Consider the following 57,671-nt stretch of genomic DNA (forward strand, 5'->3'; position numbering starts at 1 on the left):
GACGAAGATGCTCTCGCCACCGTCGGCGTCATTGACCAGGCAATGTAAAAATTGCAGTCCCGGTTGCAACTCCCGAGTGGGCAGGTCGCTGTGCAATGGCAGGTTGAAAGCGGTGTAGGCGTTGCTGTCGGCATCGGCCTTGGACTGCACGTTGAACAACACACCGAAATTGCTCTCGCGGATGAAGGAAATACGCTCTGCGATCAGCTTCAGCGAACCGGGTTCGGTGGGCACGCCACGCACTTGTGTCAGGCCGATATCGCGCACCGCCAACAGCCATTGCAACAAGGCATCGTTGTCATTCATCAGCGCTTGATAATCGAACACCGGCAGCGACAAGTCACTTTTCCACAGCCTGGATTTTGGCTTGCCGGCCCGGCGTTCGGCGCGGGATTGGTCGTCATAGGCGTGGGCCCGCAACCAGCCCGGATCGAAGCGGCTGAGATGACCGTCCTGCCACTGGACGCGCAGACAGCCCTGAGAGTCGACGCTCGTCTCTGCAGGCACCAGGTCTTGCGCAACGTCGACGATTTCCAGCACCTGCTCACGGGTCACTGTGTAGACGCATTGCGGGCACGGGCAATTGTCCCGCAGCCATTGATGATGAAAAGGGCTGACACGGCCATCAGCCCATGTCGCCAGAACGCGATCCGCCAAGGCCTGCACGCCACTCAGCGCGCTGATCAACGGATAGGTACGGAAGTCGGCAAAAGCGACGGTGTTCATGGCGATCTCCTTGTTATTTTTTGCGGGGTAGCGCGATCACTCGGCCAATGTAGTCCGGGGTGGGCAGGTCGGTTTGTTGCGCAACGATGGCTTGCAGCTTGCCTAGCGTTTCTTCGCTGAACGGCGCGGAGCGAGGACCGACGAGGTCGACGTGCAGCAGCATTTGTTCGTTGCCCGCCAGCTCTTTGTCGTTACCGGCCAGATGCAGACTGTGATAGAGGTGTAAGCGTTTGCTGTCGTGAGCGATGATCTGGGTGCGCACTTCAACGTCAGCGTCGAGCTTCACTTCATGCAGGTAATTGAGGTGCAGCTCAAGGGTAAACAACGAATGGCCGCTGGCTTCGCGGTTGTTGCTATCCAAGCCTAGCCGGTCCATCAGCGCATCGGTGGCGTAGCTGAAAATCAGCAGGTAAAACGCGTCGCGCAGGTGGCCGTTGTAGTCGACCCAATCGGGGATGATTCTGCTTTGGTAGGTCGTAAGAGCAGGCATGCGATCAACTCCTGAAGTAACGAGGATCTGCAGGTGCCGGCTCGCCGGCGACGGGCAATGCGGTTTTCCTGTGAAACCGCGTTGATTCAATCGCCAGCAAGCCGGCTCCTACGGAACACGGTGATGGTCAGTCAGCAAAAGCCATTCCGTGCTTTTCCTTGGTGGTCTTGACCGCTTCCAGCACCGCCAGCAGGCAATCGTCCCGATAACGCTCAAGCGCCGAAATGCTGTGCGTTCCCAGCTGGTCGCTTGTTCCGTCCACCACATCGTCAATCAACTTGTCGGTCAATTCCGGCGCCGGCAGATAGGTCCACGGCAACTTTAACGCCGGGCCGAATTGCGCCATGAAGTGACGCATGCCGGCATCGCCACCCGCCAGTGTGTAGGTAAGAAATGTGCCCATGAACGACCAGCGCAGGCCTGCGCCAAAACGGATCGCGTCGTCGATTTCGCCAGTCGTCGCCACTCCGTCGTTAACCAGATGCAATGCTTCGCGCCACAGCGCTTCGAGCAGACGGTCAGCGATGAAACCGGGCACTTCCTTGCGTACATGCAGCGGGCGCATGCCCAGCGCTTCATAAACTTTCATCGCCGCTTGCACCGCTTCCGGCGCAGTGTTTTTGCCACCCACGACTTCCACCAGCGGCAACAGGTAAACCGGGTTGAACGGATGCCCGACCACGCAGCGTTCCGGGTGCGTCGAGCTCTCGTAAAACTCGCTCGGCAGCAACCCCGACGTGCTGGAGCCGATCAGCGCATTCGGCTTCGCCGCCGCGCTGATTTTGCTGTGCAGTTCCAGTTTCAGATCCAGACGCTCGGGGGCACTTTCCTGAATGAAATCGGCATCGCGAACGCATTCTTCGATGGTAGCGACAACGCGTAAACGGTCCTGTGAAGCGCCCGGTGCCAGGCCTTGCTTCTCCAGCGCGCCCCAAGCATTGGCCACGCGTTTGCGCAGGGCTGCTTCGGCGCCGGGCGCAGGGTCCCAAGCCACTACGTCGAGGCCGTGAGCGAGGGCGCGGGACACCCAGCCGCTGCCGATGACACCGCTGCCCAAGGCAGCGAAGGTTTTGATATCAGTGATAAAGCTCATGGCGACGTCCTAAAAGAATTCGGTGATCCAGTGTGGGAGCGGGCTTCTGTGGCGAGGGGGCTTGCCCCCGTTCGGCTGCGCAGCAGTCGCAAAAACATTGCATGCGGTGTGGCTGACACACTGCGGTTACAGGTTTTGGGGCCGCTTCGCGACCCAACGGGGGGCAAGCCCCTCGCCACACATGCTCCCTTCCACAGGTAATGTGTGGTTCGGCTCAACCGCGCTGGGTCAGGCCCATTTTGATCCGGCCTTCCGCCGGGGTCAGAACCCGCGCGCCGAGGCGACTGAGGATTTGCGATGCGCGTTCGACCAATTGGCCGTTGGTCGCCAGTACGCCCTTGTCCAGCCAGATGTTGTCTTCCAGCCCGACCCGCACGTTGCCGCCCAGCAGCACCGCTTGCGCCGCCATCGGCATCTGCATGCGGCCGATGCCAAACCCGGCCCAGACCGCATTGGCCGGCAGGTTGTCGACCATGGCTTTCATGGTGGTGGTGTCAGCCGGTGCGCCCCACGGGATGCCCAGGCACAGCTGAAACAGCGGGTCGTCGAGCAGACCTTCCTTGATCATCTGCTTGGCGAACCACAGATGGCCGGTGTCGAAAATTTCCAGCTCGGCCTTGACACCCAACTCTTGAATGCGTTTGGCCCCGGCCCGCAGCTGCGCCGGGGTGGACACATAAATGGTGTCGCCATCGCCGAAATTCAGGGTGCCGCAATCGAGCGTACAAATTTCCGGCAACAGTTCTTCGACGTGCGCCAGGCGAGTCAACGGGCCGACCAGATCAGTGTTCGGGCCAAACTCCATTGGGTTCTCCCCGGCGCCGATTTCCAGGTCGCCGCCCATGCCGGCGGTGAGGTTGACAATGATGTCGACGTCGGCCTCGCGGATGCGCTCCATCACTTCGCGGTACAGCGCGACGTCGCGGCTGAACTTGCCGGTTTCAGGGTTGCGTACGTGGCAGTGGACCACGGTGGCGCCAGCTTTGGCGGCTTCCACGGCGGCGGCGGCGATTTGTTTCGGGGTGACCGGCACGTGTGGGCTTTTGGCGGTCGTGTCGCCAGCACCGGTCAGTGCGCAGGTGATGATGACGTCGTGATTCATGAGGCGGGTTCCTGTTCTTTATGGAATGGCGGGCGTGTTGATCCCGTTCGCAGCCCGGGCGGGCTGCGTTTCGCTGGTTCAATTTGGGATTATTTGGTGGTGAGTTTCAGGTTGTCGGCAGCCGGTTTTCCGTCGAAAGTGGTCACGCCTTCAAGCCAGCGTTGCTTGTCTTGAGGATGATCTTTCAGCCATTGTTTGGCGGACTCGAGGGCATCCTTGTGATCCAGCAGCGGCTGCATCATCCGGCTCTCGTCTTCAGCGGTGTAGGTCAGGTTGCTCAGCAAGCGGCCAATGTTCGGGCACTGCTGCGCGTAGTTTGGCGAGGTGACCGTCCAGACCGTGGCCATGCCTTCGTTCGGGCCCAGCGCGTCTTCGCTGCCGGTGAGGTAAGTCAGCTGCACATTGACGTTCATCGGGTGCGGCGCCCAGCCGAAGAACACCACCGCTTCTTTACGCCGCACGGCGCGATCCACCGCCGAGAGCATGCCGGCCTCGCTGGACTCGACCAACTGGAACTTGCCGAGGCCAAACTGGTTTTTGGCGATCATCGCCTTGATCTGCGTGTTGGCCCCCGAGCCGGGTTCGATGCCGTAAATCTTGCCGCCCAGTTCCTTCTCGAATTTGGCGATGTCGGCGAAGGTTTTCAGACCCTTGTCGGCGAGGTAAGTCGGTACCGCGAGGGTGGCGCGCGCGTCTTTCAGGCTCGGCGCGTCGAGAACTTTGACCTGCTTGGCTTCGACAAATGGTGTGATGGTCTGGGTCATCAGCGGGTTCCAGTAACCGAGGAACAGGTCCAGGCGCTGATCGCGGATCCCGGCGAAGATGATTTGCTGGGAGGCGCTGGTTTGTTTGGTGTTGTAGCCGAGGCCGTCGAGCAGCACCTGGGTCATGGCGCTGGTGGCGATCACGTCGGTCCAGTTGACCACGCCCATGCGCACGTTCTTGCACGATTCGGGTTCGGCCGCCATGACGCTGGCGCTGAAGAAAGCGGTACCGCTGAGTGCAAGAACACAGCTGCTGATCAGTTGTTTCATGTCGGTTTCCTCGGCAGACGTTATTGTGGGTCCGGGCGTCTGTGCGCCGGTGATGCCAAGTTACGCAGCTTGGCCCCCGCACAAGCGCACTACGGCGACCAGCACTTGCACTGTAGCGACCTGTGCTCTTGAATGCCGTTGGTAACCGGCGTATCAACGTCTCCACGTTACCTGTCTCTCGTTACCTGCCATTCGAGCGCGTCTAATGCCTCAGGATTTTTACTTCTTGTTGATGCCGGGTTTTTCGGCCATCGGTTTCATCTCGGCCATCGAACCGCTGCGGGTCGCCAATCGCTTTCGCGGCGAGCTGTATCGTTGGCATGTGCTGAGTGCCGATGGCGCCGCGGTGTTGGCGAGCAACGGCATGTCGGTGAACGCTGATGCGGCGCTGGAACCCTTGAAGAAAGGCGCAACGCTGCTGGTGATCGCAGGTTTCGAACCTCTGAAGTTCGCCACCCCGGCATTGCAGCATTGGCTACGCCGACTCGACAGTGAAGGCGTGACACTGGGCGCTATCGACACGGGCAGTTTTGTCCTCGCCGAAGCGGGCCTGCTCGATGGCTATCGGCTGACGTTGCACTGGGAAGCCATCGACGCGTTCAGTGAATCCTATCCACAGCTCAGCGTGACCCAGGAGCTGTTCGAGATCGATCGCCAGCGCATTACATCCGCTGGCGGCACTGCCTCCATCGACCTGATGCTGGACCTCATCGCCCAGGCACATGGCCCGGAACTGGCGATCCAGGTGAGCGAACAATTCGTACTCGGCCGCATCCGCCCGCGCAAGGACCATCAACGCATGGAAGTGGCTACGCGTTATGGCATTCGCAACAAAAAACTGGTGCACGTCATCGGCGAGATGGAGCAGCACAGCGAGCCGCCGCTGAGTACGCTGGCGCTGGCGGAATCGATCAGGGTCACGCGCCGGCAGCTGGAGCGCTTGTTTCGCCTGCATCTGAACGATACGCCGAGCAATTTCTACCTGCGCCTGCGATTGGATAAGGCGCGGCAGCTACTTCGACAGACGGACATGAGCGTGCTGGAAGTGAGTATTGCCTGCGGATTTGAATCGCCGTCGTATTTCACCCGCAGTTATCGGGCGCGGTTTGCGCGCTGTCCTCGGGAAGATCGGCGCACTGCAAAAGCATAAAACACCCGAGAAACCTGTGGGAGCGGGCTTGCTCGCGAAGGCGGCGTGTCAGGAAAGACATACATCATTTGCAACGCCGCATTCGCGAGCAAGCCCGCTCCCACATTTTGATCTACGGTCGCGCCTACTTCTTCACCAGCGCCGAACAGGCCGCTTTATACGCTTCATGCTGATACTTGTTCAGCGTCCCGGGCAGCTCGAAATCATGCTTCTTCGCCTGCGCATTGATCGTCTGCGGTGACCACAGCGTCACCTCGCAGCTTTCCAGCAACTGAAAAATGCCCTCGATCTTGAACGTGGTCGGTCCGCCGGCAAACTCGCCTTTCTTGCTGCGCTTCTTGATCGCAATCCGGTCGATGGAATTCTCCCGAACGAACGACGCTATATGCGCGGCAAAGACTTTGACATTGGCCGCCTCGTCGTCATCGTCGAGGGCAATTTTCTTGGTCGCCAGTGGCAGATGGTTCAGCACCTGACCGTCGAGGGACGCCACGGCAATGATCGCTTCGCTGCCTTTGATTTCGATGCCGCAGATTTTCATGTCCATCCCTTTCACAAAATGTGGTGCAGCTTACAGCTCAAGCTGACTGGCTGTGATACCAAAAGCCTTGGCAATTTTTCGTGAGGCGCCTTACGCGGCTTCGCCACGCTCTTTTGCTGGGCAAACGCCGATTGAGAGATTCGCGCCATCGACGATGCGACTGACCACTTCGCGGGGGATCAAATGAGTTTCCACCGTGTTACTCCTGCCCAATCAACTCCAAAAACTCCGAACGCTCATCACTCATCCGCGCTACGCAGTCATTTTGCGCAATCGTGAAGGCCTTGCTGCCGCTGGTCGCCGGGAACGCTTCCACGGCGCAATCGGCGTCGCGGGTTTTCAGCCATTGTTGCTGGGCCGTCTTCAGTTTGGCGGTGATGTCGCTCAGTTGCGCCGGGTTGTTGCCGTACAGCGACTGCATGCGTTCGCCGAGGCTGAGGTAGTTTTCAGCGAGCAGATCTTCAGCGGCGGATCGGCTGTAGGCCGAGCATTCAAGGGTCTGGACATCGTTTTCGACCGCATCGCAAGGGTTGATGTCGGATTTTTCGGCCGCGTGTACGCCGGTCGCTATCAGTGCCAAAGCCAGGAAGATCAATTTCATTGCGCCGTCGCCCTTTTTATTGTGCCAATCCAGTGATGCGGCGGATTCTGGCGCATGCCGGGGCCCTTGAACAGGTAGCCCGCGACGTTGTGCGACGACCCTTTGTCGCGGATTGACGCTTTCGGCAATTCCCCTGTCGTTTTTGCACCCGGTCACCCGGGCACCGAAGCATATGCTGGCCCCAAAGCGCCGGCACACGATTCGGCGCAGGAATCGACAAGAGGGGACAGCCTGATGAGCCCAGCCGAATTGCACGCCGACAGCATCGTTATCGACGGGCTGATTATCGCCAAGTGGAACCGCGAGCTGTTTGAAGACATGCGCAAGGGCGGTCTGACTGCAGCCAACTGCACCGTGTCGGTGTGGGAGGGCTTCCAGGCCACCATCAACAGCATCGCCGCCAGCCAGAAGCTGATCCGCGAGAACAGCGACCTGGTGATGCCGGTGCGCACCACGGCCGACATTCGCAAGGCCAAGGAGCAGGGCAAGACCGGCATCCTGTTCGGCTTCCAGAATGCTCACGCTTTTGAAGACCAGATCGGTTATGTCGAGATCTTCAAACAGCTCGGCGTCGGTATCGTGCAGATGTGCTACAACACGCAAAATCTGGTGGGTACCGGCTGCTATGAGCGCGACGGCGGCCTGTCGGGCTTTGGTCGTGAAATCGTCGCCGAGATGAACCGCGTTGGCGTGATGTGCGACCTCTCCCACGTCGGCTCCAAGACGTCCGAGGAGGTCATCCTCGAATCGAAAAAACCGGTGTGCTACTCCCACTGCCTGCCGTCGGGTCTCAAAGAGCATCCGCGCAACAAATCCGATGAAGAACTCAAGTTCATTGCCGATCACGGCGGCTTCGTTGGCGTCACCATGTTCGCGCCTTTCCTGGCCAAAGGCATTGATTCGACCATCGACGACTACGCCGAAGCCATCGAGTACGTCATGAACATTGTCGGCGAAGACGCCATCGGCATCGGCACCGATTTCACTCAGGGCCACGGCCAGGAGTTCTTCGAGTACCTGACCCATGACAAGGGCTATGCCCGCCGTCTGACCAGCTTCGGCAAGATCATCAATCCGCTGGGCATCCGCACCGTGGGCGAGTTCCCGAACCTTACCGAGACCCTGCTCAAGCGGGGCCACTCCGAGCGCGTGGTGCGCAAGATCATGGGCGAGAACTGGGTCAACGTCTTGAGCAACGTCTGGGGCGAATAAGCCCCCGATTTCCTGTAGCAGCTGCCGAGGCACGAGGCTGCGTTGCGGTCCCCAGGACCGCCCTGGGGGGCCGCTTCGCAGCCCGACGCAGCCTTCGTGCCTCGGCAGCTGCTACATAACGTCATTTTTCCAATTTCTGGAGTTAAGTTTCCATGGCCAAGATCGCCCCGCAATTACCCATCGAAGTCGACAGCGAAACCGGGGTCTGGACCTCGGATGCCTTGCCGATGCTGTATGTACCGCGCCATTTTTTCGTCAACAACCACATGGGCATCGAAGAGGTGTTGGGCGCCGACGCTTACGCCGAAATCCTCTACAAAGCTGGCTACAAATCCGCCTGGCACTGGTGTGAAAAAGAAGCCGAGTGCCACGGCCTGGAAGGCGTCGCGGTGTTCGAGCACTACATGAAGCGCCTGTCGCAACGTGGTTGGGGCCTGTTCAAGATCCAGGACATCGATCTCGACAAAGGCACCGCCAGCGTCAAGCTTGAGCACTCTGCATTTGTCTATGTGTACGGCAAGGTCGGGCGCAAGGTCGACTACATGTTCACTGGCTGGTTTGCCGGTGCCATGGACCAGATTCTGCAAGCCCGCGGCAGCAAGATCCGCACCGTTGCCGAACAAGTCTACGGTGGCTCCGAAGAAGGCCACGACGACGGTTTGTTCACCGTCAAGCCGTTGTAAGTCGAGGATCCCGCCATGGCTTTCGAAGCAATGTTCCAGCCGATCCAGATCGGCAAACTGACCATCCGTAACCGTGTGCTCAGCACCGCCCACGCCGAGGTCTACGCCACTGACGGCGGGATGACCACCGAGCGGTACGTCAAATATTACGAAGAGAAAGCCAAGGGCGGCATCGGTCTGGCGATCTGCGGCGGTTCGTCCGTGGTGGCCATCGACAGTCCGCAGGAATGGTGGAGCTCGGTCAACCTCGCCACCGATCGGATCATCCCGCACTTCCAGAACCTCGCCGACGCCATGCACAAGCATGGCGCCAAGATCATGATCCAGATTACCCACATGGGCCGCCGCTCGCGTTGGGATGGCTTCAACTGGCCGACGCTGATGTCGCCGTCGGGTGTGCGTGAACCTGTCCACCGTGCCACCTGCAAGACCATCGAGCCGGAAGAAATCTGGCGGGTGATCGGCAATTATGCGCAGGCGGCACGCCGGGCCAAGGCCGGCGGCCTGGATGGCGTGGAACTGTCGGCAGTGCACCAGCACATGATCGACCAGTTCTGGAGTCCGCGGGTCAACAAGCGTACCGACGAATGGGGCGGCAGCTTCGAGAACCGCATGCGTTTCGGTCTGGAAGTTTTGAAAGCTGTGCGCGCTGAAGTCGGCCCGGATTTCTGCGTCGGCATCCGTCTGTGCGGCGACGAATTCCACCCGGACGGCTTGTCCCACGAGGACATGAAACAGATCGCCAAGTACTACGATGACACTGGCATGCTCGACTTCATCGGCGTGGTCGGGTCAGGTTGCGACACCCACAACACTCTGGCCAACGTGATTCCGAACATGAGTTATCCGCCGGAGCCATTCCTGCACCTGGCGGCTGGCATCAAGGAAGTGGTCAAGGCACCGGTTCTGCACGCGCAGAACATCAAGGACCCGAACCAGGCCACGCGAATTCTCGAAGGCGGCTACGTCGACATGGTCGGCATGACCCGCGCGCACATTGCCGACCCGCACCTGATCGCCAAGATCAAGATGGGCCAGATTGACCAGATCAAGCAGTGCGTCGGTGCCAACTACTGCATCGACCGCCAGTATCAAGGGCTGGACGTCCTGTGCATTCAGAACGCGGCCACTTCCCGTGAATACATGGGCTTGCCGCACATCATCGAAAAAACCACCGGGGTCAAACGCAAGGTTGTGGTGGTCGGTGCCGGTCCTGCGGGGATGGAAGCCGCGCGTGTCGCCGCCGAACGTGGCCACGACGTGACGCTGTTCGAGAAAAAGGAATTCATCGGCGGGCAGATCACCACGGCATCTAAAGCGCCGCAGCGTGACCAGATTGCCGGTATCACGCGCTGGTATCAGCTGGAACTGGCGCGTCTGAAAGTCGATCTGCGCCTGGGCACGGCGGCCGATGCGCCGACCATCATGGACCTGCGTCCCGATGTGGTGGTGCTCGCGGTGGGCGGTCACCCGTTCATCGAGCAGAACGAACACTGGGGCGCGGCGGAAGGGCTGGTAGTCAGCAGCTGGGACATCCTCGATGGCAAGGTCGCGCCGGCGAAGAACGTGCTGGTGTACGACACCATTTGCGAATTCACCGGGATGTCGACTGCCGACTACCTCGCAGACAAGGGCAGCCAGGTCGAGATCGTCACCGACGACATCAAGCCGGGCGTGGCCATGGGTGGTACGTCGTTCCCGACTTACTACCGCAGCATGTACCCGAAAGAAGTGATCATGACCGGCGACATGATGCTGGAAAAAGTCTACCGCGAAGGCGACAAACTGGTCGCGGTACTGGAGAACGAATACACCGGCGCCAAAGAAGAGCGGGTGGTCGATCAGGTGGTCATCGAGAACGGCGTGCGGCCGGACGAAGAAATCTATTACGCGCTGAAGGAAGGTTCGCGCAACAAGGGCCAGATCGATGTGGAGGCCCTGTTCGCGATCAAGCCACAACCTTGCCTGGAGCAGAGCGGTGACGGCTATCTGCTGTTCCGCATCGGCGACTGCGTGGCCCAGCGTAACGTGCACGCGGCGATCTATGACGCGTTGCGGTTGTGCAAGGATTTTTGAAAACAGTCACAAGCTGCAAGCCTCAAGCTGCAAGAAAGAGCGCTGGGTGACCGGCTTTTACTTGCCGCTTTTGGCTTGAAGCTTGCCGCTTGAGGTGACTCTGATGTTGAACACCCTTCTTCCAATCCTGTTGTTCGCCGCCCTGGGCCTTGCGGTCCTGGGCGCGTTGCGGCGGATGGCCATGTGGCGCCGGGGCCGGGCTTCGAAAGTCGACCTGATCGGTGGCCTGATTGCCATGCCCAAGCGGTACATGGTCGATCTGCACCATGTGGTCGCGCGGGACAAATACATTGCCAATACCCACGTCGCCACGGCCGGCGGCTTTGTGCTGGCAGCAGTGCTGGCGATTCTGGTGCATGGTTTCGGCCTGCACAGCCGCATCCTCGGGATTGCGCTGTTAGTGGCTTCGGCGGTGATGTTCGTCGGTGCGATCTTCATGTTCCTGCGCCGACTCGACCCGCCGGCCCGTTTGTCCAAAGGCCCATGGATGCGTCTGCCGAAAAGTCTGTTGGCGTTCTCGGCGTCGTTTTTCCTGCTGACCCTGCCAGTGGCCGGCATCCTGCCGGAACATTTCGGTGGTTGGGTGTTGGCGGCGATTCTTGGGGTGGGCGTGCTGTGGGGCGTGTCGGAATTGTTCTTCGGCATGACCTGGGGCGGGCCGATGAAGCACGCCTTCGCCGGCGCGCTGCACCTGGCCTGGCACCGCCGCGCTGAACGCTTCGGTGGCGGTCGTTCCACGGGTTTGAAACCGCTGGATTTGAACGATGCGAATGCACCCTTGGGTGTGGAAAAGCCCAAGGATTTCACCTGGAATCAACTGCTCGGGTTCGACGCCTGCGTGCAGTGCGGTAAGTGTGAAGCCGCTTGCCCGGCCTTCGCTGCCGGCCAGCCGCTGAACCCGAAGAAGCTCATTCAAGACATGGTCGTGGGCCTGGCGGGCGGCACCGACGCCAACTTCGCCGGCAGCCCTTACCCTGGAAAACCGGTCGGCGAACACGCCGGCAATCCGCACCAGCCAATCGTCAATGGCCTGGTCGATGCGGATACCTTGTGGTCCTGCACCACATGCCGCGCCTGCGTCGAGGAATGCCCGATGATGATCGAGCACGTCGATGCCATCGTCGACATGCGCCGTCACCTGACCCTGGAAAAAGGCGCGACCCCGAACAAGGGCGCCGAAGTCCTCGAAAACCTGATCGCCACCGACAACCCGGGCGGTTTCGCTCCGGGCGGGCGGATGAACTGGGCGGCAGACTTGAACCTCACGCTGCTCAGCGAGAAAAAATCCGTCGACGTGCTGTTCTGGGTCGGCGACGGTGCGTTCGACATGCGCAACCAGCGCACCCTGCGCGCCTTCGTCAAAGTGCTCAAAGCGGCAAAGGTCGACTTTGCTGTGCTCGGTTTGGAAGAGCGCGACAGCGGTGATGTGGCCCGGCGTCTGGGCGACGAAGCGACCTTCCAGATGTTGGCCAAACGCAATATCCAGACCCTGGCCCAATACCGTTTCAACCGCATCGTCACCTGCGATCCGCACAGTTTTCATGTGCTGAAAAATGAATACGGCGCCTTCGAGGGTAACTACCTGGTGCAGCACCACAGCACCTACATGGCTGAAATCATCGGCGCCGGTGCGCTCAATCTGGGCCAGCACAAAAGTAGCAGCGTGACCTATCACGACCCGTGCTACCTCGGTCGCTACAACGGCGAATACGAGGCGCCGCGAGCGGTGCTGCGCGCGCTCGGGATCGAAGTGAAAGAGATGCAACGTTCCGGCTTCCGATCGCGCTGCTGCGGAGGCGGTGGTGGTGCGCCAATCACCGATATTCCGGGCAAGCAACGCATCCCCGATATGCGCATGGACGATATTCGCGAAACCGGTGCCGAGCTGGTAGCCGTTGGTTGTCCACAATGCACGGCGATGCTCGAAGGTGTGGTGGAGCCACGGCCATTGATCAAGGACATCGCCGAACTGGTGGCCGACGCGTTGCTCGAAGACGCGCCGGCGAGCAAGCCGAACTCACCGGCCAAACGTGAACCTGCGGAGGCACACTGATGAGCGACATTATCCGCCGCGACCCACGCGCCGAGTGGATCGCCCGTAACCGTCTGCACCCGCTGCACGCGGCCATGCAGCCAGCGCAACACAGCTGGATGGGGCCCAATGGCGTTATCCGCAAAAACCCCCACGGCATGGGTTTCATCGGCCCTAACGGGATCAAGCGTATCGACCGCAGCGGCGCGCAGCAGGGCGGCACCAGCAAGCGCTCGGCCGCTGTTGAAGTGCAGTTGCCGTTGCATCAAGTGCCAGCGCCCGCATTTTACATTAGCGTGGTGCCAGACATGGTCGGTGGCCGCTTGAGCAGCCACGATCGCGACCTGCTCGGGCTGGCGCACCAATTGGCCGGCAAGGACGGCGCGGTGCTCGCCGTAGTCTTCGGTGAACACAAGGAAAGCGCATTCGCCACGGCGGGCGTCGACCGATTGCTGATCCTCGACGGTGACGAGTTCAACGGTTATGCACCGGAGCAGCGGGTGCAAGGGCTGCGGGCTGTGGATAACCAGTTCAACCCACGGCATTGGCTGCTGCCCGACAGCCGCAGTGGCGGCGGCGAACTTGGCCGGCGCTTTGCCGCAGCGCTCGGTGAACGCCCGGCCACGCGGGTCTGGCAGGTCAAGGATGAAAGCTGCATTGGTCGGGCTGGCGCCGGCCTGCAGGACCTTGCACGTCCGGTCGCGCGCCTGATTCTGGCCGCCGCCGAATGCGCCGAAGCGGTCAGCGAAACCCGTCACGAAGTATTGCCGGTAGAGTTATCCACAGCGGTTGCGCGCAGTTTGTCGCGCATTGAAGATTTGGGCGCCGTCGCGGTGGATCCAGCGGCGATTCCCATGGCCGAAGCGGAATTCATTTTCTCCGGGGGCAACGGCGTCAAGGACTGGGCGCTTTTCCACAGGACTGCCCAGGCGTTGGGCGCCACCGAGGGCGCGTCACGGGTTGCCGTCGATGATGGCTTTATGGCGCGGGATCGGCAAGTCGGCGCGTCCGGCACCTGGGTGACGGCGCGGGTCTATGTCGCGGTCGGTATTTCCGGGGCAATTCAGCACCTGCAAGGTATCGGCGCCTGCGACAAAGTCGTGGCGATCAACCTCGACCCTGGCTGCGACATGATCAAACGGGCCGACTTGTCAGTAATCGGCGAGAGTGCGGAAATTCTTCAGGCCTTGATCGATGCGGTAGCGGCTTACCGCAGCGACGCCAAGCGCGATGCGGCTTAAGGGAAGGAACGGTCATGAGCACAACAATCATCAGCCTGGTGTCCATCGGCGCCCACCCCACCTCCGGCCGTCCACGTCGCGCGGAACAAGATGCGCGCGCGGTGGAACTGGGTCTGCAGCTGGCTGGGGATAACTTGCAGGTGTTACATGCCGGTGACGCCGCCGAGCCTGCGCTGCGGGCGTATCTGGGCATGGGGCTGGAACAGCTGCATGTACTGGAGCAACCTGCAGGCGCCGATGCGCTACCCGCATTGACCGCCTATTTGCGCGACGCCGGCGCTCAGGTCGTATTGACCGGCAGCCAGGCGGAAACCGGGGAAGGCTCGGGCATGCTGCCGTTCCTGCTGGCCGAAAGCCTTGGCTGGCCGCTGGTGGTGGGACTGGCCCAGGTTGAATCCATCGACGGCAGTTCGGCCCTGGTGCTGCAAGCCTTGCCCCGGGGTCAGCGCCGTCGCTTGAAAGTGCGTCTGCCGTTTCTCGCCACGGTGGACAACGCCGCGCCAAAACCTCGACAAAGCGCCTATGGCCCGGCCCGACGCGGCGTGTTGCAGGCTGATGACGTTGAAGTCATCGACGATGCGTTGCTTGCCGTTGCCACGCTACAACCAGCCAAACCTCGACCGAAACGATTGAAGGTGATCAAAGCCAAAAGTGGCGCCGATCGCATGAAAGCGGCGACAGCGAAGGCCAGTGGTGGTGGCGGGCAAGTACTCAAAGGCGTGACAGCGCAAGCGGGGGCCGACGCGATTCTGAAGTTGCTGATTGAAGAAGGCGTTGTTCGCTAACAGATCATCAGCGCTCTGCGCATGAAGAAATACACTCTCCAGTTTTAGCTGCAGTGGATAAATCATCTGAGGGGCAATACTTACCCCCAATCTCTGTTGGCGCTTCTGTGGATAAGATGTTCAAGGACGCCTGCAGCCCATGCATGCCGGCGCTTTCAAGCAGTTGATCATAAGTTGATCAAGTTGGCTATATTACCCCTCGATCCGCTGCAAAAGCCTAATTCCCAGGGCTTTCAGCGGTTTTCCACAGCCTGGACAAAGTTGCCCCCAAACTCTGTTGGTGCTTCTGTGGATAAGTTGTGCGTGTTCGTCTACAGGCCATGTTTTGCGGGGGGAGCAGAGCTTTGGTCATAAATTAATCAATCATCATCCAAATACGGCTATTGACATAAGTCACGGTTTTTATTCACTTTTCGCAAAGAATATTCCGGAACTCGGGCAGTTGTCCCCAAATGCTGTGGGTGGAGGTGTGGATAAGTTGTTCGTGGAAGGCTGCATGCGCCGCGCACCATAGCGCTGAACGGAATAGGTCATATTTCGTACAGTGCTAATCGTTTTGAGTGTCTGTAGGGCTAACCCGCCGGGGCGGACGCCCTTTCGAGAAAGCTTGCACCTACACTGCAGGGTGGTCTCAGAGTCCGAGTACACCCCGTCCTGCAGGCGCGAGCTTGCTCGCGATGCGTTTGATCCGCTAACCCTGAACAGGCACTCCTTTAAGGTAAGCCGCCGGCTCGGCACCCAGGTTGTTCAACAGGCGCTCGCTGTACCAATCCACAAAATTCACCACACCAAACTCATAGGTCTTGGAATAAGGCCCAGGCTGATAAGCAGTGGAGTTGATCCCGCGCTGGTTTTCTTCGGCGAGGCGGCGGTCCTGGTCGTTGGTGGCATCCCAGACCTGACGCATGCGGTCGACGTCGTAGTCCACGCCTTCAACGGCGTCCTTGTGCACGACCCACTTGGTGGTGACCATGGTTTCCTGCGCGCTGATCGGCCACACGGTGAAGACGATGATGTGATCGCCCATGCAGTGGTTCCACGAGTGCGGCAGGTGCAGGATGCGCATCGAGCCCAGGTCCGGGTTCTTGATGCGGCCCATCAGTTTGGCGCAGCCCTGTTTGCCGTCGAGGGTCATCGACACTGTCCCCTTGAGCAGCGGCATGCGCACGATGCGGTTGCGCAGCCCGAAACTGGCGTGGGCGTAAGGGATCTTTTCGGCGTCCCAGGCGGCGGCGGAAGCGGCGACGTGGTCCTTGAACGCCTGATCGGCACGCGGGTCGGTGACGTCGTCCCATTCCAGCAGGGTTTTCAGCAGCTCCGGGTGCGAGGCGTTGCAGTGGTAGCACTCGCGGTTGTTTTCCAGCACCAGTTTCCAGTTGGCCTTTTCCATCAAGGTGGTGGTTATGGCCACCTTGGTGTTCTCCATGTCGTACGGTTCCATGTAATGGTTCAGCGTCGACAGGAAGTCATCAATGGCCGGCGGATTTTCCGACAGGCTGATGAAGATGTAGCCGCCGGCCGTCTTCACGTTCACCGGTTTGAGGCCGTACTGCTTCATGTCGAAGTCGGCGCCCATTTCGGTGCCGGCGAACAGCAGGCGCCCGTCCAGCTCGTAGGTCCACTGGTGGTAGTGGCAAACCAGCTTGGCGACTTTGCCTTTCTCACTGGTGCACAGGCGCGAACCACGGTGGCGGCAGACGTTGTGGAACGCGTGCACCACGCCTTCTGCACCGCGAATCACGATGATCGGGTTCTTGCCGACTTGCAGAGTCAGGTAGTTGCCCTTGGTCGGGATCTCGCAGGTCATGCCGGCGATCAACCACTCTTTCTGGAAGATCTCCTGCATGTCGATATCAAACAGCCGCTCGTCAGAGTAAAACGGCTGCGGCAGCGAGAATGTACGCTCGCGCTCTTGCAGCATTTGCGCGGTTGCCTTGCGTGCGGGTTCCAGCGGATCGCCCAGGCTGATTTTTGCGGTGACGTCCATCGATTTGATCCTCAAGGCCATTCTGTGTGGCCGGCGAAAGTGGCTAATCAGGGTTGCGACGCAAGGTGCTAATTGAAGGTGTAAGGAATGTGTATAGGTATGGGGCGAGTGTGGGGCCGGCGCACGGCAGAACCTTATCCATGGGCGACATGGCCCAATCTGTTCCCGACGCGCAACCCCCGGTAGTTGGGGGCTGGTCGCGATAAGTATGTGAATGTCGCAGATAGGTAAATGGGTGGCTCGCGCTATACGCAGAATCGCCACCATAAAGGCCGACACACGGCTACGGAGAACAGCATGTCCAACAGCTTCCTGAATCCGGTTACCACCCAGACCTGGGCCAACGGTCGACACATCGTCCGTTGCGTCAAAGTCATCCAGGAAACCTGGGATGTGCGCACCTTCTGCTTTATGGCCGATCAGCCGATTCTGTTCTTCTTCAAGCCGGGGCAGTTCGTCACCCTGGAGCTGGAAATCGAAGGCGTGCCGATCATGCGTTCGTACACTATTTCCAGCTCGCCGTCGGTGCCGTACAGCTTCTCAGTGACGATCAAGCGCGTGCCGGGTGGCAAGGTGTCGAACTGGCTGCACGACACCTTGCATGAGGGTCAGGAGCTGGCGGTGCACGGTCCGGTCGGGTTGTTCAACGCAATGGACTTCACCGCGCCGAAAGTGTTGTACCTCAGCGGCGGCGTTGGCATCACCCCGGTCATGTCGATGGCGCGCTGGTTCTACGACACCAACGGCAACGTCGACATGGTATTTATCCACAGCGCCCGGTCGCCCAAGGACATCATTTACCATCGCGAGCTGGAGCACATGGCATCGCGAATCGAAAACTTCAATTTGCATCTGATTTGCGAGAAGCATGGTTTGGGCGAGCCGTGGGCCGGTTATCGCGGCTACCTGAACCAGAAAATGCTCGAGCTGATGACGCCCGATTACCTTGAGCGCGAAGTCTTTTGTTGCGGCCCGACGCCGTATATGAACGCGGTCAAGCGAATGCTCGAAGCCGTCGGTTTCGACATGTCTCGGTATCACGAGGAATCGTTCGGCGCGACCCCGCCGGAAGCTCGCGCCGATGCGGTGGAGCAAGCCGAAATCGCTGCCGATGCGCCGGAACTCGACGTGGCGGATCTGCATCAGGTGGAGTTCGTGTCATCTGGGAAAAGCATCCACGTGGCTCCGGGCGAGACCGTTCACGCCGCTGCGGCCAAGGTTGGCTTGCTGATTCCCAAGGCTTGCGGCATGGGCATCTGCGGGACGTGCAAGGTGTTGAAACTGGGTGGCGAAGTCGAGATGGACCACAACGGCGGGATCACCGAAGAAGACGAAGCGGAAGGCTTCATTCTTTCGTGCTGCAGCGTGCCGAAGGGTGATGTGCGGATTGAGTTTTAACCTGGCTGATTTGATCACTTTCTTGAGCGCACTTATCTGTAGCCGCTGGCGAAGCCTGCGTCCGGTGGCATAGCTGTCGTAAGAACAAACAACGCGGTGTGCCAAGCCTGCCGCGTTGAATGGATTTACGACGGCTGCGCCGCCGGACGCAGGCTTCGCCAGTTGCTACAGAGTTCGCCGCGGGATTTTAGCGAGCCATCACTTCGCGAATATCTGCGGCCAACTCGCGCACGCGTTCTTCTTCCGTGTCCCACGAGCACATGAAGCGTGCGCCGCCGTTGCCGATGAAGGTGTAGAAGCGCCAGCCCTTGGCGGTCAGCGCGGCGATGGCCGGTTCCGAGAGTTGCAGGAATACACCGTTGGCCTGCACCGGGAACATCAATTCCACGTCCGGAATATCACTTACCAGTTCTGCCAGCAACTGCGCGCAGTGGTTGGCGTGGCGGGCGTATTTGAGCCAGGCTTCATTTTCCAGGATCCCGACCCAGGGTGCCGAGAGGAAGCGCATTTTCGAGGCCAGTTGCCCGGCCTGCTTGCAGCGATAGTCAAAGTCTTCGGCCAGTTTGTGGTTGAAAAACAGAATGGCTTCACCCACGGCCATGCCGTTTTTCGTGCCGCCGAAGCACAACACATCGACGCCGGCCTTCCAGGTCAGGTCCGCTGGTGAGCAGCCAAGAAATGCGCAGGCGTTGGAGAAGCGCGCGCCGTCCATGTGCAGGTTCAAACCCAGCTCTTTGCAGGTGGCGCTGATGGCGCGAATTTCTTCCGGGGTGTAGATGCTGCCGACTTCGGTGGCCTGGGTCAGGGTTACTACGCGCGGTTTCGGGTAGTGGATGTCCTGACGCTTGAGGGCGACTTCGCGGATCGATTCCGGTGTCAGCTTGCCGTTTTCAGTGCGGGCGACGAGCAGTTTCGAACCGTTGGAGAAAAATTCCGGCGCGCCGCATTCGTCGGTTTCGACGTGGGCGGTTTCCGAGCAGATCACGCTGTGGTAACTCTGGCACAGCGACGACAGCGCCAGCGAGTTGGCCGCCGTGCCGTTGAAGGCGAAAAACACTTCGCAGTCGGTTTCGAACAATTTGCGGAATTGATCGGCCGCGCGCGCGGTCCATTCATCGTCGCCATAGGCGCGTTGATGGCCGTGATTGGCCTGCTCCATGGCAGCCCACGCTTCGGGGCAAATGCCGGAGTAGTTGTCGCTGGCGAATTGTTGGCTCTTGTCGGTCATGGCCGGCTTCCGTGATCGAGGCCCTTATGGTGAAGAGCGTCGTGGTCAATGAGGGTGCGCACTTTACCGAAGATCGTCCGGGGAGCACACGGGATGTTCCTGTCAAAAAAATACACGGGCAACGGGCAATTATGCACATGACTCAACGGGATGGGGCGCTGGATTTGCTCAAGTGGCTGGCCCTGCTGAGCATGGTGCTCGATCACCTGCGATATGTGGGCTACTCCGTCGATTTCCTGTATGTGCCGGGCCGGCTGGCATTTCCTTGGTTTTGCCTGGCGATGGCGGCAAATCTGGCGCGGGTCAATTCTGCTGACGCGACCAGCCAGTGGCGATATCTCGGCTGGTTGCTGCTGTTCAGCGCAATCAGCGAAATCCCCTATCGGCTGTTTATTCCTGATCCCGACACGTTGAACGTGATGCCGACCCTGGTCCTCGGTCTGCTGGTGGCGCGCGGCTGGCAGCAGCCGACGCTGGAATCGCGATTGCTGGCGGTGGGCGCCGTGATGGTTGCGGCACTGTTTCCGGAGCGGCTGATGTTCGGGTTTTTCGGCATGCTGCTGCCGCTGGCGATGCTCCTGGTGTTCCGCCGGCCCTGGTATTTCAGCCTGCTGCCAGGGGTTGTCTGTCTGGCGGCCAATCAATGGCAGGTGCTGTACAGCGCGGCGCGTTGGGGCAACGGCACGGCCATTGGCGGTTTCGTGACATGCCTGATTGCGCCAGCGCTGGGATTGTTCTTGTTGCGACATGCCAAAAACGTCAAGCCGGCACCGATGCGACGCTGGGCGTATGCGCTCTATCCGCTGCATTTTCTCCTGTTGCTACTCGTCCGCCAAATTGCCACATAACCCCGTGGGAGCGAGCCTGCTCGCGATGAGGCCGTCAAAGCCAGCATTGATGTTGCCTGACCCACCGCCATCGCGAGCAGGCTCGCTCCCACGAGGGATCTGGCCGAATTGAGGAGCGTGTTTGGCCAGCCATTTCAGCCCATGTCGTAAACGCACCTTTGCGTGGCGTCCGTAGGCATTTGGCCTGTCTGCGCCGGTCATACCATCGAATCCAAAGGGCACTGCCGAAAGGTGCGAGCCTAACCGAGACGAATGGCGCACCGCCGCCGCTGGGAGAGACGCGATGTTCAGCAAGCAAGACCAGATCCAGGGCTACGACGATGCACTGCTGGCGGCGATGAATGCCGAGGAGCAACGCCAGGAAGATCACATCGAGCTGATCGCGTCAGAGAACTACACCAGCAAACGCGTCATGCAAGCGCAAGGCAGCGGCCTGACCAACAAGTACGCCGAAGGTTATCCGGGCAAGCGCTACTACGGCGGTTGCGAGCATGTCGACAAGGTTGAAGCGCTGGCGATCGAACGCGCCAAGCAGCTGTTCGGTGCCGATTACGCCAACGTCCAGCCACACTCCGGTTCTTCGGCCAACAGCGCTGTTTATCTGGCCTTGCTGCAAGCCGGCGACACCATTCTCGGCATGAGCCTGGCCCACGGCGGTCACTTGACCCACGGCGCCAAGGTGTCGTCCTCGGGCAAGCTGTACAACGCCGTGCAGTACGGCATCGACACCAGGACCGGCCTGATCGATTACGACGAAGTCGAGCGCCTGGCAGTCGAGTGCAAGCCGAAGATGATTGTTGCCGGCTTCTCGGCGTACTCCAAGACTCTCGACTTTCCACGTTTCCGGCAGATCGCCGATAAGGTCGGCGCGCTGCTGTTTGTCGACATGGCCCACGTCGCCGGTCTGGTAGCTGCCGGCCTGTACCCGAATCCTCTGCCGTACGCCGACGTGGTCACCACGACCACCCACAAGACCCTGCGCGGTCCGCGTGGCGGCCTGATCCTGTGCAAGGCCAACGAAGAAATCGAGAAGAAGCTCAACGCGGCCGTCTTCCCGGGTGCCCAGGGCGGCCCGCTGATGCACGTGATCGCCGGTAAGGCGGTGTGCTTCAAGGAAGCGCTGGAGCCGGGTTTCAAGGCCTATCAGCAACAAGTGATCGACAACGCCCAGGCCATGGCCGGCGTATTCATTAAACGCGGCTACGATGTAGTGTCCGGCGGCACCGATAACCATTTGTTCCTGGTCAGCCTGATTCGTCAGGGCCTCACCGGCAAAGAAGCCGACGCTGCACTCGGTCGTGCCCACATCACCGTGAACAAGAACGCTGTACCGAACGATCCACAGTCGCCGTTCGTGACCTCCGGCCTGCGCATCGGCACCCCGGCGGTGACTACGCGCGGCTTCAAGGTTGCCCAGTGCGTGACGCTGGCGGGCTGGATCTGCGACATCCTCGACAACCTCGGCGATGCCGATGTCGAGGCGAATGTCGCGCAGCAAGTGACGGCCCTGTGCGCGGACTTCCCGGTTTATCGCTGAGCGCGGTTTTGGAGTAAATGACTATGCAACGCTATTCCGGCTTCGGCCTCTTCAAACATTCGCTCAGCCATCACGAAAACTGGCAGAAGATGTGGCGCACGCCGACCCCGAAAAAGGTCTATGACGTGGTCATCGTTGGCGGTGGTGGGCATGGTCTCGCCACGGCTTACTACCTGGCCAAAGAGCACGGCATCACCAACGTCGCCGTGGTCGAGAAAGGCTGGCTGGGCGGAGGCAACACCGCGCGCAACACCACCATCGTTCGCTCCAACTACCTGTGGGACGAGTCGGCGCACCTGTACGAACACGCGATGAAACTGTGGGAAGGCCTGTCCCAGGACCTGAACTACAACGTGATGTTTTCCCAGCGTGGCGTCTACAACCTGTGTCACACCCTGCAGGACATCCGTGATTCCGAGCGTCGGGTCAGCGCCAACCGCCTCAACGGCGTCGACGGTGAACTGCTCGATGCCAAGCAAGTGGCTGACGAAATTCCGTACCTCGACTGCTCGAAAAACACCCGCTACCCGGTGATGGGCGCCACCGTTCAGCGTCGCGGCGGCGTGGCCCGTCACGATGCCGTGGCCTGGGGCTTTGCCCGTGCCGCCGACGCACTTGGCGTGGACCTGATTCAGCAGACCGAAGTGATCGGTTTCCGCAAGGAAAACGGCGTATGCATCGGTGTGGAAACCAACAAGGGTTTCATCGGCGCCAAGCGCGTCGGTGTGGTGACTGCCGGTAACTCCGGGCACATGGCCAAACTCGCCGGCTTCCGTCTGCCAATCGAATCCCACCCGCTGCAAGCGCTGGTGTCCGAGCCGATCAAACCGATTATCGACAGCGTGATCATGTCCAACGCCGTGCACGGTTACATCAGCCAGTCCGACAAGGGCGACCTGGTGATCGGCGCCGGTATCGACGGCTACAACGGCTACGGCCAGCGCGGTTCGTACCCGGTGATCGAGCACACCATTCAAGCCATCGTCGAGATGTTCCCGGTACTGTCCCGTGTACGCATGAACCGTCAGTGGGGCGGCATCGTCGACACCACGCCGGATGCCTGCCCGATCATCTCGAAAACCCCGGTGCCGAACATGTTCTTCAACTGCGGTTGGGGCACTGGCGGCTTCAAGGCCACACCCGGCTCGGGCAACGTGTTTGCCGCGAGCCTGGCCAAGGGCGAAATGCACCCATTGGCCGCACCTTTCTCCATCGACCGTTTCCACAACGGTGCGTTGATCGATGAACACGGCGCCGCAGCAGTCGCCCACTAACAGGAGAAATCCCTATGTTGCATATCTTCTGTCCTCACTGTGGCGAACTGCGCTCCGAAGAGGAATTTCACGCTTCCGGCCAGGCTCACATTCCGCGTCCACTGGACCCGGCCAGCTGCACCGACGAGGAGTGGGGCGACTACATGTTCTTCCGCGATAATCCGCGCGGTCTGCACCACGAGTTGTGGGATCACGTCGCCGGTTGCCGTCAGTACTTCAACGCGACGCGCGACACCGTGACCTACGAGATTCTCGAAACCTACAAGATCGGCACCAAGCCACAATTCACCGACAAGACCGACAGCCCGAAAGCGGCCGCCACGGCTCTGGGAGAGAAGGTATGAGCCAGATCAATCGCCTGTCCAATGGCGGCCGGATCGACCGCAACAAAGTGCTGAGCTTCACCTTCAACGGCCAGACCTACAAAGGCTTTGAAGGCGATTCCCTGGCCGCCGCGCTGATTGCCAACGGTGTCGATATCATCGGCCGCAGCTTCAAGTATTCGCGCCCGCGCGGCATCTTCGCCGCCGGCTCCGAAGAGCCGAACGCGGTGTTGCAGATCGGCGCGACCGAAGCCACCCAGATTCCCAACGTACGCGCTACGCAACAGGCGCTGTATCAAGGCCTGGTCGCCACCAGCACCAACGGCTGGCCGAGCGTTAACAACGACATGATGGGAATTCTCGGCAAGGTCGGCGGCAAGCTGATGCCGCCGGGTTTCTACTACAAAACCTTCATGTACCCGCAATCGTTCTGGATGACCTACGAGAAGTACATTCGTAAGGCCGCAGGTCTTGGCCGTTCGCCGACCGAGAACGATCCGGACACCTACGATTACATGAACCAGCACTGCGACGTGCTGATCGTCGGCGCCGGCCCTGCAGGTCTGGCTGCTGCACTGGCCGCTGCGCGCAGCGGTGCCCGGGTGATCCTGGCCGATGAGCAGGAAGAGTTCGGCGGCAGTTTGCTGGATTCGCGCGAAAGCCTCGACGGCAAACCGGCCGCCGAATGGGTCGCCACGGTCATCGACGAACTGAAAAACACGCCCGACGTGCTGCTGTTGTCGCGTGCCACCGTCAACGGTTACCACGACCATAACTTCCTGACCATTCACGAGCGCCTGACCGATCATCTTGGCGATCGCGCGCCGATTGGCCAGGTGCGCCAGCGCATTCACCGCGTCCGCGCCAAACGCGTGGTGCTGGCCACCGGCGCTCACGAGCGTCCGCTGGTGTATGGCAACAACGACGTGCCGGGCAACATGCTCGCCGGCGCTGTTTCGACTTACGTGCGCCGTTACGGCGTGGCGCCGGGTAAAAAACTGCTGTTGTCGACCAACAACGATCACGCCTACCGCGTGGCTCTGGACTGGCTCGACGCCAGCCTGCAAGTGGTGGCGATCGCCGATGCGCGCAGTAACCCGCGCGGCGCATTGGTCGAAGAAGCGCGCGCCAAAGGCATCCGCATCCTCACTGGCAGCGCTGTCATTGAAGCGCGCGGCACCAAACGCGTAACCGCTGCTCGCGTTGCGGCGATTGATGTCAAAGGGCACGCCGTGACCAGCCCGGGTGAATGGCTCGATTGCGACCTGGTTGCCAGCTCCGGTGGTTACAGCCCGATCGTTCACTTGGCCTCACACTTGGGCGGCAAGCCGATCTGGCGCGAAGACATCCTCGGTTTTGTGCCGGGCGAAGCACCGCAGAAACGCGTGTGCGTCGGTGGCATCAATGGTGTCTACGGTCTTGGCGATTCGCTCGCCGATGGTTTTGAAGGCGGCGCTCGCGCAGCCAGCGAAGCCGGTTTCAGCGTCGTCGAGGGCACCTTGCCGAAGGCCTTGAGCCGTCTCGAAGAGCCGACCCTGGCGCTGTTCCAGGTGCCGCACGAGAAGAACTCTGCACGTGCGCCGAAGCAATTCGTCGACTTCCAGAATGATGTCACCGCCGGGGGCATCGAGCTGGCCACCCGCGAGGGTTTCGAGTCGGTCGAGCACGTCAAACGCTACACCGCGCTGGGCTTCGGTACTGACCAGGGCAAGCTCGGCAACGTTAATGGCCTGGCCATTGCCGCCCGCTCGCTGAACGTGACCATCCCGCAGATGGGCACCACGATGTTCCGTCCGAACTACACGCCGGTCACATTCGGTGCGGTGGCCGGTCGTCATTGCGGGCACATCTTCGAGCCAGTCCGCCATACCGCGCTGCATCACTGGCACGTGAAGAACGGCGCCGAGTTCGAAGACGTCGGTCAGTGGAAACGTCCATGGTATTTCCCGAAAAACGGCGAAGACCTGCACGCCGCGGTCAAGCGCGAATGCAAAGCCGTGCGCGACAGCGTCGGCCTGCTGGACGCCTCGACCCTGGGCAAGATCGACATTCAGGGCCCGGATTCGCGTGAGTTTCTCAACCGAATTTACACCAACGCGTGGACCAAGCTCGATGTGGGCAAAGCGCGTTACGGCCTGATGTGCAAAGAGGACGGCATGGTCTTCGACGACGGCGTAACGGCCTGCCTCGCCGACAACCATTTCGTCATGACCACCACCACCGGCGGCGCCGCGCGTGTGCTGCAGTGGCTGGAAATCTACCACCAGACCGAATGGCCAGATCTGAAGGTGTACTTCACTTCCGTGACCGATCACTGGGCAACCATGACCTTGTCCGGGCCGAACAGCCGCAAGCTGCTCAGCGAAGTCACCGACATCGATCTGACCAACGAAGCCTTCCCGTTCATGACCTGGAAAGAAGGCTTGGTCGGCGGTGTGCCGGCGCGGGTGTTCCGGATTTCGTTTACCGGTGAACTGTCGTACGAAGTCAACGTGCAGGCCGACTATGCGATGGGCGTCCTGGAAAAAATCGTCGAGGCCGGCAAGAAATACAACCTCACGCCGTATGGCACCGAAACCATGCACGTGCTGCGGGCCGAGAAGGGTTTCATCATCGTCGGTCAGGACACCGACGGCTCGATGACCCCGGACGACCTGAACATGGGCTGGTGCGTCGGCCGCACCAAACCGTTTTCGTGGATTGGTCAGCGCGGCATGAACCGCGAAGATTGTGTGCGTGATGAGCGCAAACAACTGGTAGGCCTGAAGCCGATCGATCCGACCAAATGGCTGCCTGAAGGTGCGCAGCTGGTGTTCAACACCAAGCAAGCGATTCCGATGACGATGGTCGGACACGTCACCTCGAGTTACCTGCACAACTCCCTCGGCTATTCGTTTGCCATGGGCGTGGTCAAAGGCGGCTTGAAGCGCCTCGGCGAGCGCGTGTTTGCGCCGCTGGCCGACGGCAGCGTGATCGAGGCGGAGATTGTTTCTTCGGTGTTCTTCGATCCGAAGGGGGATCGCCAGAACATTTGATTCGCTTCGGCTTCTGTGGGCGGGCTGCTATTCGCGAGCAGACTCGCTCCCACAGGGGAATACGGTCGAATGTGGGAGCGAGCCTGCTCGCGAAGGCGTCGAACCAGCCACCACAGGGTCGGACTCAACAGAATTCAGGAACAGGTGCTTTATGACCGCAGCCAATGTGTATCAACAACGCCCAACCACCGGGGCCAAAGCCGAGTCGTCGCTGCATCATGCCGACCTCGTCAGCCTGGTGGGCAAGGGCCGCAAAAGCGCCGGCGTGATCGTGCGTGAGAAAAAACTGCTCGGCCACCTGACGATTCGTGGTGATGGCCACGATGCCGCGTTCGCCGCAGGCGTGCACAAAGCCCTCGGCATCGAATTGCCGGCAGCCTTGACCGTGATCGTCAAAGGCGAAACCAGCCTGCAATGGATGGGACCGGACGAGTGGCTGCTGATCGTGCCGACCGGCGAGGAATTCGCCGCCGAGCAGAAACTGCGTGAGGCATTGGGCGACCTGCACATCGCGATCACCAATGTCAGCGGCGGCCAGCAGATCCTCGAACTGAGCGGCCCGAACGTGCGCCAGGTGCTGATGAAATCCACCAGCTACGACGTACACCCCAACAGCTTCCCGGTGGGCAAAGCGGTCGGCACCGTATTCGCCAAGTCGCAACTGGTGATCCGCCACACGGCTGAAGACACCTGGGAGCTATTGATCCGCCGCAGCTTCTCGGATTACTGGTGGCTGTGGCTGCAGGATGCGTCCGCCGAATACGGCCTTAGCGTCCAGGCGTAATTGTGGCGAGGGAGCTTTTGTGGCGAGGGGGCTTGCCCCCGTTGGGTCGCGTAGCGGCCCCGAAGTCCATCAGTTAAACCGTATTGACTGGTTTTACGACTGCTTCGCAGCCGAACGGGGGCAAGCCCCCTCGCCACAGGGGTCTCTGCGACCACCTAATTTGTAGCAGGAGTTACCGCACTATGAGCCGCGCCCCGGACACATGGATTCTGACCGCCGACTGCCCCAGCGTTCTCGGCACTGTGGACGCGGTCACCCGCTTTCTGTTCGAGCAGGGTTGCTACGTCACTGAACACCATTCCTTCGATGATCGACTCTCCGGCCGCTTCTTCATTCGCGTGGAATTCCGTCAGCCTGATGGCTTCGATGAGCAGTCCTTCCGCGCCGGCCTGGCCGAACGCGGCGCAGCGTTCGGCATGGTGTTTGAGCTGACCGCGCCGAACTACCGGCCGAAAGTGGTGATCATGGTCTCCAAGGCCGATCACTGCCTCAACGATTTGCTCTACCGCCAGCGCATCGGTCAGCTGTCGATGGACGTCGCCGCAGTGGTCTCCAACCACCCGGACCTCAAACCATTGGCCGACTGGCACCAGATCCCGTATTACCACTTTCCGCTGGACCCGAACGACAAGCCGTCGCAAGAGCGTCAGGTCTGGCAGGTGATCGAAGAGTCCGGCGCCGAGCTGGTGATCCTTGCACGTTACATGCAAGTGCTGTCGCCGGAGCTGTGCCGCAAACTCGACGGCAAAGCGATCAACATTCACCACTCCCTGCTACCCGGTTTCAAAGGCGCCAAGCCTTATCACCAGGCTTACAACAAGGGCGTGAAACTGGTCGGCGCGACGGCGCATTACATCAACAACGACCTCGATGAAGGGCCGATTATCGCCCAAGGCGTCGAGGCTGTGGACCACAGCCATTACCCGGAGGATTTAATCGCCAAAGGGCGGGATATTGAAGGGCTGACGTTGGCGCGGGCCGTTGGGTATCACATCGAACGACGCGTGTTTTTGAACGCCAATCGCACAGTCGTTCTTTAGATTGCCTTCGCGAGCAGGCTCGCTCCCACAGAGAAATGCGATCAAATCCGGGAGCGAGCCCGCTCGCGATGGCGGCATCACAATCAACACAAGACACACAGGCAATACCCGAGCAATCAACGCGCCGCCGATCCAGGGCGACGCGACCGCTACATAAAAACAACAGCGAGGTGAAAGCATGTCTGGCAATCGTGGTGTGGTGTATCTCGGCGCTGGCAAGGTCGAAGTACAGAAAATCGACTATCCGAAAATGCAGGACCCGCGCGGCAGGAAGATTGAACACGCCGTCATCCTGCGCGTAGTTTCCACCAACATCTGTGGTTCCGATCAGCACATGGTGCGCGGTCGTACCACCGCCCAAACCGGTCTGGTGCTAGGTCATGAAATTACCGGTGAAGTCATCGAGAAGGGCAGCGATGTCGAGAACCTGCAGATCGGCGACCTGGTGTCCGTACCGTTCAACGTGGCTTGCGGACGCTGCCGTTCCTGCAAGGAAATGCACACCGGTGTCTGCCTCAGCGTCAACCCGGCCCGTCCCGGCGGCGCTTACGGTTACGTCGACATGGGCGACTGGACCGGTGGCCAGGCTGAATACGCCTTGGTGCCGTACGCCGATTTCAACCTGCTGAAATTGCCGGACCGCGATCGCGCGATGGAAAAAATACGCGACCTGACCTGCCTCTCCGACATCCTGCCGACCGGTTACCATGGCGCCGTCACGGCTGGCGTGGGCCCTGGCAGCACCGTTTACATCGCCGGTGCCGGTCCAGTTGGTCTGGCAGCTGCCGCCTCTGCACGCCTGTTGGGTGCGGCGGTGGTGATCATCGGTGACGTCAACACCGTCCGCCTGGCCCACGCCAAGGCACAGGGCTTTGAAATCGCCGACTTGTCCCTGGACACGCCGCTGCACGAACAGATCGCCGCGCTGCTGGGTGAGCCGGAAGTGGACTGCGCCGTTGACGCCGTCGGCTTCGAAGCGCGCGGTCATGGTCATGACGGAGTGAAACACGAGGCTCCGGCCACCGTGCTCAACTCGTTGATGGGCGTGGTTCGTGTGGCCGGCAAAATCGGTATTCCAGGCTTGTATGTGACCGAGGACCCAGGTGCCGTGGACGCGGCCGCAAAAATGGGCAGCCTGAGCATCCGTTTCGGTCTGGGCTGGGCCAAATCCCACAGCTTCCACACTGGCCAGACGCCGGTGATGAAGTACAACCGCCAGCTGATGCAGGCGATCATGTGGGACCGGATCAACATTGCTGAAGTGGTGGGGGTGCAGGTAATCAGCCTGGATCAGGCACCGCAGGGCTATGGCGAGTTTGATGCGGGCGTGCCGAAGAAATTTGTGATTGATCCGCACAAGATGTTTAGTGCTGCATAAGGTTCAGAGAACAGAAAAGCGGCGACCCTTTCAGGTCGCCGTTTTTTAGTGTGCCTAATGCGACCTTCGTCGTGCGAAGCCCCCTTGGCAGAGGGGTTTCAAGATGTTTACGTAACAAGGGGCTTGCTGAAAAGGGGGGGCGGAACCAAAAAATTAAGTTTGCCTTATTGGGTCGAATTTTTTGGGACGGTACACCTTGAAAAAAAGCCCTACAATTCCCCGATTCTTAAATATGTCGATTTTTTTAGCTTCAATGTCTCTAGCACCTATCGCGACACTTTTCCTAGACGTCGGAGTGAGTTCAGCGCTCACTGTGCCAAGGAAACCTTTTACAGGTTTATTGGTTAAACTTGAGAAAGCTGATGCAAAAGAGTTTTCTGTATCGGCCGAGCAACAACAAAGCATTCTGATACTACTGTATTTTTCAAAATCCAAACTGCTTTCAAGAAAGTCGTGCAATTGTCTTGGGGTGATGGCTTTGCCATCTAAAACTATAAAAGGCTGGTTTCCATCAATGGGAGGGCCGCTATGGGCTAATATATTTAAGCGGGGTTTGTGTTTGTAGATATCATCAAATATGTATGCGTCCTGTTTGATTTTTATGGCGTTTGTGACAGGTTTTCTGGTGAAGCCTGCGACAGGTCCCATGATATATTTTTCAGAAAAACCTGTAAAAGCGTTGGCAATATTCCGTAGCGGGAAATGACCCGTTGAGTCCTCCTTGTTCACCGGGTCCCCCACGCAATACACATACGCATTCAAGCCCCCTTCCCCAAATGGACTCCAGCTGTCCGGACTGTTAAACCGCATCAAAACCGGGTTAAACGCTCGATAACCATTACCCAGCAAATAATGCCCAGTGATCGGATCCGGCCGTTGGCCATTGAAACCGAGCAGGTTGAGCAACCCGTTTTCCGCTGGACGATAGCCGTAAGGCGTGTAGGCAATGGGGCGCGAGGAAACCCTGTCGAGCAGGTTCAACACCGAGCGCTGTTGATCAATAACGAATAAGCGCGTTTCCACTGCGTTGCTCTGGCACTGTTGTTGCCCCAGCAGTTGGTCGTCATGCCGCATGATCGAACGTTGCACCGCGCCCTGGATTTCGGTAGCTAGACGATCTTTCAGATAGAATCTTTGAACGCTGGCCTGTGCGAACGGTGAGCAATTGATTAGTCGATCCAGTGGATCGTATTGATAGTGGCAGAGTAACGTTCCATGTTTTGCCAGCATGGCCAGGTTTTCCGAATAAGGTTTACGATCCAGGTTTTTACAATGACGCAAATGCTCGCGGACGCCTACTATCAGAACTGACAGGGCAAAACAACAAGATCATGCGCCGCGTGTGCATTCGGCCTGGCAGATATTCAATCATTACAAATCCATGGCAACATGTAACTTTCGTCGAGCTGAAATTTCAAAGAAGGCTTTCACTGGCGGCCTGCATGGGCATGAGATCACGCAAGAGTTATAGACCCCAGCTACTGTGGCCAAATCGGTCGGAAGTCTCTCGCGTAGCATCCGTGGTTCCACACCTCACATACATGAGCGCGATGAAATTGGATTCATGGCCCAGGAACGTGACCGCGGATGCCTGGTCCAAACGGCAGTTTTTCCGTCTTTGAGTGAACGGTCTTTACGAAACAAGAGGATGTCTGAATGACGATTTCACGCGGTTTTGCACTGGCTGCACTGATGACTCTCGCCGCCAGCCCGGTCCTTGCTCAGTTCAACCTGAACGATGTCGCCGGCGCGGTAGCTGGCATGCAGGGCGGCGACAAGGCGGCGGCCGTGGCCCCCACCTCGGAAACGGCTGGTCTGCTGAGTGCGCTGAGTGCGTTGAATGTCTCGCCGCAGCAGGCCGTGGGCGGCACCAGTGCGATGTTGGGGTTGGCTAAGAATCAGCTCAGCAACACCGATTATTCCGAGCTGGCCAAGACCGTACCGGGCATCGATAAACTGTCCGGTGGCAGCGGTAATCTGGCGGCGTTGAGCGGTTTACTCGGTTCGTCCGGCAAGACTGCCGGGCTGGAAAACGCACTGGGCAACGTCAAGGATACCAACGATTTGAACAACGCCTTCAGCGCGCTGGGCATGGACAGCGGCATGATTGGCCAGTTTGCTCCGCTGATTCTGCAATACCTCGGTCAGCAGGGCGTCGGTGGTTCGTTGCTGCAAAGCCTTGGCGGCATTTGGGGCGCCGGCACCGACAGTTGATTCACGCGCGTTCGGCACGCGAAGCGTCGATGCGCTGGTCCTTCTCGATCCAGAGCTGATTCACCCAGTTCTGGACCTTCTCGCGGAAAACCGGATCGTTTTCGTAATCGCCTTGCCATAGTGCGGGGTCAAGCTTGCGAGTCTTGATGTCGATGATCACCTTGGGCACCTTGCCGCTGATCAAGTCCCAGAACCCCGGAATTTTTTGCTGCGGGTAGACCACTGTCACATCGAGAATCGCATCCAGCTGTTCACCCATCGCCGCCAGCACAAATGCCACGCCGCCCGCCTTGGGCTTGAGCAAATGCTTGAAGGGCGATTGCTGTTGGGTGCTTTTCGCTGCGGTAAAGCGCGTGCCTTCCAGATAATTGACCACCGTTACCGCCTGACGCTTGAACAGCTCGCACGCGGCTTTGGTGATTTGCAGATCCTTGCCCGCCAGCTCGGGATGCTTAGCCAGGAAGGCTTTGGTGTAGCGCTTCATGAACGGGTAATCCAGCGCCCACCAGGCCAGCCCCAGGAACGGCACCCAGATCAGTTCTTTCTTGAGAAAGAATTTGAAGAACGGCGTGCGCCGGTTGAGTGCCTGAATCAGCGCCGGAATATCCACCCATGACTGATGGTTGCTGATCACCAGATACGATGTGTCGCGGCGCAAATGACCGCCGCCGCGAATGTCCCATTGCGTGGGAATGCACAGGCGAAAGATAAGCTTGTCGATCTCCGCCCAAGTCTCGGCGATCCACATGACTGATGCTGAGGCAGCATCGCGGAAGCGACCAGGGAGGATCAGTCTGAGCAAGGCAAACACCATCAACGGTCCGATAAGGGCCAGGGTGTTGAGCAAAAGCAGGAAGATAACAAAAAAGCCGGTGAGCAGGCGGCGCATAGGAACTCTTGAAATCGTTTGGGCGCGTCATGATAAGCAGCTTGGGCCAAGAGGCCAAATCGGCGCCGACAAATGTTTCACTTTTGCTTGGGTATGCTTTGCTCAAGAGTTGTCTTGATGTGCTGGCCTCATCGCTGGCAAGCCAGCTCCCACAAGGGTTGCCGCTCAGTGCAGTTCTTGTGAACCCCAGAACGCCCTGTGGGGGTTGGCTTGCCAGTGATGCGGTCTCACGGGCGAACGAATCGCTCGCAAAGTGTCTAAAATCCCGCTGACCACTTTTCCAGGATGCCCTTCACGTGAAATCCCTGCTCGCACTGCTTACTCTCGTGGCCATACCCGTCCTGGCCGCTGAGCCGACCCTGTACGGTCGCTACGAATACATCGCCCTGCCGGAAATCGGCGGTGAAGTGCTAAAGGCTAAAATGGATACCGGTGCGCTCACCGCATCGCTCTCGGCCAAAGACATTGAAAGCTTCACCCGCGATGGCGAAGACTGGGTACGCTTCCGCCTGGCTACTAAGGGCGCGAGCAATAAGGTCTACGAGCACAAAGTCGCGCGGGTCAGCAAAATCAAGGCCCGCTCGGAAGAAGGCGACGATGATGACGACGAAGTAGCGCCAACCAAGCGCCCGGTAGTGGACCTGGAGCTGTGCCTGGGCAACGTCAAACGCACGGTTGAGGTCAATCTGACGGATCGCAGCAGCTTTAATTATCCGTTGCTGATTGGGGCCAAGGCGTTGCGTGAGTTTGATGCGGCGGTGAATCCGGCCAAGCGCTATACGGCGGATAAGCCGAATTGTTAGAAATGCCCGGAATTAAAACCTGCGCCCCTTTTTTAGAGGGGGGCTACAGGTCTCTCAGATGGTTTTCTAGAGCTTGATGGGCTCCTGATATCAGATACTTTTGACCATCCATTAAGTGGGGGTCTCACAACACTCTTGATTTCGCGAATTTCTACTTGCTCGGAAAACTCGATTTTTGGCGATCTAATGGGTAGTTCGGAGGTTTTCATGCTGGCGTGTTTGCTTAAGATGGAGTTGTAATAAATTCTGTTTGCTTCGATAATATCCCCATTTGCTAGTCTGATATTAGTTTGCGTTCTTCCCTTGGTGATTTCTGGATTGAGCATTAGTGATCTGGCGTCAAGTTGTCGGGTTTTATCCAGTTTCAATAACGTCTCATAGGCTTCCCTCGGCGATTGGCCTGCGCTATGGCTGATATGTATATTTTCGAGTGTGTTTTTTTGTGCATTAATCAGTTGCCGCTCGATAAGTTCAAATTTATTATTTTTCAGTAATCCAAACTTTCTAAGGAAATTTTTAAATATTTCGGGGGTGTGTCCTGTAGGGTCTTTGCTGTTTATCGGATCCCCGGCGCAATACCCGTATGCATTCAGTCCTCCCTCCCCAAACGGACTCCAACTGTCGGGGCTATTAAACCGCATCAATACCGGATTAAGCTGCCGATACCCTTTCCCCAAATGATAATGCCTGGTCAATGGGTCCGGCAGCTCGCCGTTGAACCCGACGAGGGTAAGCAATCCATTTGTTGGCGGGCGATGACCATAAACCGTGTAAGCAATTGAGCAACATCCGCTCACGTCGAGGGTTTTCAACACCGATTTCTGCTGATCAGTCGCCAGCAACATCGTTTTCCGTGTTTGCATAGACATTAACGATTTCCATAAAAAATCCATTAAGCGATGTATCAGCATTCACCTTTTCCGGGTCCTTGCCCACTATCAAAACTGCTAGATTCACTCTTCCAACTCCGGCGAACGATCGACGCAGACCTTCCTTGGTTCACCGTTCACCCACTTAATTGCCTGCTCCAGCGCCATGCCCCTGTTCGTGACTGTCGAAGTTGAAGCCGCCATTGCCGGCACTCTGATTCGTCTTGCAAGGCTAGGGCTTTACCACGACCCGGCTAAGCCTCGGCGTGGTCGCTCTTGAGTACCCGCGCCAAACACCGGCCGATCTGCTCATTCTCGACATCGGCCTGCCTGACATCAGCAGGTTCGAAACCTGTAAGCAGCTGCGATTGCTGTCCCTGTATTTCAGTCGCCAGCCGGGTCTCGCAGTGGTAGAGCTGCTGTCTGTTTCAGACGTGCGGATTGCCAGGCGGTCGAGCGGGTCGTAGCGGTTGCGGTCCAACGGTGTTCCGCGAGTTGAAGCAGGCATTGAATGCGCTCCGTGCAAGGTCCAAAAAGCCGAGCCTTCAGCTACCTTACGTTTCCCGTCGCTGCCTACTATCAGAACTGCTGGCGCCTTACCGCCCTTGGAGTCATATTTTCGGCATCGTCGCCAGCATCGAAGGTCGCTGACTGACCTCGAAATACCAGCCTGCCAGCTGAGGGGTCAACTTGCGCCATTCCAGGTCGGTATGGCGCAAATCCAGGTATCCCAACGCGCATGCAACGCTGATTGCTGCCACGTCGAAATGGCTGGTCAGCTCGGCGATCGCGTCCTTTTCGAGCAATGCCAAGGCCCGGCAAATTTTGTCGCGCTGGCCGTCGAGCCATTCGTCCCAATGTTTTTCCGGTGCACGCAGGGCGACTTCGTATCGAATCAGTACCGCAGCGTCCATGATCCCGTCGGCCAGGGAGGCCAGGGTCAGACGGCGCCAGCGCGCCGAGTCTTCGCGCGGGATCAGCGGGTTGCCAACGTGTTGATGATCGAGGTATTCGAGGATCACCCGGCTGTCGTGAATGACGCTGCCATCGGCCAGGCGCAGCGCCGGAATTTTGCCCAGTGGGTTGTCCAGGATGAGTGCGGCATCGGGACTGACTGGCGTCAGCACACTGGCCTGCAATGCCACGCGATCCTGCTGGCCGGTTTCATGCAGTAGCACCATGACTTTGCGTACGTAAGGCGACAGGGGATTGTGGAACAGGGTCATGCTGGCGGTGGACATGGCAGCGTCTCGGACGATGGCAGTGTCGGCAGCATAGCGCGTTGACTCGGCAGACACGATGCGCATCCTGAGACTGCCGCGATTCGATCTCTGTAGGAGCTGTCGAGTGAAACGAGGCTGCGATCTTTGATCTCGATTTGTTGCCTTGGTGCGTAAAAACAAGATCTACAGATCGCAGCCTCGTTTCACTCGACAGCTCCTACAAAGGAAGGGGGAAGGAGGTAGGAGGAAGGAGGAAGGGGGAAGGGGGCAGGGGGTGTGGCGACGTATTTGTCATCAGCGGCGTTGCAGCAGCCCGCGCAGGCCGAGCATGGCGGGGATGCCCAAGCCCAGCCAGCTGAGGGAGTCCCATACGCCATCGCCCAGCAACGCGGCGAACAACCCCGCAGCACTGAGCAAGCCGATTACCAGCGGCACGGCAAATACTTTCCAGAAACTCGACTGCCGCGGCTTCATGCTTTCGCCTCGGCGTGTTCCAGCACCGGTTTGGTCGACTTGCGCCGCACCAGCCACAGGTAAATCCCGCTGGCGAGCACGATGATGGTGAGCACGTCCATCGCGGCCCAGAGGATCTTCATCGGCATGCCGCCGTAATCGCCGAAGTGCAGCGGTTGCGACATGCCCATGGCGTCCATGTACCACGGCCGTTCAGCCACGGCGGTAACCTGCAAGGTGCTGGCGTCGATCAGCACCGGCGTGAGCAGATGTGAAGTCAAATGAGTGCTGCCCTTCATGAACACCGCGTAATGGTGCTCGCTGGAAAAGCGAGTGCCCGGGAAAGCGATGAAGTCCGGTTTCATGCCCGGCGCGACCTCTTTGGCGATGTCCAGCAAGCGTGTCGCCGGCGCCAGTTGAGTGAGGGGCGGCGCGTCGCGATACGGCGCGACCATCGCGCTCAGGCTGTCATGGCGCCACGCGGCGATCAGCAGGTCCGCGCAGGCACTGATCACGCCGGTCACCCCGACCACCAGCGCCCAGGTCAGTGTGACCACTCCGATCAGGTTGTGCAGGTCGAGCCAGCGCAGCCGGGGGGATTTGTCCTGGCGCACGGTGGCGAATTTCAGGCGGCGCATGAACGGCAGATACAGCACCGTGCCGGACACGATCGCCGCCACGAACAAAATGCCCATGAACGCCAGCAGCAGTTTGCCCGGTAAACCGGCGAACATGTCCACGTGCAGCCGTAGCATCACCATCATGAAACCACCGTTGGCCGACGGCATTTCGAGCGCTTCACCGGTGCGGGCGTCGAGCATGAAGGTGTGGGATTCATTCGGCCCGGTTCCAGCGGTCGGGGCCATGATCGCGATGGCACCGTTGGGTTCGTCGTCTTCGAAGCCGAAATACTGCATGACGTCGCCAGGACGATGTTTTTCCGCCGCCTGCACCAACTGCTGCAGGTTCAGTTGCGGCGTGTCGGCCGACATTTCCTTGAGCTCGGCGGCATCCCCGAGCAAGTGATCGATCTCGTGATGAAAGATCAACGGCAGGCCGGTGAGCGCCAGCATCAGCAGGAAGACGGTGCAGATCAGGCTGGTCCAGGTATGGACGAAGGACCAGCGGCGGATGGTTTTGCTTTTCATTGTCGGGCCTTCGGAAATGCCGAAGCCGCCCGGTTGGGACGGCTTGATCGTAGGGCGTTTCGATTCAATCGGTTACCACTTGTAATTGACGCTGGCCATCACATTGCGACGGTCACCGTAATAGCAGTAGAAACCGTCACAAGTAGACAGGTATTCCTTGTCGAACACATTATTCGCATTGACAGCAATGCTGACGCCTTTAAGCGTGTTGTTTAGGCGGCCGAGGTCGTAATGAACGGCCGCGTCGTAAACGGTGTAAGAGTCTGTATGCCCATCCGATTCATCGCGTACGAAGCCCATGCTGCCAATGGCGATGTTGTCGGTTTCGCCGATGTAGCGCACGCCGAAGCCGAGGCCGAAACCATCCAGTGCACCCATGTGCCATGTGTAATCAGCCCAGACTGATGCCTGATTCTCCGGGGTCAGTGGCAATGGACGATTCTTGTCCAGCGCACTGGTGACTTTGGTCATTTTGGAATTGGCATAGGTATAAGCAGCCGTCAATTTCAGGTTCTCATTGACGTTTCCGGTCGCTTCCAGTTCGAAGCCACGCACCTTCGCCTCACCCAATGGGCGCGACACGCCGAACGGATCACTGAGTACGATGTCCTTGCGGGTCAGATCATATGCGGCTGCGGTGAACAGCATGTCGCTGCCCGGCGGCTGATACTTGAGACCCACTTCATACTGTTTACCCGTGCCTGGACGGAAGGCCTCACCGTTTGCTCCACCGGCTTCAGCCTGGAAAGATTCGGCATAGGAAACGTAAGGCGTAAAGCCGGAATCGAAAACATAACTAAGGGCTGCGTTGCCGGTGAAGGCAGTATCGTCACGTGTGTCTTTGGCATCGTTCAGATTGTAGAAAGTCGTGTCGGTGTGCAGCCAGTCCTGGCGACCACCCAGGGTAAGGCGCCAGTTATCGAGGGCCATCTGGTCCTGAACATAAAGGCCTGTGTCATGGGTTTTCTGGTTGTAATCATTGAACGCGGTGTAGCTGACATTGCTGAAATCCTGGCCGTAGACAGGAGTGATGATGTTACTGGTCGGCGCGTTTCCATAAAGCCATTTGTAGTTGGTGTTGACGCGTTGGTGGTCCAAACCTAGCAACAGGGTGTGCTTGACTGGCCCCGTGTCAAAATCTGCCTGGAAGTTGTTGTCGACAGCGAACTGGCTAATGTCTTCGTTAACGATGTTGGCACCCCGAGCCACGGTCCCGTCACCACTGACTGAGCCGAAAAACCCGCCAGCGGTGATGCCTTGGAACGATAAATCGCTTTTGGTATAGCGCAGGTTCTGACGGAATTGCCAAACGTCGTTCATTTGATGTTCAAACGCATAGCCCAAGGCGTAGTACGTCTTGTCGTAGAATTCCCACTCTGGATCACCGAGGTTTTTGTGATATTTCACCTCACCGGCAGGCGATGAAAGCTTAGTGCCCTGTAGAGGAAGAAACTGACTGGTGATGCCGGTGTCATCGCGGTTGAACTGGCTGAGGAAAGTCAGCTTGGTGTCGGGATTAATGTTCCAGGTCAGGCTGGGGGCGATGTTGTAGCGCTTATCTTCGTTGTGGTCGATGGTGGTGTTGCTGTCTCGCACCACCCCACTGACGCGGTACAAAAAGCGCGCGTCATCATCAACCGGGCCGGTGCTATCAAAACTGATTTGCTTGCGCTGATAGCTGCCGACCTGCAATTGCACTTCGTTGCTGGCAGTTCCTTCCGGACGGCGGCTGACCATATCGATCAACCCACCGGGAGGTGTCTGACCGTATACCGAGGACGCTGGGCCTCGCAGCAATGCGACTCGCTCAAGATCCCAGGTTTCCATCTTCGGCATAGTGTAGGCGCCCTTGGGTAGCGGGAGGCCATCCAGGAATTGGGTCGGTTCAAATCCGCGAACCTTGAGCCACTCGGCGCGGCTGTCACTGCCGTAGCTGCTGGCCACGACGCCGGGCATGTAGCGCACTGCGTCATCCAGGTTTTGAACTGACCGGTCTTGCATCTGCTCACGGGTCGCGACGGAAATAGAGCGCGGAGCTTCTGCCAGTGCGGTATCGGTTTTGGTCCCGGCAGCAGTGCGTTTGGCCAGGTAACCGTCGACCGGGCCCCAGGCACTTTCGTACGATTCCTGCCCGATCACCGCCGTCTCCGGCAGCGCCATCACGCCTTCCGGCACGGCCACCAGCGTGTAGGTGCCGGCGCTGCTTTGTTCCAGCTGCAAACCCGTGCCACGCAAAGCGGCGCGCAGGGCGGCGGTGGCGTCGAACTGGCCGTTGACCGGCGCCGAAGTCTTGCCCGCCGCCAGCGAAGGGCTCAGCGACAACACAATGCCGGCCTGGCTGGCGATCTGGTTCAGGGTGCTGGCCAATGGCGCGGCAGGCAGGTTGTAACCTCGAACGCTGGACGCCTGCTCGGCGGCCATCAGCGAACTGCTGGCCAGCGGGGCGCTAAGGGCAATGGCGACAGCCAGCAGACTGGGGCGCAACAAGGTGTCTAGCGAACGGGACATACAGCGGCTCCTGAAAGGGAATATTTCTCAATTGCCTTGGTGCCGTACGAGAATCGAAAAGTGATAGGGCTGGATGAAAATAATTGTGATTCACCAACTCAGTGTTGCAATGGATGTGGGATGCAACCGTTCTTCATGGGGGGGCTGTTGACCCTATTGCGAGCAGGCCCGCTGGCACATTTGACCGCGATCCCCTGTGGGAGCGAGCCTGCTCGCGAAGGCGCTTTATCTATCGAAACAAATTTCAGGGCTTGGCTTCTACCTTGGCCACCACCGTTACCCACCACGGCGTGTGCTGCTCGATCTGCACCGGCAGCGTAGGCAATAACGCACTCAACGCCAGATCAGTGTCGTGCAGCGGAAAGCTGCCGGTGATGCGCAAGTCGGCAACCTGCGGCGCAACACCCAGATGCCCGCGACGATAGCGACCGAGCTCGCTTACCAGATCTTCCAGTCGCGTGTTGTCCACCACCAGCATGCCGCGGGTCCAGGCATCAGCGCCAGGGTTGAGCGCGGCCGTCGGCCCGAGGCCATTGCTGCGCATCAGCACCTGCTGACCTTCGCGCAAAATCTGCTCTTGCGAGCCCGACTGCGGACGAGCGGCGACGGCGGATTCCATCACGCTCAGGCGCGTGCCTTGCTCCTCACGCTTGACCAGGAACCTCGTACCCAATGCACGCATGCTGCCTTCGCGGGTTTCGACAATGAACGGCCGAGCATCGCCGTGGCCGGTCTCGATGAGAATCTCACCTTCCTGCAAAACAATCAGACGTTGCTTTTGATCGAATCGCACGTCCACCGCGCTGTGCGTGTTTAGGTTGATCAGTGTGCCGTCGCTCAGGTGCAAGGTGCGTTGTTCGCCGGTTGCAGTGCGCTGATCAGCCAGCCAGTAGTCGATTGGCAGATAACGATCGCCGGCAAACAACGCCAGCCCGAGCACCGCCACCACACTTGCCAGACTGCTGCCCAGCTTGCGCACCCGCCGGCGAATGCCTTCGCGCGATTGCAACAGCACAGCACGGGCCGGCCCGCTGGCCACGCTGAAACGCTGATCAAGCATCCCCAGCTGACGCCAGGCGCGGGCGTGTTCTTCGTGGGCAGCGTGCCATTTGGCGAACTCCTCGCGCTGCACCGGGTTGCCGGAATCGAGCGACAACTGCCAGGCAATCGCCGCGTCCAGCACCTGTGCCGACACCGGCTTGGAACTGACCGCGTTCAAAGCGGCTCTCCGTACAGCGCGACGTAGCACTGGCGGATCCCTTGCGCGAGGTACTGACGCACGCGTGGCACCGATACCCCAAGACGCTGCGCGATTTCGGCATGCCCGAGGCCGTCGAGACGGTTATAGAGAAAGGCTGCCCGCGCTTTGCTCGACAGCGTGCCAAGCAAGCGGTCGATGTTTTTCAAGTCTTCGAGAATCAGTTGCTGTTCTTCCACGGACGGTTGTTCGCCCGCAGGAATCAGCATGAGTTCGGTGAGGTAAGCCTGTTCCAGTGCGGCGCGGCGGAAGTGATCAAACAGCAAGCCCTTGGCAATCGCCACCAGAAACGCCCGCGGCTCGCGGGGCTCCTTCAATTCATCGCGTCCCAGCAGGCGCACGAAAGTGTCCTGGCTGAGATCTTCGGCCCGTTGCGCACAGGCCACGTTGCGCCGCAACCAGCTCAAAAGCCACGATCGATGATCGCGATATAGCGCACCGACAAGCTCACTGTGAGGGCTTTGGATTGACGACACGCAGCATCACCGATTGGGAAATGTTAACTAACGAGAATTGTTCGCGATTGTGGCAGAGGCGGGGGAGGTAAGCAATTGGCCACTGGTCGGGTGGAGCGCGACGGGATCACCCGATTCTATGTAGCAGCTGCCGAAGGCTGCGTTCGGCTGCGCAGCCGTCGTAAATCAGGCTCGGCGGTATGTCTGATGTACTTCAGGCATTGATTGACGACTGCTGCGCAGCCGGACGCAGCCTTCGGCAGCTGCTACAGGGGGGGCAGAGCGACGCAGCCTTCGGCAGCTGCTACAGGGGGGGGCAGAGTGACGCGGCCTTCGGCAGCTGCTACAGGGGGGGCAGAGCGACGCAGCCTTCGGCAGCTGCTACAAGGAGGGGTCAGAGCGACGGCGCTTGCTGCCGGCGCTTCCACTGACTCACCCGCTGCTGCAGGTTCATCGGGCTGTAAATCTGCTGCTGTCTTGCGCGGCTGAACAGGATCAGCGCTAGCTCTGCCGTGGCGAGCGCATCGGCGCTGGCATTGTGGCGCTCGAACACCTCCAGCTTGAACCAATCGATCCACTCGTCCAGGCCCCCCTCGCGAATGTTCGCTTGCGGACACAGCAATGGCGCAAGGTTCGCGACATCCAGAAACGGGTGATGCAATTTATAGCCCAGATGATCCTTCAATGCGCGCCCTAGCATGTGCTGATCGAACGGCGCATGAAACGCCAGCAGCGGACTGTCGCCGACAAACTCCATGAACTCCAGCAAGGCTCGCGCCGGGTCGCTGCCGGCGGCAATTGCGCTCGGTCCCAACCCGTGAATCAGCACGCTAGGGCCGAGTTTACGGTCGTCGCATTGCAGGGTGCGCTCGAATTGCTGACTGAAATCGATCGCGCCGTCCTCGATCACCACCGCACCGATCGACAGCACCTGGTCCTTGTTAAGATTCAGTCCGGTGGTTTCCAGATCGAGCACCACCCAGCGTTGCTCACGCAGGCTGCACTCGCTCAATTCAACCACGGTTGGCAAGCGTTGCAGCCGCTGTTGCAGCTCGCTCGACAGTGCAACGCTGGCCGGGCGTAACCACGAGAACAGATTCATAACTGATACCGCAGAGCCAGGCTACTTTGCAGGCGTTGTGCCTGACGCAGGGACTCACGCAGGATTCGTCGATCCAGATGGTTAAGGGTGTCCGGATCGACCCTGTTGGAGTAGGGCAGATTCTCGCGAGTTTGTAGCTGATGTTGCTGCATGCGGGTTTGCTGAATGAAGTGATACGCCTCTTCGTACGCCGCGCCGTCCAGCCGCTCGATGACCTCTTTGGCGACCAACTGGCGGAAACGCTCCAGAGTGTTATTCGCCTCGATGCCGTGGGCCAGCGCCAGCAGACGCGCGCCGTCGACAAATGGCGTCAGGCCCTGGACTTTCAGGTCCAGCGTGGCTTTCTCGCCATTCTTGCGCGCCAACACGAACTCGCGGAAACGTCCCACCGGCGGACGGTTACGCAGCGCGTTTTCGGCGAGCATGCGCTGGAACAGGCGATTGTCGCTGACCTGGTCAAGAATTCCTTTGCGCAGCTGTTCGCAACCTTGCTCGTTGCCCCAGACCACACGCAGATCGAAATAAATGCTCGAACCCAACAGGTTCTCCGGCGTCGCTTCGCGAATGAAAGCCGCAAATCGACGGGCCCACTCGGCCCGGGACAGACACAGCTCGGGGTTGCCGGCCATGATGTTGCCTTTGCACAGGGTGAAACCGCACAACGCCAGGCTTTGATTGATCTGCTGGGCGATCGGCAGCAGCTTGCCGCGAATCTCGGCAGCGTGTGCCGCGTCTCGGGCTTCGAACAGAATGCCATTGTCCTGGTCGGTATGCAGCGTTTGCTCGCGGCGGCCTTCGCTGCCAAAACACAGCCAGCTGAAAGGCAGGCCGGGGTCGCCTTTCTCGGCCAGGGTCAACTCGATCACCCGGCACACCGTGTGATCATTGAGCAAGGTAATGATGTGGGTGATCTGCGTCGACGACGCGCCGTGGGCGAGCATGCGCTCCACCAACTGGCCGATTTCACCGCGCAGCGCCACCAGATTTTCCACCCGCTGAGCGCTACGGATGGTGCGCGCCAGGTGAACCAGATCGACCCGTTGCAGGGAAAACAAATCACGCTCGGACACCACGCCGCACAAGCGTTGATCCTTGACCAGACAGACGTGGGCGATATGTCGCTCGGTCATGGCAATCGCCGCATCGAAGGCGCTGTGGTCCGGCGACAGAAAAAACGGTGCCGGGGTCATGTGCAGTTGGATGCGTTCGTTGAAATCATTGGTGCCGCCGGCCACCACATGGCGCAGGTCGCGCAGGGTGAAGATGCCCAGCGGCGCTTTGTCTTCATCGACGATCACAATGCTGCCGACCTGCTGCTCGTGCATCTGGGTAACGGCTTCACGCAACGGTGTCGCGGGACTGCACATGACCGGATGGCGCATGGCCAATTCACCCAGGCGGGTGTTGAGCGAATATTGCGTGCCGAGGGTTTCCACGGCTTTCTGCTGGACTTGCTGGTTGACCTGATCGAGCAAGCTGCTCACACCGCGCAGGGCAAAGTCGCGAAATGCGTTGGACAGGGCGAACAGCTTGATGAACGCCAGCTTGTTCAGTTGCAGGCAAAAGGTGTCTTCGGCGGCGAGGTGTTCGGTCCGTGTGGCGCGCTCGCCGAGCAACGCCGCCAGAGGAAAGCACTCGCCCGTGGTGATTTCGAATGTGGTCTCGGTGCCACCCTTCGCCGAGTGCGGACGTTGGCCCACCACGCGGCCTTGCTTGACGATGTAGAAGTGTTCAACCGGGCCATCGGCAGGCTTGATGATGCTCTCGTCAGGCGCGTAAAAACGCAGCTGACATTGTTCCACCAGGAACGCCAGGTGCGCGTGTTCCATCTGATTGAAGGGCGGGAAACGCTGAAGGAATTGCAACGTACCCTGGATGTTCTGCAACACCGCGGTTTTCCCTGCCTGTATGAAGGCGTCCGCTTTACTCATAACCGTTACCGCATGCTTTTGGAATTGTTGTCGTCGGATGACTTTGCCATGGTCGACTCCTGCACGCAGGGTGCCCATTGGACGTAAGTCTAGGTAGGCAGCAGAGCTTATGAAGTTTCGGAAAAACCTTACGTAACTATGGGAAGAACCTATGCTTTTGCCTATTGGAAATAAATCCGACGAAGTGCACATTGTCGGTCCATTTGGCGATGTCTCACCACTGTGCCAGGGATCGATTTGAAACGTAGAGAAAGCCATGTCCGACCACGATATTTTGACTGACGACGAGCGCGAGGCGCTGAGCGCAGTCATGCTCGAACCTGATTTACCGCCGCAACGGGTGTTGATCGTTGACGACGATAAAGATGCGCGCGAGCTCTTGTCGGAGATCCTGGGGCTGGACGGAATCCGCTGCCTCACTGCGGCCAGCGGTGAAACTGCATTGAAGATGCTCAGCGAGAAGCCATCGATCGGGCTGGTCATTACTGATCTACGCATGGGCCACATCGACGGCCTGGACCTGATCCGTCAGGTGCGCGAATCAACGCGCGCAGCCTTGCCGTTTATCATTGTCTCCGGCGACGCCGACGTGCAGGACGCGATTGCGGCAATGCATTTGAGCGTGGTGGATTTTCTGCTCAAGCCAATTGATAGCGTGAAATTGCTTGAGCTGGTCAAGCATGAGTTGGGGATGGAGCCCTGATCAAAGTTCTGCGTTGCCTGTTCGATCGCCTTCGCGGGCAAGCCGCGCTCCCACAGGTTATGTGTCGTATATAGAATTTTCGCTCGGCACAAACCTGTGGGAGCGTGGCTTGCCCGCGAAGGCTGCACCGCCAAATCAAGTGAACAAAAAAAGCCCTGATCCTTCGATCAGGGCTTTTTCATTTGTGGCTTCAGCGCTCAATCACAGGCCATTGGCAGCCTTGAATTCACGACGACGACGGTGCAACACCGGCTCGGTATAGCCATTCGGCTGCTTCGTTCCTTCCACCACCAGTTCGACCGCTGCCTGGAAGGCAATGTTGCTGTCGAAATCCGGTGCCAGAGGACGGTAAAGCGCATCGTTGGCGTTCTGACGGTCAACCACCGGCGCCATGCGCTTGAGGCTTTCCATCACTTGCTCTTCGGTAACGATGCCATGGCGAAGCCAGTTGGCGATGTGCTGGCTGGAAATGCGCAGCGTGGCACGGTCTTCCATCAGGCCGACGTCGTTAATGTCCGGCACTTTCGAACAGCCCACGCCCTGATCGATCCAGCGCACCACGTAACCGAGAATGCCCTGGGCATTGTTGTCCAGTTCGTTCTTGATCTGTTCTGCGCTCCAGCTCGGGTTCACCGCCAGCGGGATGGTCAGGATGTCGTCGACCGAGGCGCGCTCGCGTTTGGCCAGTTCGGCCTGACGGGCAAACACATCCACTTTGTGATAATGCAGTGCGTGCAGTGCAGCTGCGGTCGGCGAAGGTACCCACGCCGTGTTCGCGCCAGCCATCGGGTGAGCGATCTTCTGTTCCAGCATCGCCGCCATCAGGTCGGGCATCGCCCACATGCCTTTACCAATTTGCGCGCGACCTTGCAGGCCAGTACTCAAACCGATGTCGACGTTCCAGTTTTCATAAGCGCCGATCCATTTCTCAGCCTTCATGTCAGCCTTGCGCACCACCGGGCCAGCTTCCATCGAGGTGTGGATTTCATCGCCGGTACGGTCGAGGAAACCGGTGTTGATGAACACCACACGCTCGCTCGCCGCTTTGATGCATGCCTTGAGGTTGACCGTGGTGCGGCGTTCCTCGTCCATGATCCCGACTTTCAGCGTATTGCGCGGCAGCCCGAGCACGTCTTCGACGCGTGCGAACAACTCGTTGGTGAACGCGACTTCTTCCGGGCCGTGCATCTTCGGCTTGACGATATACACCGAACCGGTGCGGCTGTTCTTGCGCGAGTTGTTGCCGTTGAGGCTGTGAATGGCAGCAAGGCTGGTGACCAGGCCGTCGAGAATGCCTTCCGGCACTTCGTTGCACTGGCTGTCGAGGATTGCGTCGATGGTCATCAGGTGACCGACATTGCGCACGAACAGCAGCGACCGACCGTGCAGGCTCAGTTCCTTGCCGTCGACGCCGGTGTAGGTGCGGTCGGCGTTCATGGTGCGGGTAAACGTCTTGCCGCCCTTGGCCACTTCTTCCGCCAGGTCGCCTTTCATCAGGCCCAGCCAGTTGCGGTAGATGACCACTTTGTCGTCGGCATCGACGGCGGCGACGGAGTCTTCGCAGTCCATGATGGTCGTCAGTGCGGCTTCCATCAGGATGTCTTTGATGCCCGCCGGGTCGGTCTGGCCGACCGGAGTGCTGGCATCGACCTGGATTTCGAAGTGCAGGCCGTTGTTCTTCAGCAGGATCGCGGTCGGTGCGTTGGCATCGCCGTGGAAACCGATCAACTGAGCATCGCTGCGCAAGCCTGAGTTGCTGCCACCCTTAAGGGCAACGACCAGTTTGCCGTCAATGATCTTGTATCCGGTCGAGTCTACATGCGAGCCGGCGGCCAATGGCGCAGCTTCGTCGAGGAAGGCGCGGGCGAAGGCAATAACCTTGTCGCCGCGGACCTTGTTGTAGCCTTTGCCTTTTTCCGCGCCACCGGCTTCGCTGATGGCGTCAGTGCCGTAGAGCGCGTCGTACAACGAGCCCCAGCGAGCGTTCGAGGCGTTGAGCGCGAAACGGGCATTCATCACCGGCACCACAAGCTGCGGGCCGGCCATGCGTGCGATTTCATCATCGACGTTTTGCGTCGTTGCTTGGAAATCCGCCACTTCCGGCAGCAGGTAGCCGATGTCCTGAAGGAAAGTTTTATAGGCCGACGCATCATGCGCTTGACCCGCACGAGTCTGGTGCCAGGCATCAATGCGAGCCTGGAAATCATCGCGTTTGGCGAGTAGGGCTTTGTTCTTCGGCGCCAGGTCATGAATGACCTTGTCGGCACCGTCCCAGAACTTGTCGGCGGTGAGACCGGTACCGGGAATGACTTCGTTGTTCACGAAGTCGAACAGGACTTTGGCGACCTGAAGGCCACCGACTTGAACGTGTTCAGTCATTGCTTGCCTCACTCTGCTCAGCTATTTCGCTTTTCAGCTCTTCAAATTGACAATGAAGCCTCTGGCTATTTAAACCACAAACCCCTTCTACCAGTACATGCCATTTCGGGCGGCTGGGTTGTAACCGATCAACGGCTTGGAGGCCTTGCTGACAGGGCTTTCAGGGTTGCGACTGCGCCTGTGGCAGACATCGATCCAAGGTTATGTAGTGCGCGCTGCGGCATACTACATGATGAATTGCGCTTGTGAAAATCAGACTAATTACGTCGTTCTGCGACGCCATGACGCATTGCGGTCACGACGGGGAACGGGATGTTCTCAAAAAACTATTGGATTGTTCCAGTTAAATATCAAAAGTTGTACACGATTTTTGCTTCTCTCCCGATCGGCGTCAGACGATTCAACACAGATTGACCCCTTGCCTATACTTCTTTTTCTAAAACAAAAGAGGGCTGCGCCATGGACCACCTCGTACTCACTGTATTCGCACCGGACAAGGCTGGGCAGGTCGAGCGCATCGCCCAGTGCATAGCCGAGCATGGCGGCAACTGGTTGGAGAGCCGCATGTCGCGCATGGCCGGGCAGTTTGCCGGGATTCTTCGGGTAGGCGTGCCGGCCGAAGCCTACGATGAATTGGTCGACGCCCTGCAAGCGTTGTCGACCCATGGCATTCGGGTGCTGATTGCCGAAAGCGGCATCGAGCAATCCTGCACCTGGAAACCGATTGCCATGGAGCTGGTAGGTAATGATCGCCCCGGTATCGTTCGCGACATCACGCGTTTGTTAAGTGAGCAGGGGGTGAATCTTGAACGGCTGGTGACAGAAGTGCGTCCAGCGCCAATGAGCAGCGAGCCTCTGTTCCACGCTGAAGCCATTCTCGCTGTGCCGTTGACCTTGTCGCTGGACGTTTTACAGTCGCGGCTGGAGACGCTGGCGGACGATCTCATGGTCGAATTGGTGCTGCGCAGCGAACCATGATCAGGTTATCCAAGTTAAACGTGCACCTGCCTGTGGATAACCTGTAGAGACAGCCCGCCAGCCCACGCCGGCCGGGCTTCTTCAAGTTCTGATCAAAAAACCAGCAGTTTCAACAAGTTGCGCACATTCGGCGGGGATCACGCTGTGGATAACCTTGGGAAGGATGTATGTAGGCCACGGCAGACGTGGCCTGTAGAGATTTGTACGTTTTCTGATCAGCTACGGCGACGCAGACTTATCCACGCATCGACGCTATAAATCGCCAATCCCGCCCAGATAAACATGAACGCTACCAGCGTACTGGACGACAAATGCTCATTGAAGAGCAGTACCGCCTGCAGCAGCACCAGAGTCGGCGCGATGTATTGGAGGAATCCCAATGTCGTATAGGGTAAATGCCGTGCAGCAGCGTTGAAACACACCAGCGGCACCAGCGTCACCGGTCCGGCGGCGACCAGCCACCAGGCCTCGGAAGTGCTCCAGAATTGCGCCTGAGCACTACTTGCCCCGGGATTGAACAACAACCAGGCAACGGCGATCGGTACCAGCATCCAGGTTTCCACTACCAGTCCCGGCAACGCCTTGACCGGCGCCTGTTTGCGAATCAACCCGTAGAAACCGAACGTCAACGCCAGTACCAGCGACACCCACGGCAAACTGCCGACCTGCCACACTTGCTGCGCCACACCGACTGCCGCCAGACCCACGGCCAGCCACTGCATGCGCCGCAGCCGCTCACCCAGAATCAACATCCCGAGCAACACATTCACCAGAGGATTGATGTAGTAACCGAGACTGGCTTCGAGCATGCGGCCGTTGTTAACCGACCAGACGTAGGTCAGCCAGTTGGCCGCGATCAATGTGCCGCTCAACGCCAGGATCGCCAGCCGTTTGGGGTTGTCGCGCAATTCGCGCCACCAGCCCGGATGCTTCCAGACCATCAGCAGCAACGCGCCGAACAACGCCGACCAGAGCACCCGGTGGACAATGATTTCCACGGCAGGGACGTTGGCGATGGCTTTGAAGTAGAGCGGGAAAAGTCCCCAGATGATGTAGGCACTCAGGCCCAGAATGTACCCGCGACGCGGGTTGGCGACTTGCATGCGGAATCCTTGCTTAGGTAGCTAACAAAGAGGGGATTGTAAGGAGATTTTTCTGTGAATGTCCTGCCTGATTAGGTCGGGCAGTTGCGAACACCCTATCTGTGGGAGCGAGCCTGCTCGCGAAAGCGGTTTGTCAGTCGACGTCTCTGTTGAATAAACGTCCGTCTTCGCGAGCAGGCACGCTCCCACTACAGGGATTGAGTGTCAGAACAATTTCAACGGTTCTTCGTTGAGCGCGGACAGCTGTTCACGCAACGCCAACACCTGATCGCCCCAATAACGCTCCGTACCAAACCACGGAAAGCTGTGCGGAAATGCCGGGTCGTCCCAGCGGCGGGCGAGCCAGGCGCTGTAATGCATCAGGCGCAAGGCGCGCAACGGTTCGATCAACGCCAGTTCGCGTGGATCGAAATCATGAAACTCGTTGTAGCCGTCCATCAATTCCGACAACTGCCCCAGGCATTCCTGGCGATCACCGGCAAGCATCATCCAGATATCCTGCACCGCAGGGCCCATGCGGCAGTCGTCAAGGTCGACGATGTGGAACATCTCATCGCGGCACATCATGTTGCCGGGATGACAGTCACCATGCATGCGGATGTTCTGGTGCGGCGTCGCCTTGTAGACCTCTTCCACGCGCTTGAGCAAGTCGCGAGCCACTGATTCGTAAGCCGGTAGCAGGCTTTTCGGGATGAAGTTGCCTTCCAGCAAGGTTGTCAGCGAATCGTGGCCGAAATTTTTCACGCCCAGTGCTTCACGGTGTTCGAACGGCTTCGTTGAACCCATCGCGTGAAACCGGCCAAGCAATTGACCGAGGCGATAAAGCTGATCGAGGTTCCCGGGCTCTGGCGCACGGCCGCCGCGACGTGGAAACAGCGTGAAGCGGAAACCGTTGTGTTCGTGCAGGCTGGCGCCGTTGTGAATCATCGGTGCGACCACGGGCACATCGCACTCGGCGAGCTCGAAGGTGAACTGATGTTCTTCGAGGATCGCTTCGTTTGTCCAGCGCTGCGGGCGATAGAACTTGGCGATCAGCGGTTCGGAGTCTTCGATGCCGACCTGATAGACGCGGTTCTCGTAGCTGTTGAGTGCGAGAATGCGCGCATCGCTGAGAAAGCCGATGCTTTCGACGGCATCAAGCACGAGGTCGGGGGTGAGCGTTGCAAACGGGTGGGCCATGCTGACTCCTGCGCGCAGCAGGCTGCCGCGTCCGGCCAAGCATGGTAGCGCAGACGGGGGGCTTTAGGGGTTGCACTTGAGGTAAGTGTTGTTCGTGGCGACGCCTTCGCGGGCAAGTCAGGATGCCGCACCACACGCTCCCACAGGGTATTGCGGTGCGCACGTTATTGCGTCACACCGCAGCTTCCTGTGAGAGCGTGTGGTGCGGCATCCCGACTTGCCCGCGATGAGGCCCTGTCAGGCGCCGACAACCCCACCATCTTCACGCATAATCGCCATCACCGAAGACCGCGGCTTGCCGTTCGGCAAATGCTCCGGGAACGTTGAACCACCGTTCTCCCCCGGATGCTGAATCCCGACAAACACAGTCTTCTGATCCGGCGAGAACGCAATGCCGGTCACCTCGCAACCTACCGGTCCGACCATGAACCGCCGGATCTCCCCCGTCACCGGATCGGCGCAGAGCATCTGGTTGTTGCCCATGCCCGCATAGTCCCCGGTATTGCTCGAATCGCCATCCGTCTGGATCCACAAGCGTCCGCCCTTGTCGAAACTCAGGCCGTCGGGGCTGTTGAACATGTTTTGCGTATTAACGTTCGACGAACCAGCCTTCGGCGTTCCGGCGTGCACGCCGGGGTTGCCGGCGACCACGAAAAGGTCCCAGGCAAAGGTTTTTGAAGCGTGATCGTCGCGATCCGTACGCCAGCGCAAAATCTGCCCGTATACGTTTTTTTCGCGCGGGTTGGGCCCACCGATCGGCTGACCCTCCTCGCCGCGTTTGACGTTATTAGTCAGCGTGCAATACACCTGGCCATCCTGAGGGCTGACGACAATCCATTCCGGACGGTCCATGCGTGTCGCTTTCACCACACTGGCGGCCAGACGTGCGTGGATCAGCACTTCAGCCTGATCGGCGAAACCGCTGCTGGCATCGATGCCGTTTTTGCCGTGGGTGAGTTCGATCCATTCGCCGTGGCCCTTGGGATGATCGGCATTGCCGTCACCGGCGTCGAAACGCGCGACGTACAACGTGCCGTGATCCAGCAGGTCGCGATTGGCCTTGGAATTCTTGTGATTGATCTTGTCGCGGCTGACGAACTTGTAGATGAATTCGCCCCGCTCATCGTCGCCCATGTACACCACGACGTGCCCGTCAGCGGTTTCAGTCAACGCGGCGTTTTCATGTTTGAAGCGACCCAGGGCCGTGCGCTTGACAGGCGTCGATTGCGGATCGAACGGATCGATCTCGACGATCCAGCCGTGACGGTTGAGCTCGTTGGGATTCTTCGCCAGATCAAAACGCTCGTCGTGCTGATGCCAGTTGATCTCTTTGCTCGCGACAACCACGCCATAGCGTTTCTGCGCGGCATCGAATTTTTGCTCGGCGTTATTGCTGCCAAAGCAATCGGTGAAGTTTTCTTCACAGGTCAGGTAGGTGCCCCACGGGGTCATGCCATTGGCGCAGTTCTGAAAGGTGCCTAATACGGTTTTACCGTCAGGATCGGCGCTGGTTTTCATCAGCGCATGACCGGCAGCCGGGCCGCTCAACTGGATCGGCGCATTGCCATGAATTCGCCGGTTGTAGCGCGAGCCTTGAACAAAACTCCACTGACCGTTCTGGCGCTGGATTTCAATCACCGATACGCCTTCACAAGCCAGCGCCTTGTGCACATCGTCCGCTGACTGCGGCATGCCGCCGTGGGGGTAGAGGTAGCGATAGTTGGTGTATTCGTTGTTGATCGCCATCAGCGCCCGGTCTTTTTCACCGGGGAATTCGAACAGGCTCATGCCGTCGTTGTTGTCGCCAAACTGCAGTTCCTGCTGAGCTGCGGTGCCGTTGCCCTTCGGGTCGAAGGCCGGCCCGTCCTTGTGCAGAGGCTGACCCCAGCTGATCAACACCGAGGATTTGTAGCCCGGCGGCAGGGTGATGGCGTCGATGGTGGCGGCGGGGATGCTGGCAAAGCCCAACAGTTTGCTCGCGCCTGCGCTGACACTGTCGGCCAGCACGCTGCGGCTCAGGAGGTTGCCACCGAGGAACATTGCGGCGCCGCACAGGGCGCCGGCGCTGATGAAGCCACGACGGCTGAGGCCGACCATGTTTTCGAGATCGGTGGACTGGTTTTCTTCTAGTAGGCTCACGTCAGGCTCCCTGCAGATTTTGCAGTCACCATAGAGAGCATCGATGAAGTTTTTGTTGCAGTTGCTGCACACCGCCTTTGTAGCAGCTGGCGGAGCCTGCGTCCGGATGCGCAGCAGTCGCAATCTCATATCAATTTTTGATCACGATCGCGGCGTGAGTTTTTACGACTGCTGCGCAGCCGGACGCAGGCTCCGCCAGCTGCTACAGGGATTGAGGTGTATGGATTACAGCGGTGTGCCCAGCAAAACGTAGGACGGCGCGAATTGCACGCGCACCGGTTTATCGGCGGCCAGATCAAGCGAGCGCAAGTGCAGCGGCTCGGCCAGTGCGCACAACGTCCGGCCGTTGGGCAAGCCTATGCGCACTTCGCTGGGGCCGTCTTCGGCGTCGAGGATTTCTTCGATGATGCCGGTCAGCTCGTTGTAACCCGGCGTTGCCGAATCTTCGATCGCCAGCAGCTCCAGCCATCCGGCCTTGATCAGCGCCACCACCTCTGTGCCAGTCTCCAGATCAAGACGCAGCGTGCTGTCGTGAGTGATCTGCGCAACCAGCGTCAGGCCCCCGGCCAGCTGGAGTCGGATCGCGTCGTTGCGACCCTGACTGGAGATCGCGATGACCTTGCCGTGCAACTGATTACGCGCGCTGGTCCTGAGCATCAGGCGTCCGAGCAAGTCGAGATCGCTGGCGTCTTCTGCCGCTTCCAGTACCTGCGCCTGCAGGGTCTGCAGTTTTTGGTAAAGGCGCAGCACCCGTTCACCTTCGCTGGAAAGCCTGGCGCCGCCGCCGCCTTTGCCACCTACGCTGCGCTGCACCAACGGTTTCTGCGCAAGGTTGTTCAATTCGTCGATGGCGTCCCACGCGGCTTTGTAACTCAGGCCGGCGCTCTTTGCCGCGCGGGTGATCGAGCCCTCTTCAGCAATGTATTGCAGTAACGCGATGCGTTGCGGGCGACGGACGATGTGCTGAGACAACAACGTGGGCATGGACATGGCGAGAGGCTTTGGTCTGTGGCGATGTCGGGGACGTTGGCTGCTGGCAGCCTGGACGTCAAGTCGGGCAGCGGATTTGTGAGAGCAAGCTTGTTCCGGGCGGCGTACCGTCGCAAGCGGTGTGTCGGTCGATACGATGCTGGCTGATACGGCCTCATCGCGAGCAGGCTCGCTCCCACAGGGATTGATGGTGTTACGGGCGTTGTGGGCCAACCCAGAACCCTTGTGGGAGCGAGCCTGCTCGCGATGAGGCCGCCACATAACAATTTTGTTGACTGACAGAGCGCGAGCCAGCCCGCACCCACAGGTTTTGTATCCGGCCTGAGTCAGGCTGTGTCGCCGGGCTTCGGTGTACGCGCCAGGCAATAAACATCGACCCGCGCCGCGCCCGCGTCCATCAGTAGCCGCGCCAATGCATGAGCCGTGGCGCCCGTGGTCAGCACGTCATCCACCAGCGCCAGATGAAGGCCCGCGACCCGTGCATCGGGCGCCAGGGCGAAGGCATTGCGCAGGTTCTTTTTGCGCGCTTCGGCATTCAGTTCCTGCTGCGCACTGGTGTCCTGAATTCTCAACAGGATCTTGTCATCGCAAGGAATGTCGAGCCCTTCACTCAGCCATCGCGCCAGCATGGCGGCTTGATTGAAACCTCGCTTGCGCAGGCGTTTTGCGGTCATAGGCACTGCAAGCATTGAGTCGGGCCGATCCATATCCTCGTCGAAACGATGGAGCAGATATTGAGCTAGAAGGTCACCGAGCAGTCGTCCATAAGGCCAGCGGGCGCTGTGCTTGAAACGAGTGATCAGGCTGTCGAGCGGAAAGCCGTAGGTCCACGGTACTGCCACCTGTTCAAATGCCGGCGGTTGTGAGAGGCACTGACTGCACGTCAGCCCTGCAGACGGCAGTGGTAATGCGCAAGTTCGGCAATGTTCACCCAGCCAAGGTAGCTCGGTTTCACACGCCATGCAGATCGGTGTGGCGTCATCGGCTACTTCGCTGCAGAGTAGACAGTACTGTTTGTTTTTTAACCAGATGTAGACCGGCCCTTCGTATCGCGGTTGACAGCGCATCGCTCTTCCTTAAATATGCCCAACATCCGTGTTGCGTCTGTGGGTATTCCTCGACCCCGGCCGCCAATCAAGCATAAAACAAAGGAAACACCCATGAGCGCCAGCACCACTGCAACTCTGCGTCATGATTGGTCTTTGGCCGAAGTCAAAGCACTCTTTGTACAGCCATTCAATGACCTGTTGTTCCAGGCGCAGACGGTGCACCGCGCACATTTCGATGCCAATCGCGTTCAAGTTTCAACGCTGCTTTCGATCAAAACCGGCGCTTGCCCGGAAGATTGCAAATATTGTCCGCAGTCCGGTCATTACAACACCGGGCTGGAAAAAGAGAAGTTGATGGAAGTGCAGAAGGTCCTCGAAGAGGCCGCGCGCGCCAAAGCCATCGGCTCCACTCGCTTCTGCATGGGCGCGGCGTGGAAACATCCGTCGGCCAAAGACATGCCGTACGTGCTGGAAATGGTCAAAGGCGTGAAAGCCATGGGCCTGGAAACCTGCATGACCCTCGGTCGCCTGGATCAGGACCAGACCGAAGCGCTGGCCAACGCCGGCCTCGATTACTACAACCACAACCTTGACACCTCGCCGGAGTTCTACGGCAGCATCATCACCACGCGCACTTACGGCGAACGCCTGCAAACCCTGGCGTACGTGCGTGATTCGGGCATGAAGATCTGCTCCGGTGGCATCCTCGGCATGGGCGAGTCGCTGGACGACCGCGCCAACCTGCTGATCCAGTTGGCCAACCTGCCGGAGCATCCGGAATCGGTGCCGATCAATATGCTGGTGAAGGTCGCCGGCACGCCGCTGGAAAATGCCGACGACATCGATCCGTTCGACTTCATCCGCATGCTCGCGGTCGCGCGCATCCTGATGCCGCAGTCTCACGTGCGCCTGTCCGCTGGCCGTGAAGCGATGAACGAGCAGATGCAGGCGTTGGCATTCTTTGCCGGAGCGAACTCGATTTTCTACGGCGACAAGTTGCTGACCACCGCCAACCCGCAGGCCGACAAGGACATGCAACTGTTCTCGCGCCTGGGCATCCTGCCGGAAGCGCGCGAAGAGCATGCGGATGAAGTGCATCAGGCGGCGATCGAGCAGGCGTTGGTCGAGCAGAAAAGCACCGGCCAGTTTTATAACGCGGCTGTTTGACCCTTCACCGCTCCGCTGAAATGCAAACCCTCGTAGGAGCTGCCGCAGGCTGCGATCTTCTGACCTTGTTTTTTCAAGATCAAAAGATCGCAGCCTGCGGCAGCTCCTACAGAATTACTTTCTACTTGCGAGGCCTGCATGTCCTTCGATCTCGCCGCACGCCTCGCTGCCCGTCGTGCCGACAATCTCTACCGTCACCGCCCCCTGCTCGACAGCCCGCAAGGCCCGCAAGTGGTGGTCGATGGTCAGCCGTTGCTGGCGTTCTGCAACAACGATTACCTCGGCCTGGCCAATCATCCGCAAGTGATTGAGGCCTGGCGGGCCGGTGCTTCCCGGTGGGGCGTCGGCGGCGGCGCTTCGCATCTGGTGATCGGCCACAGCACGCCGCACCACGAACTTGAAGAGGCCCTCGCTGACCTTACCGGTCGACCGCGTGCGTTGCTCTTTACCACCGGCTACATGGCCAACCTCGGCGCAGTCACCGCGCTGGTGGGGCAGGGCGATACGGTGCTCGAAGACCGGCTCAATCACGCGTCATTGCTGGACGCCGGTCTGCTCTCCGGCGCGCGCTTCAATCGTTACCTGCACAACGACGCGACGAGTCTGGCCAGGCGTCTCGAGAAGGCCACCGGCAATACCCTGGTGGTCACCGATGGGGTATTCAGCATGGACGGCGACATCGCCGATCTGCCGGCGCTGGTGCGCGAAACCAAGGCCCGCGGGGCGTGGCTGATGGTCGACGACGCCCATGGTTTTGGTCCGCTGGGCGCCACGGGCGCCGGCATCGTCGAACATTTTGGCTTGAGCCAGGACGACGTGCCGGTACTGGTCGGTACGCTGGGCAAAGCGTTCGGTACAGCCGGCGCGTTTGTCGCTGGCAGCGACGAGCTGATCGAAAGCCTGATCCAGTTCGCCCGCCCGTACATTTACACCACCAGCCAGCCGCCGGCGCTGGCCTGCGCAACGTTAAAAAGCCTGCAATTGCTGCGCAGTGAACACTGGCGCCGTGAGCACTTGCAGACCCTGATCCGCCAATTCCGCCGGGGTGCCGAGCAGATAGGTCTGCAGCTGATGGACAGCTTCACGCCAATCCAGCCGATCATGGTTGGCGATGCCGGGCGCGCGGTGCGACTGTCGCAAATGCTTCGCGAACGCGGCCTGATGGTCACTGCAATTCGCCAGCCGACCGTGCCTGCGGGCAGTGCGCGTTTGCGGGTGACGTTGACTGCAGCGCACAGCGAAGCACAGGTGCAGCTATTGTTAGAGGGCCTCGCTGACTGTTTCCAACAACTAAGCCCGGAGCCAAACCATGCGTAATCGGCTGATTCTTCTACCCGGTTGGGGGCTCGGTGTTTCTCCGCTGGAGCCATTGTCTGCGGCGCTGCAGGGGCTGGATGAGCGCCTGCGCGTCGAGATCGAGCCGCTGCCGGAACTGGAATCCGCTGACCTGGAAGAATGGCTCGACGAGCTCGACGCAACCGTGCCCCAGGACACCTGGCTGGGTGGCTGGTCGTTCGGCGGCATGCTCGCGTC

General features: G+C 59.3%; 49 protein-coding genes and 2 pseudogenes (2 of these 51 cut by a window edge). 24 read left to right on the forward strand and 27 right to left on the reverse strand.

Going from position 1 to position 57,671, the window contains the following annotated elements:
- From F8N12_RS03970 to F8N12_RS03990, 5 genes are all read right to left on the reverse strand, one after another.
- Positions 1–726, reverse strand: partial view of a gamma-butyrobetaine dioxygenase gene (locus F8N12_RS03970; protein WP_150579275.1) — the 5' portion only. It extends 435 nt beyond the left edge of the window; the window shows 726 of its 1,161 coding nt (coding positions 1–726); its start codon is at positions 724–726; the stop codon falls past the left edge of the window.
- A 13-nt stretch (positions 727–739) separates the two neighbouring features.
- Positions 740–1,216 carry a thioesterase family protein gene (locus tag F8N12_RS03975; RefSeq protein WP_150579276.1) on the reverse strand — a complete coding sequence of 159 codons (477 nt, stop codon included), beginning with the start codon at positions 1,214–1,216 and terminating at the stop codon, positions 740–742.
- A gap of 127 nt (positions 1,217–1,343) precedes the next feature.
- A complete protein-coding gene (locus tag F8N12_RS03980; protein WP_150579277.1) occupies positions 1,344–2,309 on the reverse strand; it encodes an L-carnitine dehydrogenase in 966 nt (321 codons plus the stop codon).
- Between the two features lie 214 nt (positions 2,310–2,523).
- On the reverse strand, positions 2,524–3,411 hold the full coding sequence (locus F8N12_RS03985) for a 3-keto-5-aminohexanoate cleavage protein (protein ID WP_150579278.1): 888 nt from the start codon (positions 3,409–3,411) through the stop codon (positions 2,524–2,526).
- 89 nt (positions 3,412–3,500) lie between these two features.
- A complete protein-coding gene (locus F8N12_RS03990; protein ID WP_150579279.1) occupies positions 3,501–4,445 on the reverse strand; it encodes a choline ABC transporter substrate-binding protein in 945 nt (314 codons plus the stop codon).
- A gap of 205 nt (positions 4,446–4,650) precedes the next feature.
- Here F8N12_RS03990 and F8N12_RS03995 point away from each other — a divergent pair, with 205 nt between their 5' ends.
- The gene (locus F8N12_RS03995) at positions 4,651–5,595 is read left to right on the forward strand and encodes a GlxA family transcriptional regulator (RefSeq protein WP_150579280.1); all 945 of its coding nucleotides are present in this window, start codon (positions 4,651–4,653) and stop codon (positions 5,593–5,595) included.
- 124 nt (positions 5,596–5,719) lie between these two features.
- Here the strand turns inward: F8N12_RS03995 and F8N12_RS04000 are convergent, their stop codons facing one another.
- The 3 genes and pseudogenes from F8N12_RS04000 to F8N12_RS04010 all read right to left on the reverse strand — a co-directional run bounded on the left by F8N12_RS04000 (position 5,720) and on the right by F8N12_RS04010 (position 6,737).
- Positions 5,720–6,136, reverse strand: coding sequence for a DUF3010 family protein (locus F8N12_RS04000; protein ID WP_150579281.1), 417 nt, complete (start codon positions 6,134–6,136; stop codon positions 5,720–5,722).
- Between the two features lie 30 nt (positions 6,137–6,166).
- Positions 6,167–6,331, reverse strand: a pseudogene (locus tag F8N12_RS28095) (transcriptional regulator); the annotation flags it as partial.
- Between the two features lie 4 nt (positions 6,332–6,335).
- Positions 6,336–6,737 (reverse strand): lysozyme inhibitor LprI family protein, encoded by a 402-nt coding sequence (locus tag F8N12_RS04010; protein ID WP_150579379.1) that lies wholly within the window; start codon positions 6,735–6,737, stop codon positions 6,336–6,338.
- A gap of 234 nt (positions 6,738–6,971) precedes the next feature.
- Between F8N12_RS04010 and F8N12_RS04015 the strand changes: the two genes are divergently transcribed.
- The 6 genes from F8N12_RS04015 to F8N12_RS04040 all read left to right on the forward strand — a co-directional run bounded on the left by F8N12_RS04015 (position 6,972) and on the right by F8N12_RS04040 (position 14,766).
- Positions 6,972–7,949 carry a dipeptidase gene (locus tag F8N12_RS04015; protein ID WP_150579282.1) on the forward strand — a complete coding sequence of 326 codons (978 nt, stop codon included), beginning with the start codon at positions 6,972–6,974 and terminating at the stop codon, positions 7,947–7,949.
- Positions 7,950–8,101: 152 nt separating this feature from the next.
- Positions 8,102–8,632 carry a DUF5943 domain-containing protein gene (locus F8N12_RS04020; protein ID WP_008033249.1) on the forward strand — a complete coding sequence of 177 codons (531 nt, stop codon included), beginning with the start codon at positions 8,102–8,104 and terminating at the stop codon, positions 8,630–8,632.
- 15 nt (positions 8,633–8,647) lie between these two features.
- Complete coding sequence (dgcA, locus tag F8N12_RS04025; RefSeq protein ID WP_150579283.1) at positions 8,648–10,708, forward strand: dimethylglycine demethylation protein DgcA; 2,061 nt, start codon at positions 8,648–8,650, stop codon at positions 10,706–10,708.
- Between the two features lie 103 nt (positions 10,709–10,811).
- Positions 10,812–12,761, forward strand: a complete 1,950-nt coding sequence (dgcB, locus tag F8N12_RS04030; protein ID WP_150579284.1) for a dimethylglycine demethylation protein DgcB — start codon at positions 10,812–10,814, stop codon at positions 12,759–12,761.
- A complete protein-coding gene (locus F8N12_RS04035) occupies positions 12,761–13,981 on the forward strand; it encodes an electron transfer flavoprotein subunit alpha/FixB family protein (RefSeq protein WP_150579285.1) in 1,221 nt (406 codons plus the stop codon). The genes dgcB and F8N12_RS04035 overlap by 1 nt, the downstream gene beginning before the upstream one ends.
- 14 nt (positions 13,982–13,995) lie before the next feature.
- Positions 13,996–14,766, forward strand: a complete 771-nt coding sequence (locus F8N12_RS04040) for an electron transfer flavoprotein subunit beta (protein ID WP_150579286.1) — start codon at positions 13,996–13,998, stop codon at positions 14,764–14,766.
- A gap of 691 nt (positions 14,767–15,457) precedes the next feature.
- On the opposite strand, the gene gbcA is transcribed toward F8N12_RS04040, so the two are convergent.
- Positions 15,458–16,753 carry a glycine-betaine demethylase subunit GbcA gene (gbcA, locus tag F8N12_RS04045; RefSeq protein WP_150579287.1) on the reverse strand — a complete coding sequence of 432 codons (1,296 nt, stop codon included), beginning with the start codon at positions 16,751–16,753 and terminating at the stop codon, positions 15,458–15,460.
- A 297-nt stretch (positions 16,754–17,050) separates the two neighbouring features.
- On the opposite strand from gbcA, the gene gbcB reads away from it, so the two are divergent.
- Positions 17,051–18,151 carry a glycine-betaine demethylase subunit GbcB gene (gene gbcB / locus F8N12_RS04050; protein WP_150579288.1) on the forward strand — a complete coding sequence of 367 codons (1,101 nt, stop codon included), beginning with the start codon at positions 17,051–17,053 and terminating at the stop codon, positions 18,149–18,151.
- Between the two features lie 187 nt (positions 18,152–18,338).
- On the opposite strand, the gene F8N12_RS04055 is transcribed toward gbcB, so the two are convergent.
- Complete coding sequence (locus tag F8N12_RS04055) at positions 18,339–19,379, reverse strand: low specificity L-threonine aldolase (protein WP_150579289.1); 1,041 nt, start codon at positions 19,377–19,379, stop codon at positions 18,339–18,341.
- 131 nt (positions 19,380–19,510) lie between these two features.
- Between F8N12_RS04055 and F8N12_RS04060 the strand changes: the two genes are divergently transcribed.
- From F8N12_RS04060 to fdhA, 8 genes are all read left to right on the forward strand, one after another.
- Complete coding sequence (locus tag F8N12_RS04060) at positions 19,511–20,227, forward strand: TraX family protein (protein ID WP_150579290.1); 717 nt, start codon at positions 19,511–19,513, stop codon at positions 20,225–20,227.
- 283 nt (positions 20,228–20,510) lie between these two features.
- On the forward strand, positions 20,511–21,764 hold the full coding sequence (glyA, locus tag F8N12_RS04065) for a serine hydroxymethyltransferase (protein ID WP_150579291.1): 1,254 nt from the start codon (positions 20,511–20,513) through the stop codon (positions 21,762–21,764).
- Positions 21,765–21,787: 23 nt separating this feature from the next.
- Entirely contained in the window at positions 21,788–23,038 is a 1,251-nt protein-coding gene (locus F8N12_RS04070; protein WP_007947735.1) for a sarcosine oxidase subunit beta, read from the forward strand.
- 14 nt (positions 23,039–23,052) lie between these two features.
- Positions 23,053–23,382 carry a sarcosine oxidase subunit delta gene (locus F8N12_RS04075; RefSeq protein ID WP_028619944.1) on the forward strand — a complete coding sequence of 110 codons (330 nt, stop codon included), beginning with the start codon at positions 23,053–23,055 and terminating at the stop codon, positions 23,380–23,382.
- On the forward strand, positions 23,379–26,396 hold the full coding sequence (locus F8N12_RS04080; RefSeq protein WP_150579292.1) for a sarcosine oxidase subunit alpha: 3,018 nt from the start codon (positions 23,379–23,381) through the stop codon (positions 26,394–26,396). The genes F8N12_RS04075 and F8N12_RS04080 overlap by 4 nt, the downstream gene beginning before the upstream one ends.
- Positions 26,397–26,547: 151 nt before the next feature.
- Positions 26,548–27,180, forward strand: coding sequence for a sarcosine oxidase subunit gamma (locus F8N12_RS04085; protein WP_150579293.1), 633 nt, complete (start codon positions 26,548–26,550; stop codon positions 27,178–27,180).
- 182 nt (positions 27,181–27,362) lie between these two features.
- Complete coding sequence (purU, locus tag F8N12_RS04090) at positions 27,363–28,220, forward strand: formyltetrahydrofolate deformylase (protein WP_150579294.1); 858 nt, start codon at positions 27,363–27,365, stop codon at positions 28,218–28,220.
- Positions 28,221–28,398: 178 nt separating this feature from the next.
- A complete protein-coding gene (gene fdhA, locus F8N12_RS04095; RefSeq protein WP_150579295.1) occupies positions 28,399–29,598 on the forward strand; it encodes a formaldehyde dehydrogenase, glutathione-independent in 1,200 nt (399 codons plus the stop codon).
- 153 nt (positions 29,599–29,751) lie between these two features.
- Here fdhA and F8N12_RS04100 read toward each other — a convergent pair whose 3' ends face one another.
- Positions 29,752–30,828 (reverse strand): RHS repeat-associated core domain-containing protein, encoded by a 1,077-nt coding sequence (locus tag F8N12_RS04100; protein ID WP_150579296.1) that lies wholly within the window; start codon positions 30,826–30,828, stop codon positions 29,752–29,754.
- Positions 30,829–31,254: 426 nt separating this feature from the next.
- On the opposite strand from F8N12_RS04100, the gene F8N12_RS04105 reads away from it, so the two are divergent.
- The gene (locus tag F8N12_RS04105; protein WP_150579297.1) at positions 31,255–31,812 is read left to right on the forward strand and encodes a DUF2780 domain-containing protein; all 558 of its coding nucleotides are present in this window, start codon (positions 31,255–31,257) and stop codon (positions 31,810–31,812) included.
- A 1-nt stretch (position 31,813) separates the two neighbouring features.
- Here F8N12_RS04105 and F8N12_RS04110 read toward each other — a convergent pair whose 3' ends face one another.
- The gene (locus F8N12_RS04110) at positions 31,814–32,701 is read right to left on the reverse strand and encodes an acyltransferase (RefSeq protein WP_150579298.1); all 888 of its coding nucleotides are present in this window, start codon (positions 32,699–32,701) and stop codon (positions 31,814–31,816) included.
- Between the two features lie 296 nt (positions 32,702–32,997).
- Here F8N12_RS04110 and F8N12_RS04115 point away from each other — a divergent pair, with 296 nt between their 5' ends.
- On the forward strand, positions 32,998–33,504 hold the full coding sequence (locus tag F8N12_RS04115; RefSeq protein ID WP_150579299.1) for an ATP-dependent zinc protease: 507 nt from the start codon (positions 32,998–33,000) through the stop codon (positions 33,502–33,504).
- A 32-nt stretch (positions 33,505–33,536) separates the two neighbouring features.
- On the opposite strand, the gene F8N12_RS04120 is transcribed toward F8N12_RS04115, so the two are convergent.
- A complete protein-coding gene (locus F8N12_RS04120) occupies positions 33,537–34,373 on the reverse strand; it encodes an RHS repeat-associated core domain-containing protein (RefSeq protein WP_224787663.1) in 837 nt (278 codons plus the stop codon).
- Positions 34,374–34,539: 166 nt separating this feature from the next.
- Between F8N12_RS04120 and F8N12_RS27760 the strand changes: the two are divergent.
- Positions 34,540–34,822 (forward strand): annotated as a pseudogene (locus tag F8N12_RS27760) (two-component system response regulator CreB); the annotation flags it as partial.
- Positions 34,823–34,984: 162 nt separating this feature from the next.
- Here F8N12_RS27760 and F8N12_RS04130 read toward each other — a convergent pair.
- From F8N12_RS04130 to F8N12_RS04165, 8 genes are all read right to left on the reverse strand, one after another.
- Complete coding sequence (locus F8N12_RS04130; RefSeq protein ID WP_150579380.1) at positions 34,985–35,614, reverse strand: glutathione S-transferase; 630 nt, start codon at positions 35,612–35,614, stop codon at positions 34,985–34,987.
- Positions 35,615–35,890: 276 nt separating this feature from the next.
- Positions 35,891–36,070, reverse strand: a complete 180-nt coding sequence (locus F8N12_RS04135; RefSeq protein ID WP_150579301.1) for a hypothetical protein — start codon at positions 36,068–36,070, stop codon at positions 35,891–35,893.
- On the reverse strand, positions 36,067–37,197 hold the full coding sequence (locus F8N12_RS04140; protein ID WP_150579302.1) for a PepSY-associated TM helix domain-containing protein: 1,131 nt from the start codon (positions 37,195–37,197) through the stop codon (positions 36,067–36,069). Before F8N12_RS04140 ends, F8N12_RS04135 begins: the two co-directional genes overlap by 4 nt.
- A 72-nt stretch (positions 37,198–37,269) precedes the next feature.
- The gene (locus tag F8N12_RS04145) at positions 37,270–39,705 is read right to left on the reverse strand and encodes a TonB-dependent siderophore receptor (RefSeq protein ID WP_150579303.1); all 2,436 of its coding nucleotides are present in this window, start codon (positions 39,703–39,705) and stop codon (positions 37,270–37,272) included.
- Positions 39,706–39,949: 244 nt separating this feature from the next.
- On the reverse strand, positions 39,950–40,924 hold the full coding sequence (locus F8N12_RS04150; RefSeq protein WP_150579304.1) for a FecR domain-containing protein: 975 nt from the start codon (positions 40,922–40,924) through the stop codon (positions 39,950–39,952).
- Positions 40,921–41,439 carry an RNA polymerase sigma factor gene (locus F8N12_RS04155; protein WP_150579305.1) on the reverse strand — a complete coding sequence of 173 codons (519 nt, stop codon included), beginning with the start codon at positions 41,437–41,439 and terminating at the stop codon, positions 40,921–40,923. The genes F8N12_RS04150 and F8N12_RS04155 overlap by 4 nt, the downstream gene beginning before the upstream one ends.
- A 373-nt stretch (positions 41,440–41,812) precedes the next feature.
- Positions 41,813–42,520: a PolC-type DNA polymerase III gene (locus F8N12_RS04160; RefSeq protein WP_150579306.1), complete on the reverse strand. Its 708-nt coding sequence runs from the start codon at positions 42,518–42,520 to the stop codon at positions 41,813–41,815.
- On the reverse strand, positions 42,517–44,451 hold the full coding sequence (locus tag F8N12_RS04165) for a putative nucleotidyltransferase substrate binding domain-containing protein (RefSeq protein WP_150579307.1): 1,935 nt from the start codon (positions 44,449–44,451) through the stop codon (positions 42,517–42,519). The genes F8N12_RS04160 and F8N12_RS04165 overlap by 4 nt, the downstream gene beginning before the upstream one ends.
- A 256-nt stretch (positions 44,452–44,707) precedes the next feature.
- Here F8N12_RS04165 and F8N12_RS04170 point away from each other — a divergent pair, with 256 nt between their 5' ends.
- Positions 44,708–45,154: a response regulator gene (locus tag F8N12_RS04170; RefSeq protein ID WP_150579308.1), complete on the forward strand. Its 447-nt coding sequence runs from the start codon at positions 44,708–44,710 to the stop codon at positions 45,152–45,154.
- Between the two features lie 201 nt (positions 45,155–45,355).
- On the opposite strand, the gene F8N12_RS04175 is transcribed toward F8N12_RS04170, so the two are convergent.
- Positions 45,356–47,533, reverse strand: coding sequence for a malate synthase G (locus F8N12_RS04175; RefSeq protein WP_150579309.1), 2,178 nt, complete (start codon positions 47,531–47,533; stop codon positions 45,356–45,358).
- A 459-nt stretch (positions 47,534–47,992) separates the two neighbouring features.
- On the opposite strand from F8N12_RS04175, the gene F8N12_RS04180 reads away from it, so the two are divergent.
- Positions 47,993–48,511, forward strand: a complete 519-nt coding sequence (locus F8N12_RS04180) for a glycine cleavage system protein R (protein ID WP_028619921.1) — start codon at positions 47,993–47,995, stop codon at positions 48,509–48,511.
- Positions 48,512–48,726: 215 nt separating this feature from the next.
- Here F8N12_RS04180 and rarD read toward each other — a convergent pair whose 3' ends face one another.
- The 5 genes from rarD to F8N12_RS04205 all read right to left on the reverse strand — a co-directional run bounded on the left by rarD (position 48,727) and on the right by F8N12_RS04205 (position 54,989).
- Positions 48,727–49,614: an EamA family transporter RarD gene (rarD, locus tag F8N12_RS04185; RefSeq protein ID WP_150579310.1), complete on the reverse strand. Its 888-nt coding sequence runs from the start codon at positions 49,612–49,614 to the stop codon at positions 48,727–48,729.
- A gap of 204 nt (positions 49,615–49,818) precedes the next feature.
- Positions 49,819–50,793, reverse strand: coding sequence for a serine/threonine protein kinase (locus tag F8N12_RS04190; protein ID WP_028619919.1), 975 nt, complete (start codon positions 50,791–50,793; stop codon positions 49,819–49,821).
- A gap of 237 nt (positions 50,794–51,030) precedes the next feature.
- Entirely contained in the window at positions 51,031–52,932 is a 1,902-nt protein-coding gene (locus tag F8N12_RS04195) for a PhoX family protein (RefSeq protein ID WP_150579311.1), read from the reverse strand.
- 225 nt (positions 52,933–53,157) lie between these two features.
- Positions 53,158–53,922, reverse strand: a complete 765-nt coding sequence (locus F8N12_RS04200; protein ID WP_150579312.1) for a TOBE domain-containing protein — start codon at positions 53,920–53,922, stop codon at positions 53,158–53,160.
- 326 nt (positions 53,923–54,248) lie between these two features.
- Complete coding sequence (locus F8N12_RS04205) at positions 54,249–54,989, reverse strand: ComF family protein (protein ID WP_150579313.1); 741 nt, start codon at positions 54,987–54,989, stop codon at positions 54,249–54,251.
- A 93-nt stretch (positions 54,990–55,082) separates the two neighbouring features.
- On the opposite strand from F8N12_RS04205, the gene bioB reads away from it, so the two are divergent.
- The 3 genes from bioB to F8N12_RS04220 all read left to right on the forward strand — a co-directional run.
- Complete coding sequence (gene bioB, locus F8N12_RS04210) at positions 55,083–56,138, forward strand: biotin synthase BioB (protein ID WP_150579314.1); 1,056 nt, start codon at positions 55,083–55,085, stop codon at positions 56,136–56,138.
- A gap of 138 nt (positions 56,139–56,276) precedes the next feature.
- Entirely contained in the window at positions 56,277–57,455 is a 1,179-nt protein-coding gene (gene bioF, locus F8N12_RS04215; protein WP_150579315.1) for an 8-amino-7-oxononanoate synthase, read from the forward strand.
- Positions 57,448–57,671, forward strand: the 5' portion of a protein-coding gene (locus F8N12_RS04220; RefSeq protein WP_150579316.1) for an alpha/beta fold hydrolase. It continues 508 nt past the right edge of the window; only the first 224 of its 732 coding nucleotides appear in the window; the start codon lies at positions 57,448–57,450; the stop codon falls past the right edge of the window. Before bioF ends, F8N12_RS04220 begins: the two co-directional genes overlap by 8 nt.

The sequence above is a fragment of the Pseudomonas fluorescens genome, from assembly GCF_902497625.1.
Classification (GTDB): domain Bacteria; phylum Pseudomonadota; class Gammaproteobacteria; order Pseudomonadales; family Pseudomonadaceae; genus Aquipseudomonas; species Aquipseudomonas fluorescens_BQ.

What these genes read in the sequence shown, in the direction of transcription:
- F8N12_RS03975 (WP_150579276.1), bottom strand. Translation starts at nt 1,216, where the DNA reads ATGCCTGCTCTTACGACCTACCAAAGCAGAATCATCCCCGATTGGGTC.
- F8N12_RS03980 (WP_150579277.1), bottom strand. Translation starts at nt 2,309, where the DNA reads ATGAGCTTTATCACTGATATCAAAACCTTCGCTGCCTTGGGCAGCGGT.
- F8N12_RS03985 (WP_150579278.1), bottom strand. Translation starts at nt 3,411, where the DNA reads ATGAATCACGACGTCATCATCACCTGCGCACTGACCGGTGCTGGCGAC.
- F8N12_RS03990 (WP_150579279.1), bottom strand. Translation starts at nt 4,445, where the DNA reads ATGAAACAACTGATCAGCAGCTGTGTTCTTGCACTCAGCGGTACCGCT.
- F8N12_RS03995 (WP_150579280.1), top strand. Translation starts at nt 4,651, where the DNA reads ATGCCTCAGGATTTTTACTTCTTGTTGATGCCGGGTTTTTCGGCCATC.
- F8N12_RS04000 (WP_150579281.1), bottom strand. Translation starts at nt 6,136, where the DNA reads ATGAAAATCTGCGGCATCGAAATCAAAGGCAGCGAAGCGATCATTGCC.
- F8N12_RS04010 (WP_150579379.1), bottom strand. Translation starts at nt 6,737, where the DNA reads ATGAAATTGATCTTCCTGGCTTTGGCACTGATAGCGACCGGCGTACAC.
- F8N12_RS04015 (WP_150579282.1), top strand. Translation starts at nt 6,972, where the DNA reads ATGAGCCCAGCCGAATTGCACGCCGACAGCATCGTTATCGACGGGCTG.
- F8N12_RS04020 (WP_008033249.1), top strand. Translation starts at nt 8,102, where the DNA reads ATGGCCAAGATCGCCCCGCAATTACCCATCGAAGTCGACAGCGAAACC.
- dgcA (WP_150579283.1), top strand. Translation starts at nt 8,648, where the DNA reads ATGGCTTTCGAAGCAATGTTCCAGCCGATCCAGATCGGCAAACTGACC.
- dgcB (WP_150579284.1), top strand. Translation starts at nt 10,812, where the DNA reads ATGTTGAACACCCTTCTTCCAATCCTGTTGTTCGCCGCCCTGGGCCTT.
- F8N12_RS04035 (WP_150579285.1), top strand. Translation starts at nt 12,761, where the DNA reads ATGAGCGACATTATCCGCCGCGACCCACGCGCCGAGTGGATCGCCCGT.
- F8N12_RS04040 (WP_150579286.1), top strand. Translation starts at nt 13,996, where the DNA reads ATGAGCACAACAATCATCAGCCTGGTGTCCATCGGCGCCCACCCCACC.
- gbcA (WP_150579287.1), bottom strand. Translation starts at nt 16,753, where the DNA reads ATGGACGTCACCGCAAAAATCAGCCTGGGCGATCCGCTGGAACCCGCA.
- gbcB (WP_150579288.1), top strand. Translation starts at nt 17,051, where the DNA reads ATGTCCAACAGCTTCCTGAATCCGGTTACCACCCAGACCTGGGCCAAC.
- F8N12_RS04055 (WP_150579289.1), bottom strand. Translation starts at nt 19,379, where the DNA reads ATGACCGACAAGAGCCAACAATTCGCCAGCGACAACTACTCCGGCATT.
- F8N12_RS04060 (WP_150579290.1), top strand. Translation starts at nt 19,511, where the DNA reads ATGCACATGACTCAACGGGATGGGGCGCTGGATTTGCTCAAGTGGCTG.
- glyA (WP_150579291.1), top strand. Translation starts at nt 20,511, where the DNA reads ATGTTCAGCAAGCAAGACCAGATCCAGGGCTACGACGATGCACTGCTG.
- F8N12_RS04070 (WP_007947735.1), top strand. Translation starts at nt 21,788, where the DNA reads ATGCAACGCTATTCCGGCTTCGGCCTCTTCAAACATTCGCTCAGCCAT.
- F8N12_RS04075 (WP_028619944.1), top strand. Translation starts at nt 23,053, where the DNA reads ATGTTGCATATCTTCTGTCCTCACTGTGGCGAACTGCGCTCCGAAGAG.
- F8N12_RS04080 (WP_150579292.1), top strand. Translation starts at nt 23,379, where the DNA reads ATGAGCCAGATCAATCGCCTGTCCAATGGCGGCCGGATCGACCGCAAC.
- F8N12_RS04085 (WP_150579293.1), top strand. Translation starts at nt 26,548, where the DNA reads ATGACCGCAGCCAATGTGTATCAACAACGCCCAACCACCGGGGCCAAA.
- purU (WP_150579294.1), top strand. Translation starts at nt 27,363, where the DNA reads ATGAGCCGCGCCCCGGACACATGGATTCTGACCGCCGACTGCCCCAGC.
- fdhA (WP_150579295.1), top strand. Translation starts at nt 28,399, where the DNA reads ATGTCTGGCAATCGTGGTGTGGTGTATCTCGGCGCTGGCAAGGTCGAA.
- F8N12_RS04100 (WP_150579296.1), bottom strand. Translation starts at nt 30,828, where the DNA reads ATGCTGGCAAAACATGGAACGTTACTCTGCCACTATCAATACGATCCA.
- F8N12_RS04105 (WP_150579297.1), top strand. Translation starts at nt 31,255, where the DNA reads ATGACGATTTCACGCGGTTTTGCACTGGCTGCACTGATGACTCTCGCC.
- F8N12_RS04110 (WP_150579298.1), bottom strand. Translation starts at nt 32,701, where the DNA reads ATGCGCCGCCTGCTCACCGGCTTTTTTGTTATCTTCCTGCTTTTGCTC.
- F8N12_RS04120 (WP_224787663.1), bottom strand. Translation starts at nt 34,373, where the DNA reads ATGTCTATGCAAACACGGAAAACGATGTTGCTGGCGACTGATCAGCAG.
- F8N12_RS04130 (WP_150579380.1), bottom strand. Translation starts at nt 35,614, where the DNA reads ATGTCCACCGCCAGCATGACCCTGTTCCACAATCCCCTGTCGCCTTAC.
- F8N12_RS04135 (WP_150579301.1), bottom strand. Translation starts at nt 36,070, where the DNA reads ATGAAGCCGCGGCAGTCGAGTTTCTGGAAAGTATTTGCCGTGCCGCTG.
- F8N12_RS04140 (WP_150579302.1), bottom strand. Translation starts at nt 37,197, where the DNA reads ATGAAAAGCAAAACCATCCGCCGCTGGTCCTTCGTCCATACCTGGACC.
- F8N12_RS04145 (WP_150579303.1), bottom strand. Translation starts at nt 39,705, where the DNA reads ATGTCCCGTTCGCTAGACACCTTGTTGCGCCCCAGTCTGCTGGCTGTC.
- F8N12_RS04160 (WP_150579306.1), bottom strand. Translation starts at nt 42,520, where the DNA reads ATGAATCTGTTCTCGTGGTTACGCCCGGCCAGCGTTGCACTGTCGAGC.
- F8N12_RS04165 (WP_150579307.1), bottom strand. Translation starts at nt 44,451, where the DNA reads ATGAGTAAAGCGGACGCCTTCATACAGGCAGGGAAAACCGCGGTGTTG.
- F8N12_RS04170 (WP_150579308.1), top strand. Translation starts at nt 44,708, where the DNA reads ATGTCCGACCACGATATTTTGACTGACGACGAGCGCGAGGCGCTGAGC.
- F8N12_RS04175 (WP_150579309.1), bottom strand. Translation starts at nt 47,533, where the DNA reads ATGACTGAACACGTTCAAGTCGGTGGCCTTCAGGTCGCCAAAGTCCTG.
- F8N12_RS04180 (WP_028619921.1), top strand. Translation starts at nt 47,993, where the DNA reads ATGGACCACCTCGTACTCACTGTATTCGCACCGGACAAGGCTGGGCAG.
- rarD (WP_150579310.1), bottom strand. Translation starts at nt 49,614, where the DNA reads ATGCAAGTCGCCAACCCGCGTCGCGGGTACATTCTGGGCCTGAGTGCC.
- F8N12_RS04190 (WP_028619919.1), bottom strand. Translation starts at nt 50,793, where the DNA reads ATGGCCCACCCGTTTGCAACGCTCACCCCCGACCTCGTGCTTGATGCC.
- F8N12_RS04200 (WP_150579312.1), bottom strand. Translation starts at nt 53,922, where the DNA reads ATGTCCATGCCCACGTTGTTGTCTCAGCACATCGTCCGTCGCCCGCAA.
- F8N12_RS04205 (WP_150579313.1), bottom strand. Translation starts at nt 54,989, where the DNA reads ATGCGCTGTCAACCGCGATACGAAGGGCCGGTCTACATCTGGTTAAAA.
- bioB (WP_150579314.1), top strand. Translation starts at nt 55,083, where the DNA reads ATGAGCGCCAGCACCACTGCAACTCTGCGTCATGATTGGTCTTTGGCC.
- bioF (WP_150579315.1), top strand. Translation starts at nt 56,277, where the DNA reads ATGTCCTTCGATCTCGCCGCACGCCTCGCTGCCCGTCGTGCCGACAAT.